Source organism: Duganella rhizosphaerae (genome assembly GCF_040364205.1).
GTDB classification, from domain to species: domain Bacteria; phylum Pseudomonadota; class Gammaproteobacteria; order Burkholderiales; family Burkholderiaceae_D; genus Rugamonas; species Rugamonas rhizosphaerae.
In genome coordinates, this window is sequence record NZ_BPWK01000001.1 from 569,531 (window position 1) to 625,713 (window position 56,183).

Sequence of the window (56,183 nt, forward strand, 5' to 3'; positions counted from 1 at the left end):
GTGGTCAACGACACGCTGGGCCACACCTGCGGCGACCTGCTGCTGCAGCTGGTGGCGCGGCGCCTGCTCGCGACCCTGCGCGCGCGGGACGTGGTCTGCCGCATCGGCGGCGACGAATTCGTGGTGATCGTCGAGGCGGAAGACGCGGCGCGCGTGACGGCCGGCGTGGCCGACAAGATCCTGGGCGCGCTGGCGACGCCGTTCGCGATCGAAGGCCAGCAGCTGTACGTCAGCGCCAGCATCGGCGTGGCCACCTATCCGGCGCACGGCGACAACGCCGAGTCGCTGATGCGCGGCGCCGACATGGCGATGTATCACGCCAAGAACCTGGGCAAGAACACCAGCCAGGTGTTCCACCAGGAGATGACGCTGCGCGCGCACAAGCGCCTGACGATGGAGGCCAGGCTGCGGCGCGCGCTGGACAACGACGAATTGATGCTGCACTACCAGCCGCAGATCGACACGCGCAGCGGCCGCATGATCGGCTTCGAAGTGCTGGCGCGCTGGACCTGTCCGGAGCTGGGGCCGGTCAGCCCGGCCGAATTCATTCCGGTGGCCGAGGACAGCGGCGTGATCGTGCCGCTGGGACGCTGGGTGTTGCAGACCGCCTGCCGCCAGGCCGCGCAGTGGCAGCGCGAGGGACTGCTGGAGGGCATCGCCCATATGGCGGTCAACCTGTCGGCGCACCAGACCCGCGACAAGGACCTGATGGACGAGATCGAAGCGTTGCTGGCCGAGACCGGGCTGCCGGCGCACCTGCTGGAGCTGGAGCTGACGGAAAGCGCGATGATGGAAAACGTCGAGGCCAACCTGGCGCTGATGCAGCGCATCCAGGCCGCCGGCATCCACCTGTCGATCGACGATTTCGGCACCGGCTATTCGTCGATGGCTTACCTGAAGCGCTTCCCGATCGACCAGCTCAAGATCGACCGCAGCTTCGTCAGCGACGTGCCGGGCGACGGCGCGGCGATCGCGATCGCCATCATCGCGCTGGCGCACAGCCTGGGCCTGTCGGTGGTGGCGGAGGGGGTGGAGAACGCCCAGCAGGTCGAGTTCCTGCGCCAGGCCAACTGCGACGTCATGCAGGGCTATTATTTTTCGCGGCCGGTGCCGGCGTCCGAGCTGGAGCAGATGCTGCGGCGGGCCCGGTCGGCGGAAGCGGTGCAATAAGCCTCACTCCTTGCGGATGTGCTCGGCCAGGAAGTCGATCAGCAGCCGTATGTTGGGCAGCAGGCCGCGGCGCGACGGAAACACCGCGTGGATGATGCCGCCCTTGGGCGCCCAGCCCGGCAGCACGTCGCGTAGCAGGCCTTGCCTGAGGTCGGCCTCGACCACCATCTCGGGCAGTTGCACGATGCCGGTGCCGTGCAGCGCCGCTTGCCGCAAGGCCGTCATGTCGTCGGTGACGTAGCGCGGGCGATGCCCGACCTGCGCTTGCGCGCCGCCCGGGCCGAGCAACTGCCACGCGTGTTCGCGCACCGGTCCCCAGTCCAGGCTGGGCAGGCCGGCCAGCGCTGCCGGATCGGCCGGCCGCGCGTGGGCCGCCAGCAGGCCGGGGCTGGCGACCAGGCGCTGCGGGCTGCCCGACAGCACGCGCATGGCCAGGTCGACGTTGTCCAGCGGCGGAAAGCGCACCCGCAAGGCCAGGTCCAGTCCTTCGCCCAGCACGTCGACGCGGCGGTTGGTGGCGTCCAAATGAACCTGCACCTTGGGATACTCGGCCATGAAGCGCGCCACCAGGTCGCCGATGCGGTAGTCGAGCAGGGCGGTGGGGCAGCTCATGCGGATCACGCCCTGCGGTTCGGCGTGGACCCGCTGCATGACTTCGCGCGCCGCCTCGGCCTCCACCAGCACGCCCTGGCAGCGTTGGTAAAACTCCTGGCCCATGGCGGTGACCGAGAAGTGGCGCGTGGTGCGCTGCAGCAGGCGGACGTTGTGGGCCGCCTCCAGCGCCGCGATGCGGCGGCTGAGCTTGGACTTCGGCATGTTCAGCGCGCGGCCGGCCTGGGTGAATCCTCCGTGCTCGACCACCTTCACGAAGTAAAACATGTCGTTCAAATCCATCATCATTCCAAATTAAGAACACTGATGGCATTTTATGCCACTTTTTTATTTATTGTTGCGGAACTATCATGCGCCTTCTTAACTTTTAGATACCAAGGAGTCCACATGACCAGCGAAACCATCCGCGATCCAGCCGGCGACCATCTGCTGACGCCACAGAACAGCGCCTTTGTCGTCATCGACTACCAGCCGGTGCAGGTGAACTCGATCGCCTCGATGGACCGTCAGCTGCTGATCAACAACATCGTCGGCGCCGCCAAGGCCGCCGTCGCCTACGGCTTGCCGATCATCCATTCGACCGTCAACGTCCAGACCGGCCTGAACAAACCGCCGATCCCGCAGCTGCGCAAGGTGCTGGGCGGCTATCCGACCATCGACCGCACCACCATCAATTCGTGGGAAGACGTCGAGTTCCGCCAGGCGGTGGCGGCCACCGGCCGCAAGAAGCTGATCATGACCGCGCTGTGGACCGAAGCCTGCCTGACCTTCCCGGCGCTCGACGCGCTCAAGGCCGGCTACGAGGTGTACGTGGTGGCCGACGCCGTCGGCGGCACCTCGCTGGCCGCGCACGAGATGGCCTTGCGCCGCATCGAGCAGGCCGGCGGCAAGCTGATCAGCACGGTGCAGCTGTTCTGCGAACTGCAGCGCGACTGGAACCGCAGCGACACCGTGCCGGCCTTCATCGACCTGTTCGTCTCCACCGGCGGCACCGCCGGCATCCAGTTCTCCTACGACCGCGCGGAGTAACTGCGGCGGTTGCCTGGCCACCGTACGCAAGCGTACAGAAGTCCGGCGCCACCCGGCGCATGATGCTCCCACTTACTCAAAGGAGAGCGTCATGCCTGACGACCGTATGCAAACCCAGCGCGTGCTGGTGGTGGATGACAATCACGCCGCCGCCGGCACCGTCGCCGCCCTGTTGGAAGCCTGCGGTTATTCCACCGCCATCGCCTACGGTACCGAGGACGCGCTGAAGCTGGCGGACCAGTTCAGGCCGGATGTGATCTTCCTCGATATCGACATGCCCAATGTGGACCGCTTGCGCACCGCCGCCGCCCTGCGCGGCCAGCAGACGGGCGAGTGCGCGCGCATCTTCTCGGTCGGCTTCAACGCCCACCTGGCCAAGCCGGCGTCGTTCGAAGCGTTGCTGAGCATCATGTCGTAACCCCGCCAATTTCGGCCTATCCGGAAATCATCGGCGCCATCGTCGACGCGGCGAAATAACGCAGGGTCAATAGTGCGCGCTGTGCATGATTTGCTTCTGTTAAGATAAACCCATGCAAATCGATCCACGGCCACACTCTGCAACGGACCAGTCGATGCCAGCGATGGTCGAGGGGCGGCAGCGCGTCAACGGCGACGCCGTCGATCCGCAAACCTTCTTCGACCATTGCCCGTATTTTGTCTTTACCGTGGGGATGGACGGCCGGGTGCTGGCGTTGAACCTGTATTGCCGCCAGCAGCTGGGCACGTACAAGCTGGGCGAGCCGGTGGCGCGCCTGTACACCGACTGGGCGGCGCTGGTGTTGCAGGATGCGGCGCTGGCCGCCGCGCAGGAGAACGGCTACTGGCACGGCGAACTGGAGCTGCTGGGCGTCGACGGCAGCTTCCATCCGGTGACCCAGTCGATCGAGTTGCAGCCTGCAACCGAGCACCGGCCGGCGCGCTTCCTGTGCATGGCATACGAGCTCAGCGAGTACGACGTCTACGAATCGCTGCTGCGCTTCAAGCGGCTGTTCGAGCAGCATCCGCAGCCGATGTGGATCTACGACCTGCAAACCTTGCGCTTCCTGATGGTCAATGCCGCCGCCGTGGCGCATTACGGCTACCCGGAAGCGCAGTTCCTGCAGATGACGATCAAGGACATCCGCCCGTCCGACCAGGTCGCCGCGCTGGAACGCAACCTGGCCAGCGCGCCGGCCAAGGGCGCCGAGCTGGCCGGCGACTGGACCCACGTCAAGGCCGACGGCGGCCGCATCCAGGTGCAGATCTCCTCCCATTCGCTGGTGATCGCCGGCCGCCAGGCGCGCTTCGTGGTGGCGCACGACGTGACCGAGCAGTTGCGCATGGAGGCCGAGCTGTACGCCTCGCGCGAGCTCAAGCAGCTGGTCATCGACCACATCCCCCACCAGATCTTCTGGAAGGACCTGGACGGCACATACTGCGGCTGCAACACCGTGTTCGCCGCCGCCGCCGGGCTGAAGGTGGTGGAGGAGGTGGTCGGCAAGACCGACGACGACTTCCCCTGGCGCCACAACGCCGAGACCATCCGCGCCGACGACCGCGTGATCGTCGCCACCGGCCGGGCCCGCTTCAACGACGAAGACCAGCTGATGCGCGAGGACGGCCGCCTGCACTGGTACCTGATCAACAAGCTGCCGTTCCACGACCAGCGCGGCAACATCATCGGCGTGCTGGGCACGATCGAGGACATCACCGACCGCAAGCAGGCGGAGCAGACCTTGCAGCTGCGCGGGCGCGCGCTCGAGGCCAGCGACAACGCGGTGGTGATCACCGCCCACGGCCCCGGCGGCGACCTGGTCGACTACATCAACCCGGCCTTCACGCGGCTGTTCGGCTATGCCGAGGCGGAGGCGGCGGGACGCCGGCTGGACCTGCTGCTGGAGCAGGAAAACGCCGACGGCGACGTGTTGCGCGAGGCCCTGAGCGGCGTGCATGAGCTGACCATGATGCTGCGCATCGTCCACCGCGACGGCCACCTGCTGTGGGTGCGGCTGCACGTGGCGCCGGTGCCGGCGCCGGCCGGTCCGCCCAGCCACCACGTGTGCGTGTTGACCGACATGACGGAGTCGATCAACTACCAGAACCAGCTCGAGCACCAGGCCAACCACGATCCGCTGACCGGCTTGCCGAACCGGGCGCTGTTCGGCGACCGCATGGCGCAGGCCATCAGCTACGCGGAACGCTACGGCCATCATCTGTGGGTGGTGTTCATCGACCTGGACAACTTCAAGCTGGTCAACGACAGCCTGGGCCACCAGGCCGGCGACGAGCTGCTGTGCACGGTCGGCGTGCGCCTGCGCGCCTGCGTGGCCGACAGCGACACCGTGGCGCGGCTGGGCGGCGACGAATTCCTGCTGCTGCTGTCGGACTCGCCGGAATCGCCGGCCTCGGCCGTGTTGCAGCGGGTGCAGGAAAGCGTGGCCGCGCCGATCGCCATCGCCGACCAGGCGCTGACCGTCACCTGCAGCATCGGCGTCAGCGTCTACCCGCTCGACGGCGGCGAGCCGCAGCAGCTGCTCAAGCACGCCGACATCGCCATGTACCGCGCCAAGGAGGGCGGGCGCAACCAGCTGCAGTTCTACGAGGCGGCCATGCACAGCCGCATCACCGAGCGCGCCATGATCGAGGCCGAGCTGCGCCACGCGCTGGCGCGTGACGAGCTCAGCCTGCACTACCAGCCCAAGCTCGACCTGCGCAGCGGCGCCGTGGTCGGCATGGAGGCGCTGCTGCGCTGGCGCCATCCGACCATGGGCATGGTGTCGCCGGCGCGCTTCATCGGCGTGGCCGAGGAGACCGGCCTGATCGTGGCGATCGGGCGCTGGGTGATGCGCACCGCCTGCTTCCAGAACAAGCAGTGGCAGCAGGCCGGCCTGACGCCGCAGCGGGTGGCGGTCAATGTGTCGGCGCGCCAGTTCCGCGACCCCGGGCTGAGCCGGGAAGTGCAGGCGGCCCTGTCCGACAGCGGGCTCGACGCGCACTACCTGGAGCTGGAGCTGACCGAGAGCCTGGTGATGCACAACGTCGACGGCGCGGTGGCGGTGGTGCGCGGCCTCAAGCAGATGGGCATCGCGCTGTCGATCGACGATTTCGGCACCGGCTACTCCAGCCTGGCCTACCTGAAGCTGTTCCCGGTCGACTACCTGAAGATCGACCAGTCCTTCGTGCGCGAGATGCTGGCCGAACCCAAGGTGGCCGCCATCGTGCGCTCGGTGATCGCGCTGGGCCAGAGCCTGGGCTTCAAGGTCATCGCCGAGGGCGTGGAGACCGAAGCCCAGCTGGCCTATCTGCGGCGCCACCAGTGCGACGAGATGCAGGGCTATCTGTTCAGCAAGCCGGTGCCGGCGCCGGAGTTCGGCGAGCTGCTGCGCGCCGAGCGCATGCTGGCCCTGCCGGCCGAGGAAACGCCGGGCGAACAGCAGACCCTGTTGTTGCTGGACGACGAGTCCAGCATCCTTTCCGCGCTGACGCGCCTGCTGCGTCCGGACGGCTACCGCGTCCTGCGCGCCAACACCGCCGAGGAGGCGTTCGATCTGCTGGCCAGCCACCAGGTGCAGGTGGTGATCAGCGACCAGCGCATGCCGGGCATGAACGGCACCGAGTTCCTCAGCCGCGTGAAGGACATGTATCCCGAGACGATACGCATCATCCTGTCGGGCTACACCGAGCTGGAGGCCGTGCTGAACGCCATCAACCGCGGCGAGATCTACCGCTTCTACACCAAGCCCTGGGACGACCTGACGCTGCGCGAAAATATCCGCGACGCTTTCCGCTACCAGAAGATGATGTTCGGCCGGCCGCCGCCGGCGCGCGGGGTGAGCGATGGATAGAATTGGTGAGATTTCCGCCTGGTAAAGTAGGCATAATTGCTAAAGCCAACATTGGTATCAGGAGGCGACATGTCCGAGTTTGTCCCGCGTTCACGCATCATGGTCGTGGACGATCAGGCTGCCCATCTGAAGGCGCTGTGCGACATCCTGGGGCAACACGAGTTCGACGCGGTCGGCTTTCCCACCGGTGAACTGGCGCTGGCCCATCTGCGCGACAACCACTTCGACCTGCTGCTGACCGACATGATCATGCCCGGCATGAACGGGTTGGTCCTGATCGAGGCGGCGCGCGCGCTGGACTCCACCATCGCCTGCATCATCATGACCGGCGAGGGCACGGTCGATACCGCCGTCAAGGCGATGAAGATCGGCGCCTTCGACTACATCATCAAACCGTTCAAGGCCGCGACCCTGCTGCCAGTGCTGGCGCGCGCGCTCGATTCGCGCCAGCTGCGCACGCAGAACCTCAAGCTGGAGGCGGCCCTGCGCGACCGTATCGACGAGCTGGGCCGCGTGAACCTGTTCCTGGAGACGGCGCGCAAGGAAGCCGAGCGCACCGACCGCGAAAAGTCGGCCTTCCTGTCGAACATGAGCCACGAGCTGCGCACGCCGCTCAACAGCATCCTCGGCTTCGCGCAGATCCTGGCCAGCGACAAATTCCCCAAGGCCGAAGGCGAGCGCCAGCGTTTCTGCCAGAACATCGTCTCCTCCGGCCGGCACCTGCTGCTGCTGGTGAACGAGATGCTGGACCTGTCCAAGATCGAGGCCGGCAAGGTGTCGCTGATGATCGGGGCGGTGCTGCTGGACGAGGTGCTGCGCGAGGTGCAGGCGATCGTCGCGCCGCTGGCCGAGAAGCGCCTGATCGCGCTGATGATGCCGGCCGACTGCAAGCTCGAGCTGTGCGTCGACCGCATGCGGCTCAAGCAGATCCTGGTGAACCTGCTGTCGAACGCGATCAAGTACAACCATGTGCACGGCAGCGTCACGGTCAGCTGCAGCGTCACGCGCGGCGGCCAGGGCTGCATCGCCGTCAGCGACAGCGGCATCGGCCTCAGTCCCGAGCAGATGGAGGCGATCTTCCTGCCGTTCGGCCGCGCCGGCCGCGACGAGAGCGGCGAGGAGGGCACGGGCCTGGGACTGACCATCACCAAGCGCCTGGTCGAAGCGATGCGCGGCAGCATCAGCGTGGAAAGCAAGCCCGGCGAGGGCAGCACCTTCCGCATCGAGTTGCCGCTGCAAAGCGGCGTGGCCGTCATGCCGGGCGCGCGCGTCCCCACCCAGCACGCCAGCTGACACAGCAGTCCATGCCTGGAGCCCGTATGAAGCGTTTTCCCCTCGCAGCCCTGGTGCTGGCCGCCGTGCTGGTGCTGATGGCCGGCATCGGCATGTGGCGGGTGCTGCGGCCGGCCGCCGATCCGCTGCCGGCGCCGACCGCGCTGGTGATCGCCACCAACACCGACTATGTGGGGGCCTGCCCGGTGATGGCGGCCCAGGCCCAGGGCTATTTCGCCGGCCGGCAACTGGCGGTCACGCTGCAGCCCTACACCAACGGCCGCCAGGCGCTGGAGGCGGTGACCTCGAACAAGGCCGACATGGCGACCGTGGCCGACATTCCGATCATGTTCTTCGCGATGGACGCCACGCCGATCCAGGTGATCAGCACCATCTTCCGCACCGGCCGCGACCACGGCCTGGTGGCGCGGCGCGACCGCGGCATCGCCCGACCGGCCGACCTCAAGGGCAAGCGCATCGGCGTGACGCTGGGCACCTCCGGCCACTTCACGCTGGAGGTGTTCCTCAATCGCCAGCGGCTCGACACCCACGACGTGACGCTGGTGAACTACCCGCCCGACGGCCTGCAGCAGGCCATCACCGACGGCAAGGTGGACGCCGTCAGCGGCTGGGATCCCTTCCTGGGCGTGGCCGAGGAAAGCCTGGGCGCCAACGCCATCCGCTTCACCGGGGCCGACGTCTACGAGAGCATCTACAACATGGTGGCGCTGGCGCGCACCATCCGGCACAACCCGCAGACCGTGGTGCGGCTGTTGCAGGCGCTGGAGCAGGGCGAGCGCTTTTGCCGCGAACATCCGGCCGCCGGCGTGGCCTTCTTCCCCAAGCTCTCGGCCAGCGGCGCCAGCGCCATGCTGGCCGCGTGGCCGTCCCACCATTTCGGCCTGGAGCTCGACCAGAGCCTGCTGCTGGTGCTGGAGGACCAGTCGCGCTGGGCCATCAAGGGCGGGCTGACGGCCGCGCGCGAGGTGCCCAACTTCCTCGACTACATCTACCTCGACGGGCTCAAGGCCGTCAGCCCGACCGAAGTGACGATCATCTACTAGGGGCCACCGCGTGAAAATCTCCACCCGCCTCAAGCTGGCGCAAATCATCTGCATCGTCCTGCTGGCGATCATGGCGCTGGTGTTCGCCCGCACCACGCAGCAGATGCGGCACGAGATCGCCAAGGCGGAAATCACCGGCGACGTGCTGCGCGGCGCCGCCGCGCTGCGCTACCTGTCGCTGGAATACGTGCAGCACCACCAGAGCCGCACCAAGGCGCAGTGGCTGCAACGGCACCAGTCGCTGCAGACGATGATCGCCGACGACGGCAGCTTCGACGACGAGGACGAGCGGGTGCTGCTGCGCGACGTGCGCGAACGCCAGCAGTCGCTGCGGGGCCTGTTCAACGAGTTGCAGGGGCTGCAGGCGGAGTTCGCCCGCACGCCGGAGCGGCGTGCCATCCTGCTGGAGCTGGAGGCCAGGTTGTCGGGCCTGATGATGAACCGGGCGCAGGCGATGATGTCCGATGCCGAGGACCTGGCCCGCATCAGCCGCGGCAAGATGTTGTCGGCCCAGTCCGACCTGGTGACGGTCGGCGCGGTGCTGGGCGCGCTGGTGCTGCTGGTGGTGATCGGCGCCATGGGCCTGACCATCCGCAGCGTCAGCAAGCCGCTGGCGCGCCTGCACCAGGCCACCAAGGTGATCGGCACCGGCCGCCTGGACGTGGTGCTGGACGCGCGCGCCGACGACGAGATCGGCAACCTGGCCAGGTCCTTCGACGGCATGGTGGAGCGGCTGCGCCAGACCACCGTCTCGCGCGACGAGCTGATCCACGCCAACGTGGCGCTGCAAACCGAGGTGGCGGAGCGGCAGGCGGCCGAGCGCAAGGTGGTGGCCCAGCTGGCGCGCATGAGCCTGCTGCACCAGATCACCCGCTCGATCGGCGAGCGGCAGGACTTGCCCAGCATTTTCCAGGTGGTGGTGCGCTGCCTGGAAGACCAGCTGCCGATCGATTTCGGCGCCATCTGCCTGTACCGGGGCGACGAGCTGGTGGTCAGCTGCGTCGGCATGCAGAGCTACCAGCTGTCCGAGGCGATGGCGATGGGCGAGGCGGCCCGCATCGAGATCGACGAGAACGGCCTGTCGCGCTGCGTGCGCGGCCAGCTGGTGTACGAGCCCGACATCCGCGCCGTCGATTTTCCCTTCCCCAGGCGGCTGGCCAAGGTGGGCATGAGTTCGCTGGTGCTGGCGCCCTTGCTGGCCGAGAGCACCGTGTTCGGCGTGCTGATCGTGGCGCGCGCCGAGGTCAACGCCTTTTCCAGCACCGACTGCGAATTCCTGCGCCAGCTCAGCGAGCACGTGGCGCTGGCCGCCAACCAGGCCCGCTTGTACGGCGCGCTGCAACAGGCTTACGACGACCTGCACCAGAGCCAGGTGCAGGTCACCAAGCAGGAGCGCCTGCGCGCGCTGGGGCAAATGGCCAGCGGCATCGCGCACGACATCAACAACGCCATCTCGCCGATCGGCCTGTACGCCGAGTCGCTGCTGGAGACCGAGCGCGGCCTGAGCGAGAACGGCCGCGCCTGCCTGCAGGTGATCGAGCGCGCCATCGACGACGTCGCCTCGACGGTGGCGCGCATGCGCGAGTTCTACCGCCAGCGCGAACCGCAGCTGACCCACAGCACCGTCGACGTCAACCTGATGATGCAGCACGTGGTCGACCTGACCCGCGCGCGCTGGTCGGACATGCCGCAGCAGCGCGGCATCGTGATCGAGATGCGCCAGGAGCTGGGCGTGGAGTTGCCGGCCATCCTCGGCGTCGAGGGCGAGATCCGCGAAGCCTTGACCAACCTGATCTTCAACGCCGTCGACGCCATGCCGGACGGCGGCGCGGTGACGCTGCGCACCCGCCATGTCGAGCGGCTGGACGACGGCTCCGGCCCGTACGTGCTGGTGGAGGTGGCCGACAACGGCACCGGCATGGACGAGGCGACGCAGCGGCGCTGCCTGGAACCGTTCTTCACCACCAAGGGCGAGCGCGGCACCGGCCTCGGCCTGGCCACCGTGTACGGCATGATCGAGCGCCACTCGGCCAGCATCGCCATCGAGTCCAGGCTGAACCACGGCACCGCGGTCCGGATGTATTTCCCGGTGGCGCCGTCGTCGGCCGCCGGTTCCGCGCCGCCGCAAGCGCAGGGCCCGGGGCCGGGCCTGCGCATCCTGATCGTCGACGACGACCCCACCGTGCTGGCGTCGCTGGAGAATATCCTGAGCCTGGACGGCCACCACGTCACCAAGGCCGACGGCGGCCAGGCCGGCATCGACCTGTTCTGCGAGGCCGAGCGGGCGGGCAACGCTTATGCGGTGGTGATCACCGACCTCGGCATGCCGTATGTCGACGGCCGCAAGGTGGCCGAGACGGTCAAGCGGGTGGCCCCGGCCACGCCGGTGGTGCTGCTGACCGGCTGGGGCCAGCGCCTGATCCCGGACAGCGGCGAGGCGCCGGTCAATGTCGACCAGGTGCTGAGTAAGCCGCCCAAGATGCGCGAGCTGCGGCTGGCGCTGGCCAAGTGCGCCGAGCAGCTGGCCGCCCAGGCTTGATCGGCTTGAGGTACCGGTCGTTCCCGCGCAGGCGGGAACCCATCCGCCGCATGGATTCCCGCCTGCGCGGGAATGACGAGTAGGCGGCTATTCGCGCTCGCCTTAATCGGCCGGCGCGAACGCGGCCGGGTCCAGCTGTTCGAGCGTGACGAGCTGGCCGCTGCCGGGCAGCGACGGCTGGCCCAGCAGGCGCGCGCGCAGCCGTTCCAGGTAGTCGGCGCGGCTGCGGCGCAGCGCGTAGTCGCGGAAGTTGCTGCGCTCCAGGTCGCACCAGGCCAGCTCGCGGCCCACCTTGGAGCTGCGCTGGGCCTGTTCGAGCAGCGCCGGCTGCAGCGGCGCGTCGCCGGCGGCCAGGCGGGTGTAGCCGTAGCGGTCCATGTAGTCGCCGGTCAGCGTTTCGATGACGTTGATCTCGTCCAGCGTCAGCTGCTGCTTGAACTTGTCGATGTTGGCGGCGATCGGCGGGTAGCAGTTGGACGACCACAGCGCCGACATCTGCGACAGCTGGCGCGCCTCGCGCGAGGCGGCGCCGTCCAGCATCTGCGGCAGGAAGGCGATGCCCAGGAAGCTGCACACGGTCTCCAGCGTGGCCTGCTGCTGCGACAGGAAGTCTTCGTAGCGTATCGTCAGCACGCGCTCGGGCCATTGCTGCATCACGCGGTCGGCGGCCTGGTGCGCGGCCAGCCAGGTCTGGGCGTTGAGGCGGGTGTCGAAATCGTGGATGATGGCGCGGTTCATCGACGCCACCTGGGCGCGCGGATCGCGCGCCACGTTCACGAACAGCATGTCGGGATACAGCGTCATCAGCTCCTGCGCGTAGTGCACGCTGTCCAGCGACTTGTCCATCACCACCTGCGCGCCTTGCTGCTCGGCCGAGCGCAGCAGCAGCTCCCACACCACCCGGTGCACGCTGCGCGGCTGGCCGCGCAGCGTTTCGAAGATCTCCACCGGATCGAACACCACCTCCGGCCACTTGACCATGCTCACCGCCTGCAGGCCCACCACGTCGACCACCAGGTTGAAGTAGGCGCGGTCGTCGCGCAGGTCGCCGTACAGCGGCAGCAGCGGCGCCAGGTCGACGATGTGCAGCGGGTAGGGCGAATAGAACTGCGGCGACATATTCAGCCGCAGCCGCAGCGCGTGGCTGCCGCAGCGGCGCAGCGGTATCATCATCACGGGACGCGGACGCTGGACGCCGCTGTTGCTGGACATATCGTTCATGCTGGTTTTTCCTCGGTAATCAGGCCGGCGAGGCCGGCGGGCGGTGCGGTGTAATAGCGGCGGAAGCTGTCCATGAAGCGGTCCAGCTCCGCCGCCGGCAGGCGGTTGATGCCGGCGGCGGCCTTGCGGCCGCCGCCGGTGTCGAATTGTTGGCAAAAGCCGTTGGCGCTGTGCGTCAGCGGTGCGCCGGAACGCACGCTGACCAGGTAGGAACCGTCGTCGCGTTCGTTGAGCACGGCGAACGAGGCGCCGTGGTGCTGGGCCGCCAGCCGGTTGGCCAGCACGCCGCTGACGCGCCGCGCCCAAGCGCTGGCGGGCAGGATGTAGACCGCGCCGGCGCCCAGTTCGGCGTGCGGCCGCAGGCCTTGCAGGCGCGCGCAGTCGTCGCGGTAGCCGGCGCACAGGGCGCGGTAGATCTCGCTGCCGGCGATGAAGTCGAACGGGTGCTCGTGGCCGGCCAGCGCGCGGTACAGCGCGGCCGGGGCGATGTGCAGGTCCTGCTCGCATTCGCCGTAGGCGTTGTAGTTGAACACCTGGCCCAGCTGCGCCAGCGCCTCGACGGCGTCACCGTCCAGGCCGCTGCGGCGGGCCAGCCGGCAGGCCGCCTCGGCCAGGTTGTCGCCGAAGGCCGCCGCCACCGCCCACGGCCGGTGGCGGCCTTGCAGGTGGCGGTCCACCAGGATGCTGGTGCAGACGTCGGGCGCGCCGTCGCAGTGCAGGCGCAGGCGGGGATGGGCGAAGGCGCAGTCGGCCGAGTGGTGGTCGAAATAGTCGACCTCGGCGCCGCCGTCGAGCAGGCGGTGCAGCGCCGCGCTGTTGCTGTCGAGCGCGATGTCGAGCACCAGCACCTGGCCGCGGCAGCCGTCCGGCACGCGCCGCAGCAGGTCGATCTCGCGCTTGACGCCGGTGACCAGCTCGGCCCGCAGCGGCGTGTGCAGGCGCATCTGGTGCAGCGCGAAGATGCCGTCGGCGTCGCCGTTGAAGACATCGTAGTGGTGGGCGGCGTCCATGGGCGTCAGATGAAGCGGCGCGACAGCTGTTGATACAGCCGTTCGCAGCAGGCGTCCAGCGGCAGCGCGCCGGTGTCCAGCTTGAGCGCCGGGGCCAGCGGTTCCTCGTACGGCGCCGAGACGCCGGTGAACTGCGGTATCAGCCCGGCCCGGGCTTTCTGGTACAGACCCTTGGGGTCGCGCGCCTCGCACACGGCGACCGAGGTGCAGACATGGGTTTCGAGGAAGTTGTTGGCGCCGATGATCTGGCGCGCCATCTCGCGGTCCTGGCGCAGCGGCGAGATGAAGGCGCAGATCACGAACAGGCCGGCGTCGTTCATGATCCGCGCCACTTCGGCGCTGCGGCGGATGTTTTCCTGGCGGTCGGCGGGCGAGAAGCCGAGGTCGCGGTTCAGGTGGTGGCGCAGGTTGTCGCCGTCCAGCACGTAGGCCATGTGGCCGGCGCCGACCAGCCGGCCTTCCAGCGCGGACGCCAGGGTCGACTTGCCTGCGCCGCTGAGGCCGGTCAGCCAGATGGTGGCCGCCCGTTGCCCGGCCTGGCGGCTGCGCACTTCGGCGCTGACCTGGCTGCCGTGCCAGAATATATTGGGCGCGCCCTGCATGCCCGCGTCTTCGATTTTGTCCAGCTTGCCCATCACGCTTCCTCCAGATCAGAACTGTTCCCATTCCTGCGTATCGACCTTGGCCGCGCCGCGCGCGCGGACCGCCGTGGTCAGGGCGGGGGCGCGCGGCGACTTGGCCGGCACCGCCACCGCCACCCGCTGCAGCGCCGGCCGTACCGCGCCCGCCTTGGCCTCGGTGCGGAACACGCTGACCAGGTCGTTCAAGCTGTTGACCTGGTCCTGCATGGCGTGCGCGGCGGCGGCGGCTTCCTCCACCAGCGCGGCGTTTTGCTGGGTCACGTCGTCCATCTGCGTGACCGCCGTGTTGATCTGCTCGATGCCCGACGATTGCTCCTGGCTGGCCAGCATGATCTCGGACATGATGTCGGTCACCCGCTTGACGCTCGACACCACGTCGTGCATGGTCGATCCGGCCTGTTCGACCAGGCGGTTGCCGGCCTGGACCTTGTCGACCGAATCGCCGATCAAGTCCTTGATTTCCTTGGCCGCCGCGGCCGAACGCTGGGCCAGGTTGCGCACCTCGGTGGCGACCACCGCGAAACCGCGCCCCTGTTCGCCGGCGCGCGCCGCTTCCACGGCGGCGTTCAACGCCAGGATGTTGGTCTGGAAGGCGATGCCGTCGATGACGGCGATGATGTCGACGATCTTGCGCGCCGAGACATCGATGGCGGCCATGGTGTCGACCACCTGCGCCACCACCGCGCCGCCCTTGGCGGCGACGTCGGAGGCCGATTCGGCCAGGCCGTTGGCCTGGCGCGCGTGGTCGGTGTTCTGGCGCACGGTGCTGGTGAGCTCCTCCATCGAGGAGGCGGTCTCCTCCAGCGTGCTGGCCTGCTGTTCGGTGCGCGAGGACAGGTCGAGGTTGCCGGAGGCGATCTGGCCGGCGGCGGCGGCGATGGTCTCGGTGCTGGCGTGCACCTGGTTGACGATGCGGGCCAGGCTGTCGCGCATGGAGCGCATCGCGAACAGCAGGCTGTGCTGGTCGTTCGCCTTGGGATCGATGCGCACCGTCAGGTTGCCGGCGGCGATCTGGCCGGCGATCTCGGCCGCTTCGCCCGGCTCGCAGCCCAGCTCGCGGGTGACGCCGCGGGTGATCAGCCAGGCCGCCGCCACGCTGGTCAGCAGGGCCAGCGAGCCGATGATCAGCATCACCGTGCGGGCCTGGGCATAGGCCACTTCGGCCGCATCGGACGCTTCGATGTTTTGTTTTTCCTCGAGCGCGATCAGCTTGCGCAGCAATTCCCACCAGCGCTTCTGCACCGGCCGGAACTCGTAGCGCAGCAGTTTATAGGCGTCGTCCTGTTTTTGTTCCAGCGCCAGCGAGGCGGCGCGCTGGATGAACGGTACTGCCTGCTCGGCCTGCTTGCGGATTTGGTCCAGCAACTCTTTTTCCTCGGGCGAGGTGCCGGCCAGCGTCGCGAACATTTGCCCCAGCTTGTCCTGGGCGGCGGCATATTTCTTCTGCTGTTCGTCGATGCGGTTGACCTCGATCTGGATTTCCTTGTCTTCCTTCAGCAGGATCAGGTTGCGCGTGGCCAGCGCGCGCTCTGTAACTGTCAGGTCCATTACCTGGGCCAGTTTGGTCTCGACGTTGTTGACCTTGGTGATTTCGTCCAGTCGTCCCTGGATCTGCCGCATGCTGGTCAGGGCCAGTCCGATGATTACCAACAGAAACACCGCACCCAGGCCAAAACCCAGTCCGAGCCGGTTTGCCACAGTCCAATTCTGAAATTTCATATTGCCTCCTTAAGGCCTTATTTGCATTCCAAATATCCAAATGAGAATTTGGCAGAACGTTGGCACGATCTTAGAGGTCTGATGAGGCTAGCAAACTCTCACATAATCACTTTCAACATTAGTGCAACAGTGAAATATGCATTGATGGCAATAACGGAAACTTTTGGTTGCAGAGGTAAGAGTGGCAACCAAAGTAGGGATTAATATTTTTGCAAAAATCAATGCATAAAGATACTTTAATGATATTATTTGCTCATCGATAATTATTTTATTATTAATTTCTATCAATTCAATCGTCTACGGGATAATTATGTTAAAGAAACTTATTGTCAGCAGCGTTCTCGCGGTGTGCTGTTCATTCTCCCAGGCTGCCGATGTGCCGAGCGCATGGGCCATCACTTGGACCGGCTTTCAAGCCTACGGCGAATACCGCCCTGACATTGAAATCACCGGTACGTTTTCAGGCGTTGACGCGAACCATAACGGCGTCATCGAGCGCTCCGAACTGACCACATTCAAAATCCTCCCGTTCCACGGATACAACGAGAATTTTCTCGCTTGCCCTGCTGGGACCTTCCCCGTTGTGACCTGCAAGGTTGATTCGTTTTCCTATGTGATTGGCGGGCAATTGCAGTTTATTGCGAGCCATACAGAATTCTTTGACTACCCCAGCCGTCCATACAGCAACATATATGCTTTTGACTCCGGCCAAGGCGCAGTTTTTTCCACCAATGAATGGAGGCCTAACGACAACTATCGCTTCGATATCACCCCGCAGACAGTGATGACGGTGGTGCCGACGGTGTTGACGGTGCCGGTGCCTGAACCTGAAGGCTATGCCATGCTTGGCGCAGGCTTGCTGTTGCTGGCTGGACTCCACTCCCGCAGGAAAAAGCAATAAGCCGCCAGGCAATGGCGCGTCCGCCGGCCGACTACAGGCGGCCGGACAGTAAAGAAAGGCAGCCTCGATGGCTGCCTTTTTGTATTTATTCCCGGGAAAAAACCTTCTACGCAGAATCCGCCTCTGGGCATCGGCCGCCAACAGGGCTAAAATGCAGGTTGGGGCCGTTGCCAGATTACGACACACCATCTTGCAATCTGGAACGGAGGAATTCAATCGGCGGGTATCGCCCGCATGACATGGAATGAACATGGCAACACAGAAAACTAAAATCATCTACACGCTGACCGATGAAGCGCCTATGCTGGCGACCTATTCGCTGCTGCCTATTATCAAGAAGTTCGCTGCATCGGCTGGCGTGGACGTGACCTCCAGCGATATTTCGGTGGCGGCACGGGTGCTGGCCGAATTCCCCGAATTCCTGAGCGACGAGCAGAAGGTCCCGAACACCCTGGCCGAACTGGGCGCACTGACCCAACTGGCCGACACCAACATCATCAAGCTGCCGAACATCAGCGCCTCGGTCGGCCAGCTGACCACCTGCATCCGCGAGCTGCAAGCGCGCGGCTACAAGCTGCCGGACTATCCGGAAGACGCCAAGACCGACGCCGACAAGGCCTTGAAGGCCCGCTACGGCAAGTGCATCGGCAGCTCGGTCAACCCGGTGCTGCGCGAAGGTAACTCCGACCGCCGCGCGCCGAAGGCCGTCAAAGAGTTCGCCCGCAAGCACCCGCATTCGATGGGCGAGTGGAGCCAGGCGTCGCGCACCCACGTTTCGCATATGCACCACGGCGACTTCTACCATGGCGAAAAATCGCTGACGCTGGGCCAGGCCCGTGATGTCAAGATGGAACTGATCACCGCGTCCGGCAAGACCATCGTGCTGAAGCCGAAGGTCTCGCTGCAGGCCGGCGAAATCATCGACAGCATGTTCATGAGCAAAAAGGCATTGCTGGAGTTCTACGAGAAGGAAATCGACGACGCCTTCAAGACCGGCGTGATGTTCTCGCTGCACGTCAAGGCCACCATGATGAAGGTGTCGCACCCGATCGTGTTCGGCCACTGCGTACGCATCTTCTACAAGGATGCGTTCGCCAAGCACGCGGCGCTGTTCGATGAACTGGGCGTCAACGTCAACAACGGCATGGCCAACCTGTACGAGAAGATCGAAAAGCTGCCGACCTCGCAGAAGGAAGAGATTCTGAAGGACCTGCACGCCTGCCACGCCAACCGTCCGGAACTGGCGATGGTCGACTCGGCCAAGGGCATCACCAACTTCCACTCGCCGAACGACATCATCGTCGACGCCTCGATGCCGGCCATGATACGCATCGGCGGCAAGATGTGGGGCGCCGACGGCCGTCCGAAGGACGTCAAGGCCGTGATGCCGGAATCGACCTTCGCCCGCATCTACCAGGAAATGATCGGCTTCTGCAAATGGCATGGCAACTTCGATCCGAAGACCATGGGCACCGTGCCTAACGTCGGCCTGATGGCCCAGCAGGCCGAGGAATACGGTTCGCACGACAAGACCTTCGAAGTGTCGGAAGCCGGCGTCGCCAACATCACCGACCTGGCCACCGGCGAAGTGCTGCTGACCCAGAACGTCGAAGAAGGCGATATCTGGCGCATGTGCCAGGTCAAGGACGCGCCGATCCGCGACTGGGTCAAGCTGGCCGTGACCCGCGCCCGCAATTCCGGCATGCCTGCCGTGTTCTGGCTGGACAGCTATCGTCCGCACGAGAACGAAGTGATCAAGAAGGTGCAGACCTACCTGAAGGACCACGACACCAAGGGTCTGGAAATCCAGATCATGTCGCAGACCCGCGCCATGCGCTACACGCTGGAACGCGCCTTCCGCGGCCTGGACACCATCTCGGTGACCGGCAACATCCTGCGCGACTACCTGACCGACCTGTTCCCGATCCTGGAACTGGGCACCAGCGCCAAGATGCTGTCCATCGTTCCGCTGATGGCCGGCGGCGGCATGTACGAAACCGGCGCCGGCGGTTCGGCGCCCAAGCACGTCAAGCAGCTGGTGGAAGAAAACCACCTGCGCTGGGATTCGCTGGGCGAGTTCCTGGCGCTGGCGGTGTCGCTGGAAGACCTGGGCATCAAGACCGGTAACGCCAAGGCCAAGCTGTTGGCCAAGACGCTGGATGAAGCCACCGGCAAGCTGCTGGACAACAACAAGTCGCCATCGACCCGCACCGGCGAGCTGGACAACCGTGGCAGCCACTTCTACCTGTCGCTGTACTGGTCGCAGGCACTGGCGGCCCAGACCGAGGACGCCGAACTGCAAGCCTACTTCGCGCCACTGGCGAAGTCGCTGGCGGCCAACGAAGCCAAGATCGTCGAAGAGCTGAACTCGGTGCAGGGCAAGGCGATGGATATCGGTGGCTACTACTACCCGGATCCGGCCAAGACCGAAGCGGTCATGCGTCCGAGCGCCACCTTCAACGCGGCGATTGCAGCGATCTGAAGCTAGCGTAACGCCGTAAAGCAGCAGGGCAGCCGATAAAAAGGCTGCCCTTTTTTATGTCGGCGTATCCCTTGCATTCAAAGCGTTGCCTTGCGGGTGGCCCATACAATCGGCAGGCCGAACAAAAACATATGGGAAGCCAGGTCCAGCACCGTCGACAGCGGCTGGAACGTGACAGGGCGGGGGAAGGCCGACAACGGCAACACCACCAGCCGCATCGCCAGGAACACCAGGATGCCGAACAGGATGGCGGACAGCAACGGCTTGGCCAGCAGGGCAGGCGCCTGCCGTGCCGCCGCCAGGAACAGCGCCATCCAGACCAAGCTGAGGGCGAAGTGACTCAGCAATCCAACCGCCGCCGTCAGTGCGCCGCCGTTGAAGGCCGCGCTGCCCAGCAGGCCGCTGGCGACGATTTGCAGCAGGCGCTCCGGCGTCAGGCCGTTGTAGACGGCAAAGGAAATCGCGAACGTGATGTCGAGCGCGCCGGCAACGGCGCCACCGACCAGCACGGCGTATGGAATTGACCAGCGTTTCATGCGTCAGCCTCCTGTAGTTTGTTTTATATTATATTAAAAGCAAAACGTCAGGAGGCTGAGTTGCTTAAATCGACCGGCCGTCGTAGTGATTGACGGGGATGGCGTCCAGGTCTATCCCTTCGATGCAGCGCAGGTTGATCGCCGCCACCGGGTCGCCGTTGGGCGCTGTGCCTTCGCTGTAGGGCGAGATGCCGCAAACCGGGCAGAAGCGGTGCTTGATCACGTGCTTGTTGAACAGATAGGTGCTGGCGTTGTCGTCCGGCGTCAGCAAATGCATGTCCGGGCGCGGCACGAACCACATCAACGTTCCCTTGCGCTGGCACATCGAGCAGTTGCAGGACAGCGCCGACGCGATCTCGCCTTCGGCTTCGAATTTCACTCTGCCGCAATGGCAGCTTCCCTGGTATTTCATAGCGAACCTCCTGAAAAGTAACGATCAAGACTGCTGAAGAAAAGAGCCCAGCCCCGTTCATGATTGATGCGGGCCTGCTCGTCGAAGAAGCGGTCGTGCACGAAACACAGTTCCGTGCCTTCTGCCACTGGCGTTAAAACGATGCTGATGCGCGATTGCCGTTCCGGCGTGCTGTGCCAGGCCCAGGTAAATACCAGCCGCGTATAGGGCGCCACTTCCTGATACACGCCGGTCAATTGATTCAGGCCGCCGTCGGGTCCGGCGAAGGCGAGGTGATAGTGGCCGCCTACGCGCAGGTCGAGCTCCGCCTTGGTCAGCGAGGCCGCGCCGGGGCCGAACCACTGGCTCAGCGCTTGCGGGTCGGTCCACGCGCGCCAGACTTTGTCGGGGGCGACGGGGTAGGTGCGTCGGAGGCTGACTTGGGCTGGCTGTTCGGTGGCGGGCATGATGTGATTTCCTCTTGGTGGTAGAGATAACGTCCCAGCGAATCGAGCTGGTCGGTCCAGAAGTGCTGGTAGTGGGCGATCCACTGGGCGGCGTCCTGCATCGGGGCGGCTTCGAGCGCGCAGCGCACCACCCGGCCTTCCTTCGAGCGGGCGATCAGGCCGGCCGTCTCCAGCACCGCCAGGTGTTTCATGAAGCCGGGCAGGGACATCTCATACTGCTGCGCCAGTTCGGTGACGGTGCGGCTGCCGTCGCCCAACTGCGCCAGCACGCCGCGCCGCGTGGCGTCGGACAGCGCGGCGAAGATCAGGTCCAGCTGGGCGTCTTTATAGTTAACCATAAGGTATAGTATTGGCGAAGTTGGGGGCCTTGTCAAGTCGGCTGCATGAGGGGCCGACGATGTCGGAAAGATTGACACTCGCGCCCGCTTGCCGGCATGGTCGCGGACTTAAGCGTATGACGATAAAGGCCTTTTCCCGCTCTGGAATATAACTTGCTGATGTTCTTGCGACGCGATCGAATAAACAAGCAACCGGAGGATGGACATGAAGATGAACCAAGTCAGAGTGGGCCTGATCGGCGCCGGGCGCATCGCCCGCGAACATCTCGAGGCCCTGCAGGCGATGCCCGGAATCGCCGTCTCTTGCGTCGTCGATTCGAACCGCCTTGCCGCGGCGGCGCTGGCCGACCGGATCGGCGCCGGGGTTCAGGTCTACACCCGGACGGAGGAGGCGCTGGCCGCCAAGGCGTTCGAGCGGGCGCATGTGTTGGTGCCGCCCCATCTGCACGCCGCGATCGGCGAGTCGGTGCTGCGGGCCGGTGTTCACTGCCTGATGGAAAAGCCGATGTGCGTGGCGTCGGCAGAGGGCCGGCGCATGCTCGCTGCCGCCGAGTCCGGCAACGCCGTGCTGGGGGTGAACCAGAACTTCATCTTTCATCCGGCCCTGCTCAAATTCCGGGACATGCTGGACGCGGGACACTTCGGCCGTGTGCGCTTCGTCTCCCTGGTGGTCGCCGTGCCCTTGGCCCAGCTGAAGTCCAGGCAGTTCGGCCATTGGATGTTCGAGCGGCCGTCGAACATCATTCTCGAACAAATGGTGCATCCGCTTAGCCAGCTGATCCACTTTATCGGGCCCGCGCACGTGTCGGCGTCCACGGCCGCGCCGTCCAGGGAAATCGCGCCCGGGGTCAATTTCCACAAGAGCTTTGACGTCACGCTCAAGGGGGCGTTGGGCGACGGCCAGTTGCACATGGCATTCGGGGCCAGCTTCCCCGTTTGGCAACTGACCGCCGTGTGCGACGACGGCGTGGTGGCGGTCGATTGCATACGCAACAGCATATCGAACTGCAAGCGCACGCGCTTTCTGGAGGCCGCCGACATCGCGCTCAGCCTCGCCGCGCAGGGCGCGGCGTCGTTGCGGCAGTCGATCGGCGGCGTCAGCCGATATTTGGGCGCGCAACTGAAGCTGCGTCCACGGACGGACGCCTTCCATTGCAGCATCCGCGGCTCGGTCCAGGACTTCCACCGCGCCATCGACGAGGGCAGGGCGCCGCTGTCCAGCGGCCAGTTCGGCGCCAACCTGGTGGACTTGTGCGAGCAGGTGGCCCGCCTGGCGAACGTGTCGAACGAGCCGGCCGCCAGTCCCCGCACGCTGCTGAAGGCGGACCTGCCGACGCCCCATTTCGATGTCGCGGTGCTCGGCGGCACGGGTTTCATCGGCCGTCATGTCGTGCGCCAGCTTCTCGACGCCGGCTACAGCGTCGGCGTGATGGGGCGCAACGTGCGCGGCGCGCCGGACTTCTTCAGCGAGTCGAACGTCACCCTGGTCGGCGGCGACGTCGGCAACCGCAACGATATCGCGCGCGGCATCGGCAGTGCGAAGTACGTCGTCAACCTGGTCCACGGCGGTACCGGCGCAACGCGCCAGCAGACCGTCGACCTGGTCGCCGGCGCGGCCAGGGCGGTGGGCGAGGTATGCCTGGAGAAGCAGGTGGAACGGCTGGTGTTTGTGAGTTCGATCGCCGCCGTCTACCTCGGCAAGCGTTCGGAAACCATCCTGCCGTCCACCCCCTGCGACCAGCGCGGCGGCCTGCGTTCCGACTACAGCCTCGCCAAGGCCGCGGCGGAGCGGGTGCTGCTCGACATGCACCGGGACCAGGGCCTGCCGGTGACCATCCAGCGGCCGGGCATCGTGGTGGGCGAGGGCGCCTCGCCCTTCCACTCGGGCCTGGGGCTATTCAACAACGACGAGCATTGCCTGGGGTGGAACGGCGGACGCAACCCGCTGCCGTTCGTGCTGGTGGAGGATGTCGCGTCGGCCATCGTTTCCGCGCTCAAGGCCGATGCAGGCGTGCTCGGCCGCACCGACAACATCGTCGGCGGGGTCAGGTTGTCGGCGCGCGAGTACTTCGACGAGCTCAAGCCCATCGTCGGCCGTCCGCTCACCTTCCATCCCCAGTCCCTGGCATTCCAATTGCTCATCGAATGGGGGAAATGGCTGATCAAGACGGCCGGCGGCAACAAGGTACGCCCGCCCAACTCGCGCGATTTCCTGTCGCGCGGCATGCCCTCCCGTTTCGACACGACCGAGACAGAGGCGGTGCTGAACTGGGCGCCGGTGTGCGATCGCCGCGCGTTCATCGACAAGGCCCTGGTCGTGCCGGTGCGCGCCTTGCTCGATTGATCGGCGATGCGTCGTCCGCGCCTGTTGCACGTCTTTTCCACCTTCGACGTCGGCGGTCCCCAGGTGCGCGTCACACGCATGATCGAGCACTGGGGGGCGGGTGTCGAACACTGGATTTGCGCGCACGACGGCCGCTATGGCGCGCAGGCGCTGCTGGCGGCCGCTTCGACGGCGAGCCTGGTGCGCGACGTACCGCTCAAGCAGCGCGGCATGTGGCAGCGCCTGCGCCGGTTGGGCGCCTATCTGCGTGCCGCACCGGTGGACCTGGTCTGTACCTACAACTGGGGGGCGATGGATGTGCTGTTGGCGAACCGGCTGTTCGGGCGGCGTTCGCTGGTGCATCATGAAGAGGGCTTCGAAGTGGCCGAGGCGGCACGGCAGAACCGGTTGCGCAGCGCTTATCGGCGTCTGACTTATCCGGGGGCCAGCAAGATAGTCACGGTGTCGCGCAATCTCGAAGCCATCGCGCGCGACGTCTGGCGCCAACCCGGCGGGCGCATGGTGTATGTGCCGAACGGCGTGGATGTCGCCGGCTTTTCGACGCCGCCGCGCGCCGACGCGATTCCCGGCTTTGCGCGCCGCCCCGGCGAAATCGTGATCGGCTGCGTGGCGCGACTGAACGCGGTCAAGAATCTCACGCTGCTGGTGCGCGCGGTTGCCCGCCTCGCCGGCCAGTTCGATGTGCGGCTGGTCATCGTCGGCGAGGGGCCGCAGGCCGGGGCCATATTGGACGCCGCCGGCGAATGCGGACTGGGGGACCGGCTGGTGCTGCCCGGTTTCGTGCCGCATCCGCAGAACTATGTCGGCCTGTTCGACATCTTCGCCATGTCCTCGTTCAGCGAGCAATTCCCGCTGTCGCTGGTCGAAGCGATGGCGGCGGCGCTGCCTTGCGCCTGCACCGACGTCGGCGATTGCATGGACATCATGCCAGACGTCTCCAGGCGATTCGTGTCGCGCTCCGGCGACGAGGACGGCTTGGTCCTGTCCCTGGGGCAGCTGGCGGCGAGCGCCGCGTTGCGCTGCGCCCTGGGACAGGCCAACCGCGCCGAAATCGCCGCCCGCTTTTCGATGGCGGACATGATGCGGCGTTATTCCGACGTTTACCGCAGCGTCGCCGACGGCAGCATGCCGGCCTCCTGACCTGCCCATCCTCAGTCCGGGCGCCGCTGGCGAGGTCTAAGCATGTTGGCGACGATTTGTAATATCGTTTGCCTCGGCAGCATGCGGGGCAGCCAGCCCAGCATGCGATTGGCTCCGCCGGGAACGACATGGCTCCTGCCGCGATCCAGTGCCCGCAGGCTGAGGTTGACGACAGTCTCGGCCGCCATGCGTGTGCCGACCCCAGCCTCTTCGGCGCCGACCACGTCAAAGAAAGCGGTATCGGTGGCGCCCGGGCACACCGCTAGCACGCGCACGCCGCGCGCGCGATATTCTTGCCACAGCGCTTCCGAAAAAGACAGCACGAAAGCCTTGGTGGCGCCGTAGATGGCCATGTAGGGCAGGGGTTGCAGCGCGGCGGTCGACGCCACATTGATAATGGCACCCTCGGCCTGTTCCAGCATGGCCGGCAGGAAGGCATGACTGAGCTCGACCACGGCTCTGCAATTGAGCGATATCTCGTCGAGCTGCCGGTCCAGCGGCAGGGCTTCAAAATGACCGTGCGTCGCAAAGCCGGCATTGTTGATGAGGATGTTAGGCGTCAGGCCTAGCGCGCTGGCCCTCGCATGGACCTCGCCGGCGGCGCCGGCTTCGGTCAGGTCAGCCGCCAGAGCGTGCGCCCGGATGCCGTGGCGATGCTCCAGCTCCCGCGCCAGGCTGGTGAGCTTGTCCGCTGACCGCGCGACGAGAAGCAAGTTCGCCCCGCGCGCGGCCAGCGCATGGGAAAATGCCAGGCCTATTCCGGATGAGGCGCCTGTTACCATGATGGTGGTGTTGCGATAGTTGAGTGGTCGCATGGTGAAATGATTGGTTGAGAGAGTGCTGAATGTAAAGCGTGGACCATGGTCCACGGTCAATCATTCTCTTCAACAGTCTGCGTCTCGATGGGAAGGAAACTGGTAATGCGCATTGGTGAAATTGCATCGCGGGCCGGCGTATCGCGCGATACGGTCCGATTTTATGAACGTATGGGCTTGCTCAACGAGGCAGCCCAGCCGCATTTGAGCAACAACTACAAGGAGTATTCGGCGCTGGCCTTGCGCCGCATCGAACTCATTACCCACGCCAAGGCGCTGGGCTTCACGCTAAAAGAGATCGCGGGTGTGATCGCCGCGTGGGAGCAGGAGGCGCTGGCGCCGAGCAAAAAACGGCTGCTGCTTCATGAGAAAATTCGTGAAGTGGAGAAGAAAGCGCACTCGCTGTCGGTACTTCGCGTTGCATTGTCGGAAGCCTTGGACAAGGTGGAGAGCGGCTGCAGCGATGAACAGCCGGCGCGACACACAGCAATGATGGGACAACAACTCGAAGGGTAGAAATGACGCATATTGTTACGTTCAATAAATTCCACGCAAGTCTGTGCCTGGCGGCGGCCCTGCTGGGCGCCTGCATCAGCGGCCCGGTGCCCGCCGCGCCGGCCGCCTCGGCCGCCGCGCCGCTGGTGATCGGCGAGAGCTTCAACATCGAATCGAAAGTGCTGGCCGAAACGCGCCACATCAATGTCTACATGTCGCGCGGCTACGCCTTGCCGGCTGACGCGCCGCTGCCTGTGCTCTACATGCCGGACGGCGGCCAGCGCGAAGACTTCCTGCACATCGCCGGCCTGCTGCAGGTGTCGGTCGACAACGGCACCATGCGGCCGTTCATGCTGGTCGGCATAGAAAACACCCAGCGCCGCCGCGACATGACCGGCCCCACCGACAACGCCGAAGACAAGAAGATCGCCCCGGTGGTCGGCGGTTCGGCGCAGTTCCGCCGCTTCATCAGGGAGGAGCTGATGCCGGAGGTGAAGCAGCGCTACCGCACCACCGGCGAAACGGCCGTGATCGGCGAATCGCTGGCCGGCCTGTTCGTGGTCGAAACCTTCCTGCGCGAACCACAGCTGTTCGATCACTACGTGGCGGCCGATCCCAGCCTGTGGTGGAACGACAGCAAGCTGCTGGCCGAAGCACCGGCCCTGCTGGCCCAGCGCGCGGCAAGGCCGCAAACCTTGTATATCGCCAGCAGCTCCAACGCCGGCATCGTCCAGGGCGCCGGGCAATTGTCGGCGCTGCTGACGGCCCGCGCTCCGGACGGCCTGCGCTGGCATTACCAAAGCATGCCGGCCGAAACCCATGCGACGATCTACCAGCCGGCCGCGCTGCAAGCATTTCGTATGATGTTCAAGCCCAAGCCGGCGGTCAACTGAGCTTGCCTAGTCAAGCGCATTTTTGCCCTCGCATGCACGGCGGCTGAAAATGAGATATGATGAGCATCATGAATTCGAAATCCACCAAACGCGCTGCCGTCAGCCGCAAGGAAGCCACCCACGAACGTATCGTGGAAGTGGCGGCGCGCGCGATTCGCCGCAGCGGTTATGGCGGCACCGGCGTCGCCGATATCATGAAGGAAGCGGGCCTGACGCACGGCGGCTTCTACGCGCATTTCGAATCCCGCGATGCGTTGCTGGCCGAGGCCGGCGACCGCGCGGGCGCGGAATCGGTCGCCCTGGCGGCGCGGGTGGCGGCTGCCGCGTCGCCGGGGCAGGCTTTGCAAGCCATGATGCAGGCCTACCTGTCGCAAGAGCATATTGACGCCATTGAGACCGGCTGCCCGGTGTCCGCACTGGGCTCGGAAATGCCGCGCCAGGCGCCGGAGGTGCGGCGCGCCGCGACCATCCACATCAAGGAAATGATCGATCTGTTCGCCCGCCAGATGCCCGACTGGGGCCAGCCGCAGGCGCACGAGCAGGCGATGGCGCTGGTCTGCGCGCTGATCGGCACAACCATGGTCGCACGGGCGGTGGACGATCCCAAGTTGTCGGCGGCATTGCGCGCGGCGACGTTGAAACAACTGGCTCCGCCGGCCGGGTAAGGTGCGTCATCGGCGTGTTTTTTTTTGCATTAAAATATGATGATCATCATATTCAATCGATACCTTTGAAAGGAAATGCCATGAACAACAAGATTGCCTTGGTCACCGGCGCCTCGTCCGGCATCGGCGCCGCCACGGCCCTGCGGCTGGTCCAGGCGGGCTTCAAGGTGTACGGCACCAGCCGCCGCGGCGCCGGGGCCGGACCGGGCGGGTTCGAAATGCTGGCGTTGGACGTGACCAGCGACGCCTCGGTGCAGGCGGCCGTGGATGAATTGATGCGGCGGGAAGGGCGCATCGACCTGCTGGTCAATAACGCCGGGGTGGGCGTGGCGCCGGCGGGGGCCGAGGAAAGCTCGATCACGCAGGCCCAGTCCATTTTCGACACCAACTTCTTTGGCCTGGTGCGCATGACGCGCGCCGTGCTGCCGCATATGCGCGCCAGGGGCGAGGGCCGCATCGTCAATATCGGCTCGGTGCTGGGTTTCCTGCCCATGCCGTATGGCGCGCTATACGCCGCCACCAAGCACGCCGTCGAAGGCTATACCGAATCGCTGGACCACGAGGTCCGCAACTGGGGCATACGCGCAACCGTCATCGAGCCGGCCTACACCAACACACCGTTCGACGCCAATATGCTGGCGGCGGACGCGCCGATCGAGGCCTACCGCGAGGTGCGTACCGCCGTGCTCCGCCGCGTGCAGGAAGTGATGGCCGGCGCGGAGGGGCCGGAGGTGGTGGCCGAGACGGTGCTCAAGGCGGCGCTGGCCCGCAAACCCAAACTGCGCTATGTTTCCGGCGGCCTGGCCGCGCGCCTGCGCCTGCTGCGCACCTTTGCGCCGGCCGGCGTGATGGACGCCGGCATGCGCAAGGATCTGCGGCTTGCATGACATCATGAAAGCACTTATCTTCAAACAGTACGGCAAGCCCGGCCAGACCAGCTTTGCCGACGTGCCGCGGCCGACGATCCGGCCGGACGAGATACTGGTGCGGGTACATGCCGCCGGCCTCAATCCTGTCGATAACGCGATATTGACTGGCGCGTTCAAACCCATCCTCAAGTTTCGGCTGCCCGCCACCGTCGGCAGCGATCTGGCTGGCGTGGTGGTGGAAACCGGCAGCCGCGTGACGCGCTTCAAAGTGGGCGACGCGGTGTTCGCCAGCGTGTTCGACCTGGGCGTCGGCTCATTGGCCGAGTTTGCCGCCGTGCCGGAGCATGCGGCGGCGCTGAAACCGGTCAACCTGGATTTCGTGCAGGCGGCGTCGATCCCGATGGTGGGGCTGACGTCATGGCAGGCGCTCGTTGAGCGCATGCGCTTGCAGCCGGAGCAGAAGGTGTTCATTCCCGGGGGCTCCGGCGGCATAGGGACGTTCGCGATTCAATTGGCCAAACACCTGGGTGCCAAAGTCGGGACCACCACCAGCAGCGGCAACGCCGGTTTGGTGCGCAGCCTCGGCGCCGATGAAGTGATCGATTATAAGACGCAGGACTTCGCCCAGATCTTGCAGGGCTATGATGCGGTGCTGGCCACGACCAGGGACGATACGCTGCAAAAGTCGATTGGGATCGTCAAGCCCGCCAGCCGCCTGGTCTCGCTGGTCGGCCCGCCGGACGCCGCCTTCGCGCGCGGGCGCGGCATGAATTTTTTCATGGCTTTTGTGTTCGGCCTGTTGAGCCGCAAAATCATCCGTCTGGCAAAGCGGAAGGAGGCCAGCTACTCCTTCCTGTTCGTGCGCCCGGATGGCGCACAGCTCGTCAAGTTGGCCGCGCTGGTCGAGGCTGCGCACATCCGTCCCGTGGTCGATAGGGTGTTTCCGTTCACCCAGGCCAAGGAAGGGCTGGCGTATCTGGAAAATGGCCGCGCCAAGGGCAAGGTGGTGGTGCAGATAGTCGAGTGATCAATCAGGGCTGGCGCCGACCGCGAGTTGCAACTGCACCGTGGCCGTCGCCAGGTCCGCCGACGCCTGCAACCAGGCCAGGTAGGCCTCGTCCGCCGAGCGCTGCGCCGACAGCAGTTCCAGCAACGACGCCGCGCCTTTTTTATACGACAGGCGCATGCCTTCCACCACCTTGTCCGACTGCACCAGCACCGATTCACGGTAACGCTGTTCGTTGAGCTGCGCCGCGCGGAACTGCGCATGCACGCGCCGCACGTCGGTCTGCGCCTTGAGCTCGGCCGAGCGCAGCGCCAGCATCGCCTGCGTGACCGCCGATTGCGCCTGCAACACTTCGCCGCGCTGCGTGCGCGACAGCGGAATCGGCACCGAGACCGTCAGGCCCAGGCTCAGCGAGCGCTGCGTCGGCGAGTTGGTGACGTTGCCGCCCGCGTCCGTCAGCGCGTGCACCGACGGCGTGTTCTTCAGGCCGACGTTCACCACTGGATCGACCCAGCGGTTGGCCTGCGCCAGATCGGCCGAAGCGTGCGCCGCGTCCAGCGCCGCGCGGGCGATGCGGATGTCGTCGCGCGCGTCCTCGGCTTGCCGCACCAGCTGGTCCACATCATCGAGTCCGTTGGCGGCCGGCGCATCGCAAGCCAGTTCCGCATTGCCGAACACTTCGCCGTAGCGCCGACCCAGCGGGATCGACAGCGACTCGGCCGCCGTCTGCACCTGCGCGCGCGCCGTCACCACGTCCGCCTCGTAGCGGTCGCGCTCGACCTGCGACTGCGACAGTTCCAGCCCACCGATATCGCCGACTTTGCGCCGCACGACGTTGGCGTTGACGATATCGCTTAATGAACGCAGCGTCGCTTCCTGCCGCACCAGCGCATTGCGGGCGCGGCAGGTTTCGGCGTAGGCCGCCGCCGCGTCGGCGTACAGCTGGCGGCGGCCGCCTTCCAGCGTCGCCTCACCGAGCTTGACACCAGCCTGCGCGGCGCGGATGCGCTGGCCGCGCTTGCCGGCCGTCTCGATGGTCAGCGCCACGCTCATGGTGGTGGCGGTGGAAGCGTTCGGCTTGTTGGCTTTGGACAGCTCCCTGGAATCGATGCCCGCCGTCAGCACCGGATCGGGCCGCACGCCGGCGATCGATACGCCGGCCTCGGCGCTGCTGACGTTCTCGCGCTGCATCTGCAAGTCCAGGCTGTATTTGGCCACAGCGGCGGCATAGTCGCGGAACGTGACCTGGCCGTAGGCGGGCAGGGCAACGCACAAGGCCAGCAGCGCGCACACGGGGTTGAGTTTAAATGTCATGGGCATGCTCCGCTTGCGCCGGACCGTCGTCGGCCGGCTTGGGTTTGTTCTCGATATAGCGTTCGACCAGGTAGTACAGCGCCGGCAGCCACACCAGCGTCAGGCCAGTGGCCGTAATCAGGCCGCCGACTACCACGGTCGCCAGCGGACGCTGCACATCGCTGCCCAAGCCATGCGCCAGCGCCGCCGGCAGCAGGCCCAGCGCGGCGACGCTGGCCGTCATCAGCACCGGACGGAAGCGGCTGTACGCGCCCTTGAGCACGGCGTCCTTCAGCGACAGGCCGCCTTCGGCGCGCAGCTGGTTCAGGTTGGACACCATCAAAATCCCGTCCATCACCGCCACGCCGAACAGCGCGATGAAGCCGACCGCGCTCGATACATTGAGCGTCATGCCGCGCAGGTGCAGGGCGACCAGGCCGCCGAGCGCGCCCAGCGGCACCGCCGCCAGGATCATGGCCGGCTGGCGCAGGTTCTTGAACTGCGCGAACAGCAGCACGAACATCAACGCCACCACCATCGGCATGATCAGCGCCAGGCGCGCCTGGGCCCGCTGCTGGTTCTCGAACTGGCCGCCCCAGGCCAGCTGGATGCGGCTGTGGTCGTACTGCACCCTGGTCTCGATCTGCGCCTTGGCGTCGTCCAGGAAGGAGGCCAGGTCGCGGCCGCGCAGGTCCAGCCGTACGGTCAGGTGGCGCTTGCCCATTTCGCGGGTGATGGTGCTCTCGCCATCGTCCAGCCGTATGGTCGCCACCTGGGCCAGCGGAATGCGCGCCCCCGTGGCCGAGGTCAGCAGCAGGTCGCCGATGGTGTCGGGATTGCTGCGCGAGGCGTCGGTGAAGCGCACGCCGATGTCGTACTGGCGGTCGTCGATGAACACTTGCGACACCGGCTTGCCGCCGATGCCGGTGCCGATCAGGTCGGCGACGTCGGCGGCGTTGATGCCGTAGCGCGCGGCGGCGGCCCGGTCCACTTCGATGCGCACCTGCGGCAGCGGCGGCTCCTGGTCGATGATCACGCTTTCCGCGCCGGGCACGGCCGTCAGCGTGCGTTCGACGTCGGCGGCGATGCGGCGCGTCTCCTTGAAGTCGTTGCCGTAGATTTTCACCACCAGGTCGCTGTGGGCGCCGGCCAGCTTGTCGAGCACGCCGTCGATCATCGGCTGGGTGAAGCCGACCCGCGTGCCGGGCAGCTTGGCGAAGCGCTGGCCCATCTTCTCGATCAGCTCCTGCTTGCTCAGGCCGGACTTCCAGCTGTCGTAAGGATGCAGGGTCACGCTGACCTCGATGTGCGACGGCGTCCACGGATCGGTGCCTTCATCGTTGCGGCCCAGTTGGGTGACGATGGTGGCCACTTCCGGGAACTCCAGCGCCGCGCTGCGCAGGCTGTCGGACATCTCGGCCGCCTTGTCGAGCGAGATGCCAGGCGGAAGCGTCACCTGCAGCCAGATCGATCCTTCGTCCAGATAGGGCAGGAAGTCGCGGCCGATGGTGCCGCCCAGCACGCAAACGGCGGCGAAGGCCAGCGCGAACGCGGCGATGGTCAGGCGCGACTTGCCCACGATCCTGGCCAACAGTGGCTCGTACAGCTGCCTGGCCTTGACCAGCACCGGATTGTTGAACACCTTGCGCGGCTTGCGGTAAGCCTGGTAGGCCAGCCCCGGTATCAAGGTCAGCGACACCACCAGCGCGCCCAGCAGCGCGAAGCCGATCGCGAACGCCATCGGCGAGAACAGCTTGTACTCGATGCGCTGGAAGGTGAACAGCGGCAGGTAGGCGGTGATGATGACGATCATGCCGAAGAAGATGGGCTTGGTCACTTGCAGCGTGGCCTTCATCACGTCCTTGCCGCGCAGCGCGGCGCCGTGGTTTTCCTCGTACTTGCGCAGGATGTTTTCCATCACCACGATGGCGCCGTCGACCACGATGCCGAAGTCGATCGCCCCCAGCGACAGCAGGTTGGCCGGAATGTGGAAGTGGTGCATGAAGATGAAGGCCGTCAGCAGCGCCATCGGGATCGTCACGGCGACGATGGCGGCCGCGCGCGGGCTGCCCAGGAACAGCAGCAACACCAGCGTCACCAGCAACATGCCTTCGACCAGCGTCTTGCCGATGGTGTGCAGGGTGGCGTCGACCAGGCCGGTGCGGTCCAGATACGGGACGATCTTGACGTCCTTCGGCAGCACGTGCTCGTTCAGCTCCTGCACCGCCTCGTGCACGCCCTTCAGCACCTGCGACGGGTTCTCGCCCTTGAGCAGCAGCACGATGCCTTCGATGGTGTCCGGGTTGCGGTCCTTGCCGAGGATGCCGTGGCGCTCCTTGCTGCCCAGGCGTACTTCGCCCAGGTCCTTGACCAGCACCGGCACGCCGTTCTTTTGCGCGACCACGACGTCGCCCAGGTCGTCCAGGTTGCGTATCAGGCCGACACCGCGCACCACGAAGCCCTGCTGGCCGCGCGTGAGGATGCTGCCGCCGGCGCTGGCGTTGTTGGCGTTGATGGCGTCGGTGATCTGCTTGAGCGACAGGTTGTACTTGCTCAGCTTGGCCGGATCGAATTCCAGCAGGAACTGCGTGGTCAGGCCGCCGAAATTGCCGACGTCGGCGATGCCGGCCACCTGCTTGAGGCGAGGGATCACTTTCCAGAATTGCAGCTCGGACAGTTCGCGCAGCGAACGGGTCTTCGATTCCAGCGTGTAGCGGTAGATCTCGCCGATCGGCGAGGTCAGCGCGTCGAGCCCCGGCTGGGCGCCGTAGGGCAGGGCCACGCCGGCGATGCGCTCCTGCAGGCGCTGGCGTGACCAGTAGTCTTCCACGCCGTCGCGGAACACCACCGTGATCAGCGACAGGCCGAAGGTGCTCTTCGAGCGCATCACATGCATGCCGGGCGTGCCCATGATCTCGCGTTCGAGCGGGATGGTGATCTGCGATTCGACTTCCTCGGCGGCCAGGCCGGGCACTTGCGTGACCACCTGCGAGCTGGTGTCGGCGATATCGGGATAGGCTTCCAGCGGCAGCTGGTTCCAGCAGAACACGCCGTATAGCGCGACCAGCAGGAACACCAGCCACGCGATGCCGCGCCGCTGGAAGCAAATGGCAACCAGTCGATCAATCATTGAGCAGCACCCCTTCCTTGACGACGATGCGCATGCCGGCTTTGAGGCCGGAGACGATTTCCACCTGGTCGCCGCTGTGGACGCCGGTGGCGACGCTGCGCGCCTCGAAGGTCCAGGCGGCGGTTTCCACGTAGACCTGGGTCTGGGCGCCGCTCTGCACCAGCGCCGAGGCCGGCACGACCACGCCCTGGTGCGGCGTGCCGCTGAATGTCACCTGTGCGAACATGCCCGGCTTCAGGCGGCCGCTCTTGTTGTCGACGGCCACGCGGACCTTGACGGTGCGGGTGTCCGGGTCCAGCACCTCGCCCACGTAGCCGACCTTGCCGGCGATGTGCTCGCCGGGGTAGGCGTTCAGCGCGATGTCGGCGGTCTGGCCGGCGAACACGGCGGCCAGGTCTTTTTCCTGCACGCTGGCGGTCAGCCACACGGTCGACAGGTCGGCCACCACCATCACCGGAGCGTTGGTGTCGTTCCAGAAGCCGCCCTGGCCGCCGTTCAGCTCGATCACGTGGCCAGACAGCGGCGCACGCAGCGTGTACAGGCGGCCGTTGCCTCCCGCGCCGGCCAGGCTGCCGCCCAGCTGGGCCAGGCGCGACTTGCTGCGCTGGCTTTCGCTGAGGGCCTGTGCGTAATCGCTCTCGGCCTGTTCCAGGTCCTTGTGCGCCGAAATGTCGGCTGCGCGCAGTTCCTTCTGGCGCTCCAGGTTGCGGCGCGCCAGTGTCAGGCCGGCCTGGGCTTTGCCGGCGTCGCTGTAGGCCAGCGCGACATCGGCCGAATCCATGGTGAACAGGGCGTCGCCGGCCTTGACCGTGTCGCCCAGGTGCTTGAGCAGACGGTCGATGCGGCCGGCCACCGGCGGCACCACGCGCACCAGGCGGGCCGCATCGGCCTCTACCACGGCCGGCACCGGAATGCTGCGCGCCACGCTGCGTTCTTCAACAGCGGCCACTTGCAATGACTTGCGCAGCGGCGAGGCGGCCGGCACGGCGATGGATGCACCCTTGCGCACCACGGCGGTGGGCGGGGCGGCGTCGGTCTCGGGAGTATGGCCGCAGCCGCTGAGGGCGGCGCAGAGCAAGGGGAATAGCAGCAACGAGGTTGGCAACATCGTGCGCTGCAAACGTGAGTCGATTTTCGTCATGACGTTTCCTGAAGGCGAAAGGAATCCATGGCGCCAGAGTGCACCGGTGTAGTCCATGGTTGAGAGGAATGGCCGCAGTGTAGCGAGAAGCGGACTGGACGATCCTGAATCTTCCTTCAGGAAACAACTTTTGCCCGGGAGACGGCAGTAAAATGCAGCCATGAACAAGATATTGCTGATCGAGGACGACCAAAAGGCGGCCCGCCTGCTCAAGCGCGGCTTGCAGGAGGAAGACTACGCCGTCGACGCCGTGCACAGCGCGGAAGAGGGCGAACCGGCCGCGCTGGCCGGCGATTACGACCTGATCGTGCTGGACTGGATGCTGCCGGCCAAGGACGGCATCACGCTGTGCGCCGACCTGCGCGCGCGCGGCCTGCTGACGCCGATCCTGATGCTGACCGCGCGCGACGGCCTGGGCGACCGCGTCGCCGGCCTCAACATCGGCGCCGACGACTACCTGACCAAGCCCTTCGCCTTCGACGAGCTGCTGGCCCGCATCCGCGCGCTGCTGCGCCGCTCGACGCTGGTGCGGCCGGCGCTGCTGACGGTGGCCGACCTGGTGCTGGACCCGCAAAGCCACGCCGTCAAGCGGGCAGGGCAGGCGTTGGACCTGACGCCCAAGGAATACGCGATCGTGGAACTGCTGATGCGCCAGGCCGGGCACGTGGTCAGCCGGCAGCAGCTGGCCGAGCGCATCTGGACCGCCGACCTGATCGCACTCGACAACCTGATGGACTCGCACATGCGCAACCTGCGCCGCAAGGTCGATCCGGAAGGCATGCCGCGGCTGATCCACACGGTGCGCGGCCAGGGCTTCCGGCTGGCGGAGGCGGGCGGCGATGGCGTTTAATTCCCGGCTTAATTTCCGCCGCCGGCTGGCGCTGGTGCAGACCGCCGTCATCGTCTCGGTGCTGTCGGTGGCGGCCATCGCCGGCTACCTGAGCCTGTCGGACGCGGTCAACGAACAGCTGGACGGCGCCTTGCTGGCGCTGGCCGAAACCGAGTCGGCGATGCTGCGCGCCGCGCCGGACCAGCAGCCCAAGGTGCACGACGCCGAACAGGGCGCCACGCCGCCGTCGCTGGCGCGGCTCGACCGCTGGGTGCAGATCGTCGACGCCCAGGGCCGGGTGCTGGCGCGCAGCAGCAACCTGGGCGCGGCCAGCCTGCCGGCGCCGCCCGCGCTGATGGCGCGCATGGCCGCCGGCGACACCATGTTCCAGACGCTGGACCATTTTGCCGAGGAGCCGGTGCGCATCGTCTCGCTGCCGGTGCAGGGCAAGCCGTTTCGCTACACGGTGCAGGTGGCCGGCTCGCTGGACGACGTGCGCCATGTGGTGGCGTCGGCCAGCCGCATGTTCCTCGGCATGGCGCTGGTGCTGCTGGTGGCGCTGACCGTGGCCAGCGCCTCGATCACGCGCTGGGTGTTCCGCTCCATCGACGACATCGTGCGCCAGGCGCAGCGCATCGGCGACGCCAACCTGGACCAGCGCTTGCCCCATCCCGGCACCCGCGACGAGATCGGCCGTCTGGTCGACACGCTCAACGACATGCTGGACCGCATCGATCAAAGCTTCCAGATCCAGCGCCGCTTCACCTCGGACGCATCGCACGAGCTGCGCTCGCCGCTGTCGCGGCTGCGGGCCGAGATCGAGATCACCTTGCGCCGGCCGCGCGACACCGTCGAATATGTTGACACGCTGCGCTCCTGCATGGAGGAGGTGGAGCGCCTGACCCTGCTGGTGGAGGAACTGCTGGCGTTGGCCCGCTACGACGCCGGCCAGGACCGCGACGCTTCGGCCGCTACCGCGCTGGACGAGATTGCCGCCGGTGCAATCGAGCGCGCACGGGCGATGGCGCAGCAGCGCGGCGTCAGCCTGTCGCTGCAGGCCGGGGCGGCGCCGGTGCGTGCCGCCATCGGCGAGGGCGCGGCCACGCTGATCATCGTCAACCTGCTGGAAAACGCCGTCAAGTTCACGCCGTCCGGCGGCACGGTCAGCGTCAGCATCACCCAGGACGGCGACTGCGCCTGCCTGCGCATCGCCGACAGCGGGCCCGGCATCAGCGTCGACGACCTGCCGCATCTGTTCGACCGTTTCTACCGTGGCGCCTCGGCGCGGTCGGGCGATGTGGCCGGGGTCGGCCTCGGGCTGGCGCTGACGCAAACCATCGTCCACGGCCACGGCGGCCGCATCGAGGCCGCCAACCTGCCAGCCGGCGGCGCCGCCTTCACCGTCCATCTGCCGCGCGCCGCGCCACCCTGATCCTCGCGCACAAGATGATGGTGTTCGCTGCACTAAATCGCTGGTTGATCCTCAAATGCAAGCTAATGTCACACGCCGGTAATTTCTAACTGGCAAGATCGCTTCCTGAAGTCACTGATGTGGTCTACCCTTACTGCCTCTGATCGGAGGCAGTCTTTTTTTGGAAGGAAGTTTTATGCAGACCGCAGAAGTCGTGTTTTCGCGGCGGCAGGGCGTGTTGAGCATGGCCTTGAGCGTCGGCGGCAGCGTCATCGCCGAAAGCGCCAGCCAGGAAACCATCGCGCGCGAGCTTCAGATCCGGTCGGTGCGCTTCCTGACGATAGACGGCGTGTTCACGACGGAATTGCCGACCACCGAAAAGACGCTGACGCAGGCGTCGGCCGTGGCGTTCGCCGAGCAGATGGCGGCGCTCAAGCTGATCGCCGCCTGTTCGGCGGTGGGCGAAACGGTGGGCTTTCTTTTTCCGGAACGCCGGCGCCGTCCGCGTGAACCGCTGGCCGACCTCGGACCGGATACGCCGGCCGCGCCACAACGGGATTGACGCCGCCCGCGCGCTCCGCGCATCATGGACGCTGGCGCCATGACGAGGGAGCGAGCACCATGAATGAAACCGGCCAGTTGCACGGCAGTTGCCTGTGCGGCGGCGTGGCCTACCGGGCGGAGAAGCCGGTCAGCCACGCCAGCCATTGTTATTGCACCATGTGCCAAAAGCAGCACGGCGCGGCCGCCGGGTCGTATGCGAATGTGTCCGCTGCAGGCTATGTCGTCGAACGCGGCGCCGACCTGATTACCGAATACGCCTCGTCCGACCACGGCCGGCGCGGCTTTTGCCGGGTCTGCGGCTCGACGCTGTTCTGGCGCAGCACCGAGGCCCCGGACCGCATCGCCGTCACGCTGGGTACGCTGGAGCCGGAGTACGACGGCCCGGTGCGGCGCGAACTGCACACCGACACCAAACCCGCCTGGCTGCCGCTGCGATGACGGCCTAGTTGTAGACGCCGCAGCCGATCACCAGGTCGCCGACCTTTTCAACGAAGGTGGACTTGGGCTCGATCGCCTTGCTGCTTGGATTGGGCCATTTGTAGTGGACCCAGCCGCTGCCGGCGCCGTTGGCGACCGCCAGCATGTCCTTGAACAGGTATTTGTCATCCGGGTCCTTCATCTCCAGCACCTGTTTGTTGATGATCTTGGGCAGGGCTCCGTGCGCCACCATCTTGCCTTGCAGGTCGATCACGAAGATATACAAGTCGCGGTCGATGAAGCTGCCTTTCGGATTGCTGAACTCGGCCAAAGCGGCGTCGCGGTCATGGCTCTTCATGTAGGTGACCGCCTTCTTGACCATGGCTTGGGCCTGTTCCGGCGTACTCTTGTCCGGCGCTGCACTCGCTCCCATGGAAATGATGGCCGCAAGGAAGAAAGTGGCGATGCGCTTGGCAAAATGGATCATGTTGGTCTCCTGGTTATGGGCATGGCGCGGGCGGCCAGGGCGGCTCCATGCATGAGGTCGATTTAGCCCTGGGGCCTACCTTAGCATTGTGGCCGACGCACCGCAATGGATTGGTGCCGGACGCGTGTGGCATACTTGGCCGCTATGATGCCCGATGCTCTCCGCCGCCTCCTGTCCGCGCTTGCCATGCTGTGCCTGCACGGGACGGTGTCCGCAGCGCCTTGCGTGGAGCCGCCTGCCGATCCCCTGAACACCTACGACGCGCCGCACACCTACGCCAAGCTGGTGCGCGACTATCCCGCCATCCGCATCGCCAGCGCGGCGTTGCCGGTGGACGTGGACCGCATTGCCGACCTGACCTACGCGCAATATGGCGAGCGCTGCCTCAAGCTCGACCTGTATCTGCCGCTGGCCGCGCGCGCCGACGGCGGCATGCCGGTGGTGGTGCTGGTGCACGGCGGCGGCTGGCGTGCCGGCTTCCGCGCCGAGTTCGCGCCGATGGCGGTGCGGCTGGCGCAGCATGGCTATGCGGCGGTGGCGATCAGCTATCGACTGTCGGGCGAGGCGGCTTATCCGGCGGCGATCGACGACACGCAGGCCGCCGTGCGCTGGGTGCGCGACCATGCCGGCCTGTATCACCTGAATCCGCAACGCATCGCGCTGGCGGGCGGCTCGGCAGGCGGCCAGATCGCCAGCCTGGCCGGCGTCACCGGCCATCCCGAGAGCGCGGTGCAGGCCATCGTCAACATCGACGGCCTGTCGGACTTTACCGCCGAGGCGGCGCTGAAGTACGAGGACGACCCGGCCAAGCAGCCGTCGGCGGCCGGCGCCTGGTTCGGCGGGCGCTATGCGGAGAAGAGCGCGCTGTGGGCCGAGGCGTCGCCGATCCGGTACGTGCGGGCGGGCATGCCGCCCATGCTGTTCATCGCCAGCGCCCAGCCGCGTTTTTCCGTCGGCCACGAAGAGATGGCGGCGCGCATGGCGCAGGCCGGCGTGGCCAGCCAGACCGTTGTCTTGCCGAACACGCCGCATTCGTTCTGGCTGTTCGACCCGTGGCTGCAGCCCACCGTCGACGCCATCGTTGCTTTCCTGAACGACAAAATGCCGCAACGCTAGCGCCGGTTTTCCTTACACCGCAGGTGGCGGTCGACGGCTTGCGCCCAGCAAATCAAGACCTTAGGATCGTGGTCTGAAATTTGCGACAGCTCCCTCACGCTGTACCCGATTAATCGCGAGGAGCCCGCCATGTCGACCAAACTAGCTGCCGTTCTGCTGTTCCTTCCCATCGTTTTTGCCCTGCCAGGCCCGAGCGCGCGCGCGCACGAGAATGCTTTTGTTGTCAATGGCGTGCCGGTCCCCAAAGGCTCTATCGTCGATATCCCTGTGATCGGTACCTGGCGGATCGAGAAGCATGCAACCAAGGACCTGTACCTCCATTTCTTCGTCTCGCCACCGGTGCCGCCGGCACCGCCGAAGGGTTTCCGCGTGCAGGATGCCACCAAGCGCATCATCAGCATCGGCGGCAACCTGGACGGCCCGCCCGTCCAGAAAGGCAAGGAGGTGCTGATCAAATACAAAGGCGGTGAAACGGCGACCATCATCGGCACGCTGCTGCTGCCGGGCCAGCCCAATCCCCCCGACCCGGGACCGATGAAAGGTGTCGTCACCGGTCCGGCCGATGAACTGGCCCCGGACGAGGCCCGCGTCGCGATCCTGGAACTGCTGGCGCAGCCCGACATGAGCGAGCTGTTTCCCGTGCCGATAGACCTGTCGTACTTTCACTTCGATTTCTTCGGCACCACACCGTTCCCGGTCTTTGCGGGGGAAGTGACGTTCACCACCGACACTGGCCTCAGCAGCACGTTCTTCGTGATACCGGAGCCCGGCACGCTGGCGCTGGGCGCCGCCGCTACGCTAGCCTGGCTGGCGCAGCGCCGGCGTCGGCGCTGATCGCGCGGCCCGGAAAAGGGTAGTCCGACCTCTCCATTTAGCCAGTGGCGCCGCCACGGCGCCCGGCCTAAGATGATCGCAGCCGCGCTGAACGCAGCGGGCGCCGTATCCACCTCATCAAAATGGAAGCCACCATGACCAATCCCAAACTTGAAGTATTGACGCCGACCAACTGCCAGCTGATCTTCATCGACCAGCAGCCGCAAATGGCCTTCGGCGTGCAATCGATGGACCGCCAGGCGCTGAAGAACAACACCGTGGCGCTGGCCAAGGCCGCCAAGGTGTTCAATATCCCGACCACCATCACCACCGTCGAAACCGAGGCGTTCTCCGGCCACACCTATCCCGAGCTGCTGGACGTGTTCCCCGGCAAGCCGATCCTGGAGCGCTCGTCGATGAATTCCTGGGACGACCAGAAAGTGCGCGACGCCCTCAAGGCCAACGGCAAGAAGAAGGTGATCGTCTCGGGCCTGTGGACCGAGGTGTGCAACAACAGCTTCGCGCTGTGCGCGATGGCCGAGGGCGACTACGAAATCTACATGGTGGCCGACGCCTCCGGCGGCACCTCGAAGGAAGCCCACGATTACGCGATGCAGCGCATGATCCAGGCCGGCGTGGTGCCGGTGACCTGGCAGCAAGTGCTGCTGGAATGGCAGCGCGACTGGGCCCGCCGCGAAACCTATGACGCCGTGATGGCCATCGTGCGCGAACACTCGGGCGCCTACGGCATGGGCGTCGACTACGCCTACACCATGGTGCACAAGGCGCCGCAGCGCACCACCACCAGCCACGAGACGCTGGCGGCCGTGCCAGTGCCGGCGAAGTAAGCGGCAGGCCGCGCGCGGCGACATGCAGGAAGTGGCGCGGCCCTAGCCGGTCGCCAAACGCTTCCTGACTTCGGCGACATTGCGGCCCACTTCGCGCACCACGTCGATCAGCGTGGACGGCGGCACGTCGAATTGCTCGGCCCAGTACTGGACTTCCCGGCTATGCTGCGGGTTGATGGTGCGGTGTTGGCGGTAGTCCGCCGCCATGGTTTTATGTTCGACTTGCATGATGGTCTACAGAAAGTGCTGGAATAGCGCCATCGTCGCCGCTGCCGCCACAGCGCACTGTGCTCCAGCGTACGCTGGGCAGCCATATTCCGCGTTGCGCGGCGGCACGCGGCCCGGGGTGCTATACAATCGGTGCATGGTGTCCATCAACCATTTACCGCCCTGGAGGCTGCTATGTCGACCACCCATACTTTTCGTCCCGACTACGTCGGCGCCGAAGTCGTCGAAGCCGGCATTGAAGTTGCCGACCGTAAAGGTCCGGACAGCGCGGCCGCCTATCTCAGCCAGCGCGGCGTGGCCGCAACGGTGATCCAGCGCGTGGTTGCCGAGCCGGAACATCGGCGCAATCCCGGCCGTTTGCGCAGCCGCGACGAGCGCCTGGTGGAAGAGGCGTCGCGCTTCAAATTCAAGGTCTGACGGGGGAGAGCGGGCATAGGTGGATTCGCACCACCGTAGGACAGGGACCACATAGCCCTATGTTCCCAGCCTACATATGGCCCGTACGCGCTCCTATAATCGATCGTACATGGCGCAGATATAGTGTTGTTCATCAGGTCGCAATGATCAACAACTCACAAGAGGCTCGCCATGTACCATGCTACCCATCCTTCCGTATCGCATCATGCAGTGCGCAGCACTCAGGCAGAAGCATCCGCACCGGTCGTCAGCCTGACCGGCGCCCAGCAGAACGACTTGCTGCGCGCACTGTCCCGCGAAGAACTGATCAGTTTGTTTGAACACCTGGAACTGGTGCCGCTGGACGCAGGCAAACACCTGTTCGACTTCGGCGACAAGATGGAATACGCCTACTTCCCCACCAACGCCATCGTCTCGCTGCAATTTGTCACCGAAGACGGCGGCGCCTCCGAGATCGGCGTGGTCGGCCGCGACGGTGTGGTCGGCGTGTCGATGTATGAAAGCGAACGCGCCAACTGCTCGGCCGTGGTGCAGAGCGCCGGCTACGGCTACCGCATCCGCGCCTCGGTGCTGCGCGCGGCCTTCTTCGACGGCGGCGCACTGGCCCAGCAACTGATGCGCCACACCAGCGCCTTGTTTGCCCAGCTGGCGCAGACGGTGGCCGGCGCGCGCCACGGCAGCATCGAGCAGCGCCTGTGCCGTTGGCTGCTGGAACGGCTGGACCGCTCGCTGTCGAACGAATTGAAAGTCACCCAGGAAACGATCGCCAACCTGCTGGGCGTGCGGCGCGAAAGCATCACCTGCTGCGCCGGCAAACTGCAAGAAAAAGGCATGATCGAATGCCGCCGCGGCACCGTCGTCGTACTTGACCGCAGCGCCATGGAACGCCATGCCGGCGGCTGCTACGTCCCCGTCTAATGCCTGTACCTGGGCGCATGCTGGAGCTGGTCCAGCTTGCGTTGCACCAGCCGGTACCAGGCGCTCGCCCATCTGGTCGCCCTGACCGATTCCTCCACCGTTGCCGCCGACATGCAGCGCTGCACCGCTCTCATCTGGCGATGCAGGGCATAGGCGGCTGGCGGCGGCTTGGGGTGTGCGGGCGAGATATCCATGCCTGCATTCTGGCGCCGTCGCCATGCCGCCGCTGTGCGTTGGCACACGCAGTAGCCACCTCGGCCAACGGCCGCCACATAAACTAGTGCGATTATCTTCGTGTTCAAAGCGCTTGCCGCTCGCTATACTTCGCCCCTGAGAGACATGACTTAAGGGAACAGATGGATAAGCAAGTGAAAGCGTCCTGCGCGTTGGCGCTGTGGTCGGTTGGCGCGCTGGCCGCCGCGCAGGCGGCCGAGACGGAAGTGGGCACGGGAAAAATCGAGCGCGTCGAGGTCACCGCCACGCGCTCGGCCGGCGCGGTCGATGTGCAGCAGGTGCCGGCGGCGATCACGGTGCTGAAGCCGGACAGCCTGACGCGCTACGGCCAGGGCAACCTCAACGATATCGCCAGCCTGGTGCCGGCCATGTCGGTGCAGCAGCAGGCGCCGGGCGTCAACAACATCACCATGCGCGGGCTGGTGGTGCGCGGCATCGTGCCGTCCGAGGTGCAGGATTCGTCGCTGGTGGCGGTGTATATCGACGACATGCCGGTGACGCTGAAATCGTCCAATCCCGACCTGAAGGTGCTGGACCTGGAGCGCATCGAAGTGCTGCAAGGGCCGCAGGGCACGCTGTTCGGCGCCGGCGCGATGGCGGGCGCGGTGCGCCAGATCACGCAAAAACCGGAGCTGGGCGAGCTGTTCGGCACGGCGGAGGCGGTGGGCTCGAACACCTCCGGCTTCGGCGGCGCCAACCGCAACCTGCGCGGCATGGTCAATCTGCCGCTGAAGGCCGATGTGCTGGGCCTGCGCCTGACCGGCTACACCGGCACAGATTCCGGCTATATCCGCAATCAACTTATTGGCAGCAGTACCTTCGGCAACACCACCAACGACGTCTCCACCAACCAGGGCCGCGCCGCCCTGCGCCTGCGCGCCTCGCCGGACCTGCTGATCGACGCCAGCGCCACCGCCTCCAACATCAAGGGCGGCGTCAACGACGCCTATGCGGGACTGGCGCCGTTCACCACCATCGCCTTGCTGCCGCAGACCAGCAACGACAAGCTGCAACTGTATAACCTGGGCGTCAGCTATGACCTGGGCGGCGCCCAGCTGGTGTCGTCGACCTCCTACCTGCACCGCGACACCCTGTACGTGACCTCGGCCCAGTATCCGGCCACCGCCTTCATCTTCGGCGGGAAAAATCCGCTGATGCAGGCCGCCTACACGATCGGCAACGCGGTCAAGGATTTCGCGCAGGAGTTCCGCCTCAACTCCAAGGGCTCCGGCCCGCTGAAGTGGACCGCCGGCGCCTTCTTCGAAACCGGCAAGCGCAATACGCGCCAGGACGAGCCGACCACCGGCTTCGACGAACGCTTCGCCGCCACCCACAACTTCCCCGGCTATAACTCGCAGGCCAACGACCTGGCCTTCAATCCGAACGATTTCTTCTCCGGCACGCAGAACACCAAATCGCGCCAGCTGGCCTTGTTCGCCGAAGGCACGTACACGGTATGGGACAAGCTGGACCTGACGGCCGGCCTGCGCCTGTTCAAGGGCACGCAGGACTTCGACCTGCGCTTCACCGGCCTGTTCGGCAACCTGGTCGGCGCGACGCCGTCGGCGCCGGTCGGCCAGCCGGAGCTGAGCGACAGCAGCGCCACCTCGCGGGGCGCCAACCCGCGCTTCGCCGCCGCCTACCATGTCGATGCGGACCATACGCTGTATGCCTCGGTGGGCAAGGGCTTCCGCTACGGCGGCAACAACCAGCCGGTGCCTTTCAACTTCTGCGGCGTGAACGCGCCGGCCACCTTCGCGCCGGACAGCCTGTGGAATTACGAAGTCGGCTCGAAGAATACGCTGCTGGAGCAGCGCATGACTTTCAATGCCAGCGCTTATGTGATCGAGTGGAAGGACGTGCAGGTGTTTAACAAGCTGCCGTGCACCTACTACTTCACGCAGAACGCCGGCAAGATCCGCAGCGAAGGCCTGGAGCTGGAAACCGCCTTCAAGCTGACGCGCCGCGCGTCGCTGGGACTGAGCGCCGCCTACAATCACGCCTACGCCACCCGCACCGTGGTGACCGGCATCGCCGCGCAGAACATCCCGGAAGGCAGCCGCGCGCCGTATGCGCCGCGCCTGTCCGCCACGGCGACGGCCAGCTATTCCGTCCCCGTGCGCGGCAACGACGAAGTGGGCATCGCCGCCAGCTATGCCTACCATAGCGACGCCTACACCAACTTCGCGGCGGCGCAGGGCAGCTATGCGCAGATACCGTCGTCGAACACGGTCAACGCCACCGTCACCTACAAGACGGGCGCCTACGAGTTCGGCCTGTTCGGCACCAACCTGACCAACGGCGCCAAGATCAGCGACGTCACGCCGAACACCATCGCCATCCAGCCGGGGGATACCTTGTTCATGGTGCGTCCGCGCACGCTGGGCTTGCGCGTCAAGGCGCGCTTCTGATCGCCCGCGATGGATTCCCCCAGCCTGAAACAGCAGCGCTCCGAGTACGTGGACGCGTTTCAGCGCGCCGAAGTGGCGGCCGAGCGCGGGCGCCTGCTGTGGCGGGGGGAGTGGCCCACCTGGCTGCTGATCGCCGTGATCTACGGCGGCTGGCTGCTGACGCTGACGTACTGGCGCCGGATCGGCGACGTGCCGGCCACCTTGCTGATGATCTGGTGGTGCGCCTGGTATATGTCGCTCCAGCATGAGCTGATCCACGGCCATCCGACGCCGTGGGCCTGGGTCAACCGCCTGTTCGGCTATGCGCCGCTGGCGATCTGGTATCCGTACCGGCTCTACCGCGACAGCCATCTGCGCCACCACATCGACTTTCACCTGACGATGCCGGCGCTCGACACCGAGAGCTACTACGTGTCGCCCGCCGTGTGGGCTGGCCTGGGCAAGCCGGTGCGGCTGCTGTACTGGTTCAACAAGACCTTCTGGGGACGGCTGCTGGTCGGCCCGGCGATCGCCGTCGCCGCCGCGTGGAGCGAGGCGCTGCGCCAGCCCCTGCGCGGCGAGTGGCGCAACGTGCCGATGTGGCTGATCCACTTCGCCATGCTGGGGGGGCTGCTGTGGTGGGTGCATGCGGCGTTCGGCATGTCGCCGCTGTACTACGTGCTGGCGATCTCGTATCCGGCGCAGTCGCTGACGATGATACGGTCCTACTACGAACATCGCCCGGCGGCGGAGCACAAGCAGCGCATCGTGCTCAATGAGGCGGGCTTCGTGTTCCGGGTGCTATTCCTGAACAATAACCTGCACCTGGTGCACCATGACCTGCCGTCCTTGCCGTGGTATCTGCTGCCGCGCGTGTACCACGCGCGGCGGGCGGCATACAATACGCGCAGCGGCGGCTTCCATCTGCACGGCTATGGAGAGCTGATGCGCCGCTTCGGCTTCACCCCGGTCGACGCGCCGGTCCACCCGAACATGCCCGACACATGAACTGGAAATTCGCCCTGCCGATGTACAACGTCTCGCCGCGCCTCCAGCACGGATACGAGGCGCTGCTGCTGGCGCTGGCCGACGCAACGGGCGTGCGGGCCGAATTGGCGCGGCCGGCAGACCTGCCGGCGTTCTGGCGGCAACCGGACGTGCTGCTGAGCCAGACCTGTGGATATCCCTACTTGACACAGTTGCGCGACCATGTGACCCTGCTGGCCACCCCGTGCTTCGACTTTCCCGGCTGCGAGGGCAGCGACTATTCCAGCTTCATCGTCGCGCGCGAGGGCGGCGGCATCCGCAGCCTGGCCGATGCGCGCGGGCGCGTCGCGGCGGTCAACGATCCGCAATCGAACAGCGGCATGAACGTGCTGCGGCACGCCGTGGCGCGCTGGTCGCTGGATGGGCGCTACTTCGAAGCGGTGAAGTGGTCCGGCAGCCACGCGGCCAGCCTGCGCATGGTGCGCGAAGGCGCGGCCGCGATTGCGTCCATCGATTGCGTGACCTTCGGCTATCTGATGCAGGAAGACCCCGCGAGCCTGCAGGGTTTAACCATTTTGCAGCATTCGGCGCCATCTCCGGGATTGCCCTGGGTTGCAAACAGCAAGGCGCCGCCGGAGTTGACGGCGCGCTTGCGTGCCGCCTTGCTGAGCCCCACGCCGGCGCTGCGCGCGCTATGCGACAGCCTGCGTATCCGGGGCTTCGAGCAGCGCAGCGACGCCGATTACGGCCGCATCCTGCAGATCGAGGCCGAGGCGCAAGCGGCCGGGTATCCAGCCCTGGCTTGACGGGGTTGCGAATTGCATGCGTTGCGTTTTAGTAGCAATGCGGCGGAAATTGTCGCTTAGTTATTTTGCGGTAATACCGTTCCGCTATACTGGCCCATGGCCGCACAGACGGCTGGCTCTTTCCTCACTCCTCCACACTATGGACAGTCACCATGACTATTACAAAGCGCTTGATCTTGACTCTGTCATTGGCGTTGCTCGCGCTGATTTTCGTCGGTATTACCGGCCTTACCCAACTGTCCCGGGCGCAGCAGCGCCTCGACATGGTGCAAACCCGTTTGATCCCCAGCATCGCCGGCTTGAACATGGCCAAAGGCTACCTTGCTGATAGCCGCCTGGCCGGCTACCGCCTGTCGGTGTTCTCCAACCTGGCCGACAAGACTGCCCTGGACAAGGCCTACAACGAGGCCCACGCCAAATTTGACGAAGTCATCGCGACCTATGAAAAGGAACGCATCTTCGACGACACCGACCGCAAGATGCTGGAAGCGGACAAGGCCAACATGGCGGCCTACCGCCAGGCGCTGATTCCGTTCCTGGCCGGCGCCCACGCCGGCGACATGGACGCGGTGCGCGCCACGCTGCTGGCCGGCACGCCGCTGGCGCTGTCCGCCGGCGCCGTCAAGAAAGGCTTCGACGACCATATCGCCTACAACAATAAGCTGATCAGCGACGTGCGCGAGGAGAGCGACGCCGCCTACAAATTCGCCTTCCGCCTGATGGTGAGCGCGGTGGTGCTTGGCCTGCTGGTGACCGGCGCGCTGGCGTGGCAGCTGTACGTCATCATCAAGGGCAGCCTGGCGTCGATCCGCGATACGCTGGAAGACGTGAGCCAGTCGCTGGACCTGACGCACCAGATCAAGGTCGAGCGCATGGATGAAATCGGCCACACCGCCGTGGCGTTCAACAAGCTGCTGGAGCAGATCGCCGGCGTGATCGACGCCGTGCGCGCGTCGACCATCGCCGTCGGCACGGCCTCGCAGGATATCGCCAGCGGCACCGGCGACCTGTCGCAGCGCACCTCGTCGCAGGCGGCGGCGCTGGAGCAGACCGCGGCCAGCATGGAGCAGCTGACCTCCACCGTCGGCCAGAACGCCGACAACGCCCGCCAGGCCAACCAGCTGGCGCGCTCGGCGTCGGACGTGGCGGCGCAGGGCGGCACGGTGGTGGAGCAGGTGGTGGTGACGATGGGATCGATCAACGAATCGTCGCGCAAGATCGTCGACATTATTTCGGTCATCGACGGCATCGCCTTCCAGACCAACATCCTGGCGCTGAACGCTGCGGTGGAAGCGGCGCGCGCCGGTGAACAGGGCCGCGGCTTCGCGGTGGTGGCCACCGAGGTGCGCAACCTGGCGCAGCGCTCGGCCGCAGCGGCCAAGGAGATCAAGGCGCTGATCGACGATTCGGTGGAGAAGGTCGGTTCCGGCACCAAGCTGGTGGAGCAGGCCGGTACGACGATGCAGGAAGTCGTCGCCAGCATCAAGCAGGTGACCGACATCGTCGGCGAGATCAGCGCGGCCACGCAGGAGCAGAACGACGGCATCGCGCAAGTCCACCAGGCGGTGACGCAGATGGATCAGACCACGCAGCAGAATTCGGCGCTGGTGGAAGAAACCGCCGCCGCCGCGCAGACCCTGCGCGACCAGGCCGACAAGCTGGAACAAGTGGTCAGCGCGTTCAAGATCAACGCCTCGGCTGCGGCGTATGCGCCGCCGAAGCGCCCGGTGCGCGCCGCCGCGCCGGTGGTCGCGACGCTGCCCAAGGCCCCGCGTCCCAAGCCCGCCGCCCAGCCGGCAGCCGCGCCGAAGAAGCTGAAGGTCAGCGCGGCCGCCAGCAAGGACGAGTGGGAAGAGTTCTGATTAAGACGCGCCCCCCGAGCCAAGGCGGGGTCTGACCCCTCGGGGGCAGACCCCTGGCTGGCGGTGCGGGGTTGCTTTTTAAGCTAGAATCCATATTCATATTATGGAGGGTAGCGATGGAGCATAACCGTCTCGGAAAATCCGGCTTGCGCGTGCCGGAACTCAGTTTTGGCACCGGCACTTTTGGCGGCGGCAACGACTTCTTCAAGGCCTGGGGCAGCACGGATGCCGGCGGCGCCGCCCGCCTGATCGATGTCTGCCTCGAACACGGCGTATCGATGTTCGATTCCGCCGATGTTTATTCGGACGGACTGGCCGAGCAGATCCTCGGCCAGGCCATCAAGGGCAAGCGCAACCGCCTGCTGATCTCCACCAAAGTCACTTTCCCGTCCGGCCCCGGCGCCAACGACTTCGGTTCGTCGCGCCAGCATCTGATCGCCGCGGTCGACCAGTGCCTGCAACGGCTGCAAGTCGAGCATATCGACCTGCTGCAATTGCACGGCCAGGACAACAATACCCCGGTCGAGGAAACGCTGTCCACGCTGGACCAGTTGGTCCGCTCGGGCAAGGTGCGCTATATCGGCGGCTCCAACTTCTCCGGCTGGCACATGATGAAATCGCTGGCGGTGTCGGACCGCTACGGCTATCCGCGTCACGTCGCGCACCAGGTCTACTACTCGCTGCTGAACCGCGACTACGAATGGGAGCTGATGCCGCTGGCCGAAGACCAGGGCGTCGGTGCGATGGTCTGGAGCCCGCTGGGCTGGGGCAAACTGACCGGAAAAATCCGCCGTGGCCAGCCGGCCAAGCCGGGCACGCGCGCGCACGATATCGCCGGCACCGGCCCTGGCTTCGAGGAAGAGCGCCTGTTCCGCATTGTCGATGCACTCGATGTCGTGGCCGAACAGACCGGCAAGACCATCCCGCAGGTGGCGCTGAACTGGCTGCTGGGGAAGAAAACCATCTCCAGCGTGATCATCGGCGCGCGCGATGAGCAGCAGCTGATCGACAACATCGGCGCCACCGGCTGGCGCCTGAGCGCCGAGCAGAACGCGCTGCTGGAGCAGGCCAGCGATGTGTCGCCGGCCTATCCGGTGTGGCACCAGCGCGGCTTCCCGATGCTGAACGAGCGTGGCTAGAAGTTCTTAACCAGCGTCGCCCGCAGCGAGCGCGATTCGATCGGGTGGAAGTGGATGTCGCTGACCGGCGCCGCTTCGCCCTTCAGCTGCGACGGGTAGTAGTAGTCGATGGCGGAGTCGCGGCGCTTGGTCAGGTTGAAGGCTTCCAGCTCCAGCGTCAGGCCCTTGCGGATCTTCCATCCGAAACGGGCGTTCAACGTCAGGCTGGACTTGGAGCGCACGCTGTTGTCCTCGATCAGAGGACGCGGTCCGAAATAGCGCAGCTTCAGCGAGCCCGAATAAGGACCGCCATCGTCCACGGTCAGCGCCAGCTGGCCCGTGCCTTCGATGGCGCCGGGGATATGGTCGCCCTCCGGCGCGCCTTCCAGCTTTTCATCGCGCGAACGGGCGCGCGCGTAGGCCAGGTCCAGGTCGACCGACAGCCATTGCAGCGGCTTGTAGTAGTTCGACAGTTCCACGCCGTAGCGGCGGCTCGGCCGCCCCGCCTCGGTGGTGCCGGCGTCGCCGACAAAGCTCAACTCCGAATCGAAATCCAGCCGGTACACCGACAGCGACGATTGCAGGCCGGGCAGCCAGCTGCTGCGCGCGCCCAGCTCCATGCCGCGCGAACGCACCAGCGGCGACACCTTGTCGACCGCCGCGCCGGTCTTCGGATCGATGCGGATGGTGGCGCCGCGCGCGTCGTTGCTGTGGAAGCCGTTGCCGATGTTGGCGTACAGTTCCACCGTCTGCCACGGCCCGTAGATCAGGCTCAGGCTCGGACTCACCAGATGGTCGCCGGCCTTGCCGGAGTTAGCCGCCAGACCGCTGCGGACGTCGAAGCGGTAGCTGTCGAAGCGCGCGCCCGCCACGGTGCGGAAGGCGCTGTTCCAGCGCATGCTGTTCTCGACGTACATCCCGGCGCTGGATTCGACGATGTGATCCCGCCGCACCACAGCCAGCGGCTGGCGCGCCTGCGTAGTCAGCAGGCCGTTGAAGATATTATCGTTTTGCAGCTGGATGCCGATGGTGGTGGCGCTGTCGCCGCCGGCCATGTGCTGGTGCCAGCTGTGGCTCGCGTTGACGCCGCTGGTGACGCGCCTGTCCGGCTGCGCGAACTGGTCGCCATGCACCGGGTCGTCCATGAAGTAGGTGAAGTTGGAATACAGGTCCAGCTGGTTGGCGATGACGTAGGCGTTGACGCGGGAGGCGCTGTCCTCGCTGGTGCGGCGCCAGCCGCCGGAGAGACTGTAGCGGTGCGACTTGCCGCCGTCGGTCGGATCGATGGCGTCGCTGCGGCCGATCCGGCCGTCCTGCACCGCGCGCAGCGGGATCTGGTCGGTCGAGTTCCAGTCGGCGCGGTAGGCCATCAGGCTGACGTTGAAACCGTTGTTGGCATAGCCCTCGCTGTAGCGCAGCACCGCGTTCAGTTTCTGGTAGTCGTCCGGGTGCGTGTAGGGGCCGTCGTTGTGCAGCACCTCGATCGCATACAGCAGGCTGCCTTCGCCGGCCTCCAGCGAGTCGGCCAGCAGCGCGCGGCCGTAGCCGTTCTGGCCGGCCGACACGCTGGCCACGCCTTGCAGCAGGCGGTTGGCATACACCACCGACGCCGTGCCGGCCGAAGCGAAATCACCGTCGCCGGCGGAGTAGGGCCCTTTCTTGTAATCGAGCCGCACCGCCAGTTCCGGGATCAGGAAATTCAAATCGGTCCAGCCCTGGCCGTGGGCGTGGCTGCGCTGGTTGACGGGCATGTCGTCGACGCTGGTGCGCAGGTCGGTGCCGTGATCGAGGTTGAAGCCGCGCAGGTAGAACTGGTTGGCCTTGCCCTCGCCGCTATGCTGGCTGACGATCAGGCCGGGCGCCGCTTCGAGGATTTCGCCGGGGCGGTAGACGGTGCGCGCGGCCAGCTCCTGCTGCGAGATGCTGCCGGCGCTGGCGGCATCGGCCACGCCCAGCTGGCTGCCGCGCGAGCCTTCGATCAGCACCCGTTGCAGGATCTGGTCGTCGGCCTGCGCCGAGCTCAATGCCAGCAACAGCAGATATTTAACGGGTGGTTTGATCGGCGCTGCCTTGATCGAAGATGAGAGTCTGGACGGGGCCATCGGCTTGCAGGTTGACGGTGTTCTTTTGCGATGGCAGGAAGTCTATCAGCAAGGCGTTGTGGATGCGCGTGGCGCGCGCCAGCTTCCTGCCTTCGATCTCCTGGAAGATGACGACGCTGTCGGCGTCCGCCTTCACGCCGACCCAGTGCAGCGGCAGGCGCTGGCGGTCCGGGCCCTCCAGGTAGAACTGCCGTTCGACGTAGCGGCGCAGCGGCGCCTCGCTGTCCGCCTGGCCGAGGTCGAAACTGCGGCCGTAGAGATTCGTCAGCAGCAGCGCCACATCGTGCGCCGTGTAGGTGTGGACGATCTCGGTGTTGCCGGTGCGGTCGTTGTAGCTGATGTCGGCTATGCCCATGTGAAAATTATGGGCGTTCGCCGCCGCGCCGGCCAACGCCAGCACGGCAGCTGCGATCAGGCGTGAACCCAGGCCTAGGGCGCGCGGCATCATTCGGCCGACGAGTCCTTGGACGACTTGTCGCCCTTGCCCTTGAGCGGCGTATTGAAGTCGCGCATCAGGTTGTTGCGGTCACGCTCGGTCTTGAACAGCTCCATGCGCGACTGCGTGACCTTGCGCGGCCAGCTGTTGTTGCTGGTGTCGATGTCGGCGGTTTCCCAGAACGGATCCTGGGTCAGGCCCACCATCGGCTCGTCGGTGACGATCAACTTGGTGATCTTCTTCGGCGAGTAGCGCCATACCTCGGCCGGGATGCGCTCGATGTACTTCTTGCCGCTCTTGAGTTCAATCTCCAGGATCAACGGCATCACCAGGCCGCCGACGTTGGAGAAGTCCACCAGGTACAGGTGCTTGCCCTGGTCCAGCAGCTTCTTCTCCCACGGCTCCAGCTTCTCGATCGCTTCGGCGTAGCTGTTGCGGTCCTTGTTGGTGACGGTGAACTCGTCATGTTCGTTGTAGAAGTCCTTCAGCTCCGGATGGGCGTCCAGGCGCTTGGGCAGCGACTTGTTGAGCTGCTCGGAAATCGACACCGGCTGCGCTTCCTTCTGCGCCTTCTTCCATGCCTTTTCCTTTTCCGGGTCCTTGGTGCTCACGCCGTATTCGCTGATGCCGTCGATGCTGATGTCCACCGCGTCGGTGGTGTAGAACCAGCCGCGCCAGAACCAGTCAAGGTCGGTGCCGGAGGCGTCTTCCATGGTGCGGAAGAAGTCGGCCGGGGTGGGGCGCTTGAACTTCCAGCGGCGCGCGTATTCCTTGAAGGCGTAGTCGAACAGGTCGCGGCCCAAAATGGTCTCGCGCAGGATGTTCAAGCCGGTGGCCGGCTTGGCGTAGGCGTTGTTCCCGAACTGGAGCAGCGACTCCGAGTTGGTCATGATCGGCACCTGGTTCTGGCTGCGCATGTAGTCGACGATGTTGCGCGGCTCGCCGCGGCGCGACGGGTAGTTGTCTTCCCACGCCTGTTCTGCCAGGTACTGCACGAAGGTGTTCAGGCCTTCATCCATCCAGGTCCACTGGCGCTCGTCCGAGTTGATGATCATCGGGTAGTAGTTGTGGCCCACCTCGTGGATGATCACGCCGATCAGGCCATACTTGGTCTGCTGCGACCAGGTGAGGGCGCCGGTCTTCTTGTCCTTGGCCGGGCGCGGGCCGTTGAAGGAGATCATCGGATACTCCATGCCGCCGACCGGCCCGTTGACCGAGATCGCGGTCGGGTAGGGGTAGTCGAAGCTGTACTTGTTGTACTGGTCGATGGTGTGGATGATGGCCTGGGTGCTGTACTTGCCCCACAGCGGATTGCCTTCCTTCGGATAGTAGGACATCGCCATCACGTTGGTGGCATCCTTCTTGAAGCCCTGCGCATCCCAGATGAACTTGCGGCTGGAGGCCCAGGCGAAGTCGCGCACGTTGGCGGCCTTGAAGTGCCAGGTCTTGGAGGCCTTGCTGACGGATTTCTCGGCCTTCTCGGCTTCCTCCTGCGTGACGATGACGACCGGCGCGGTCGCGGTTTTCGCCCTGGCCAGGCGGTCGCGCTGCGCCGCGCTCAGCACGTCGTCCGGGTTTTGCAGTTCGCCGGTGGAGGCCACCACGTGGTCGGCCGGCACGGTCAGCTGCACGTCGTAGTCGCCGAATTCCAGCGTGAATTCGCCCGAGCCCAGGAACTGCTTGTGCTGCCAGCCCATCACGTCGTAGTAGGCCGCCATGCGCGGATACCATTGGGCGATTTCGAACAGGTCGTTCTTGTCATCGTCGAAGTGCTCGTAGCCGGAGCGGCCGCCCAGCACCTGCTGCTCGTTGATGTTGTAGGACCAGTCGATATTGAAGGCGAAGCTCTGGCCCGGCTTCAGCGGCGCCGGCAGGTCGATGCGCATCATGGTGCGGTTGATGGTGTACTTCAGCGGCTGGCCGCCGGCGGCCACCGACTTGATGTTGTAGCCGCCGTCGAATTCGCGGCCGGCCAGGATGCCGCGCATGCCTTCGAACTTGTAGCCCTCTTCCGGCGTGTGCGCCTTGGCCCATGCTTCGCGCGAAGGCTGCGTCAGCATCATGCGGGCGTCGGAATCTTTTTTGTAGATGTTCTGGTCGAGCTGCACCCACAGGTAGCTCAGCGTATCGGGCGAGTTGTTGTGGTAGTTGATTTGCTCGCTGCCGGTGATGGCGCGTTTGGCTTCATCGAGCGTGGCGCGGATCGTGTAGTCCGCGCGCTGCTGCCAGTAGGCGGCGCCGGGTGCGCCGGAGGCGGTGCGGTAGGAGTTGGCGGTGGGGAGAACTTCGTCCAGCTGGCGGAACTTGTCGTCGAACGGCTCCGCCGCAAATGCGGACGCCGTCAAGCAAAGGGCGATGAAGCCGATACTCTTGCGCATAGTTTGTATTCCTGATGATTTCCCGAACAAAGGAAGCTAGTGTATAGCAACTTTTCAAAGAATTACCATGCGATACAATAAAATACAAACTAAGTGGCAGTTTTCATTTTTGCTTATTTGCTGACCCGCTGCTGGTCCTGGAAAGCGTGGTGGGCGTCGTCGGTGGCGCTCATCGCGGCCGACGGCAGGTCCAGCCGCATCAGGCGGGAGCCCTTGCCGCTGCTGGCGCGCGGCCATTCCGGCAGGCCTGCGCCGTTGGGGTTTCCGGTCTTGATGAAGTTGGCGAAGTAGGCCTGCATCTGCGCCGACAGCGCGTGGTCGCCGGCGCTCCATGCATACACTTTATTTGTCTGCAGGTTACCCAGCGCGTATTCGATTTCGACCGAATGGCCGGCGCCCGTCTGGCCCGGACGCGGGTGCGAATAGTAGTAGCGATAGACCGGCTGGCCGCTGGTGCGCGCGTGGGTATCGATCCACTTCCAGGTGCCGTGGGCGATGAACAGGTCGCCGGCGAGATCGGTGGCGGCCTGCATCACGTCGCCGCTGTAGGCTTGCTGCGCGGCCGGGGCGCGGTCTCGGTACATCGTTTGCAGCATCTTGTGGAAGTTCTCCGGCGTCGGCTCGGCTTCGCCCAGCACCTGCTTGTAGTAGCCCTCCTGCGAGTTCCATCCGGCCAGCAGCGGCACCTTGGCCTGCTGGCCCGCGGCGTAGATGTCGACCGGGCTGCGGGGCAGCACATAGCCGTCCTGGATGGCGGCGAGCCATGGCGCGTCCGGCCGCTTCAGGGTGTCCAGCAGCTGTTGGGCGGGCATGGC

Annotated in this window: 49 protein-coding genes (2 of these 49 running past the window's edge); 30 read left to right on the plus strand and 19 right to left on the minus strand. The window is 65.7% G+C overall.

The window, feature by feature from the left end:
- Positions 1-1,170: the 3' portion of a putative bifunctional diguanylate cyclase/phosphodiesterase gene (locus RUGAMON1_RS02550; protein ID WP_445229008.1), read on the plus strand. 738 nt of this gene lie to the left of the window's left edge; only the last 1,170 of its 1,908 coding nucleotides appear in the window; its start codon lies beyond the left edge, outside the window; it ends in the stop codon at positions 1,168-1,170.
- A 3-nt stretch (positions 1,171-1,173) separates the two neighbouring features.
- Here the strand turns inward: RUGAMON1_RS02550 and RUGAMON1_RS02555 are convergent, their stop codons facing one another.
- A complete protein-coding gene (locus RUGAMON1_RS02555) occupies positions 1,174-2,067 on the minus strand; it encodes a LysR substrate-binding domain-containing protein (protein WP_445229245.1) in 894 nt (297 codons plus the stop codon).
- Positions 2,068-2,169: 102 nt separating this feature from the next.
- Between RUGAMON1_RS02555 and RUGAMON1_RS02560 the strand changes: the two genes are divergently transcribed.
- From RUGAMON1_RS02560 to RUGAMON1_RS02585, 6 genes are all read left to right on the plus strand, one after another.
- Entirely contained in the window at positions 2,170-2,811 is a 642-nt protein-coding gene (locus tag RUGAMON1_RS02560; protein WP_445229009.1) for a hydrolase, read from the plus strand.
- Between the two features lie 91 nt (positions 2,812-2,902).
- Positions 2,903-3,229, plus strand: coding sequence for a response regulator (locus RUGAMON1_RS02565; protein ID WP_445229010.1), 327 nt, complete (start codon positions 2,903-2,905; stop codon positions 3,227-3,229).
- A 112-nt stretch (positions 3,230-3,341) separates the two neighbouring features.
- Positions 3,342-6,635, plus strand: a complete 3,294-nt coding sequence (locus RUGAMON1_RS02570; RefSeq protein ID WP_445229011.1) for an EAL domain-containing protein — start codon at positions 3,342-3,344, stop codon at positions 6,633-6,635.
- A gap of 69 nt (positions 6,636-6,704) precedes the next feature.
- Complete coding sequence (locus RUGAMON1_RS02575; RefSeq protein WP_445229012.1) at positions 6,705-7,928, plus strand: hybrid sensor histidine kinase/response regulator; 1,224 nt, start codon at positions 6,705-6,707, stop codon at positions 7,926-7,928.
- Between the two features lie 26 nt (positions 7,929-7,954).
- The gene (locus tag RUGAMON1_RS02580) at positions 7,955-8,971 is read left to right on the plus strand and encodes an ABC transporter substrate-binding protein (protein ID WP_445229013.1); all 1,017 of its coding nucleotides are present in this window, start codon (positions 7,955-7,957) and stop codon (positions 8,969-8,971) included.
- 10 nt (positions 8,972-8,981) lie between these two features.
- Positions 8,982-11,510 carry an ATP-binding protein gene (locus RUGAMON1_RS02585; RefSeq protein WP_445229014.1) on the plus strand — a complete coding sequence of 843 codons (2,529 nt, stop codon included), beginning with the start codon at positions 8,982-8,984 and terminating at the stop codon, positions 11,508-11,510.
- A gap of 102 nt (positions 11,511-11,612) precedes the next feature.
- Here the strand turns inward: RUGAMON1_RS02585 and RUGAMON1_RS02590 are convergent, their stop codons facing one another.
- From RUGAMON1_RS02590 to RUGAMON1_RS02605, 4 genes are read right to left on the minus strand one after another with little or no spacing between them, the layout of a single operon-like run.
- The gene (locus RUGAMON1_RS02590; protein ID WP_445229015.1) at positions 11,613-12,731 is read right to left on the minus strand and encodes a sulfotransferase family protein; all 1,119 of its coding nucleotides are present in this window, start codon (positions 12,729-12,731) and stop codon (positions 11,613-11,615) included.
- Positions 12,728-13,741 carry a DHH family phosphoesterase gene (locus tag RUGAMON1_RS02595; RefSeq protein ID WP_445229016.1) on the minus strand — a complete coding sequence of 338 codons (1,014 nt, stop codon included), beginning with the start codon at positions 13,739-13,741 and terminating at the stop codon, positions 12,728-12,730. The genes RUGAMON1_RS02590 and RUGAMON1_RS02595 overlap by 4 nt, the downstream gene beginning before the upstream one ends.
- Positions 13,742-13,746: 5 nt before the next feature.
- The gene (cysC, locus tag RUGAMON1_RS02600) at positions 13,747-14,376 is read right to left on the minus strand and encodes an adenylyl-sulfate kinase (protein WP_445229017.1); all 630 of its coding nucleotides are present in this window, start codon (positions 14,374-14,376) and stop codon (positions 13,747-13,749) included.
- 15 nt (positions 14,377-14,391) lie between these two features.
- On the minus strand, positions 14,392-16,101 hold the full coding sequence (locus tag RUGAMON1_RS02605; RefSeq protein WP_445229018.1) for a methyl-accepting chemotaxis protein: 1,710 nt from the start codon (positions 16,099-16,101) through the stop codon (positions 14,392-14,394).
- Between the two features lie 310 nt (positions 16,102-16,411).
- Between RUGAMON1_RS02605 and RUGAMON1_RS02610 the strand changes: the two genes are divergently transcribed.
- Positions 16,412-17,002 (plus strand): PEP-CTERM sorting domain-containing protein, encoded by a 591-nt coding sequence (locus RUGAMON1_RS02610; RefSeq protein ID WP_445229019.1) that lies wholly within the window; start codon positions 16,412-16,414, stop codon positions 17,000-17,002.
- A gap of 250 nt (positions 17,003-17,252) precedes the next feature.
- Positions 17,253-19,484: an NADP-dependent isocitrate dehydrogenase gene (locus RUGAMON1_RS02615; protein WP_445229020.1), complete on the plus strand. Its 2,232-nt coding sequence runs from the start codon at positions 17,253-17,255 to the stop codon at positions 19,482-19,484.
- A 77-nt stretch (positions 19,485-19,561) separates the two neighbouring features.
- Here RUGAMON1_RS02615 and RUGAMON1_RS02620 read toward each other — a convergent pair whose 3' ends face one another.
- The 4 genes from RUGAMON1_RS02620 to RUGAMON1_RS02635 form a co-directional block, all read right to left on the minus strand.
- Positions 19,562-20,020: a hypothetical protein gene (locus RUGAMON1_RS02620; protein ID WP_445229021.1), complete on the minus strand. Its 459-nt coding sequence runs from the start codon at positions 20,018-20,020 to the stop codon at positions 19,562-19,564.
- Between the two features lie 64 nt (positions 20,021-20,084).
- Positions 20,085-20,432, minus strand: coding sequence for a GFA family protein (locus tag RUGAMON1_RS02625; RefSeq protein ID WP_445229022.1), 348 nt, complete (start codon positions 20,430-20,432; stop codon positions 20,085-20,087).
- The gene (locus RUGAMON1_RS02630; protein WP_445229023.1) at positions 20,429-20,878 is read right to left on the minus strand and encodes an SRPBCC family protein; all 450 of its coding nucleotides are present in this window, start codon (positions 20,876-20,878) and stop codon (positions 20,429-20,431) included. The genes RUGAMON1_RS02625 and RUGAMON1_RS02630 overlap by 4 nt, the downstream gene beginning before the upstream one ends.
- Positions 20,779-21,216: an ArsR/SmtB family transcription factor gene (locus RUGAMON1_RS02635; RefSeq protein WP_445229024.1), complete on the minus strand. Its 438-nt coding sequence runs from the start codon at positions 21,214-21,216 to the stop codon at positions 20,779-20,781. The genes RUGAMON1_RS02630 and RUGAMON1_RS02635 overlap by 100 nt, the downstream gene beginning before the upstream one ends.
- Positions 21,217-21,427: 211 nt before the next feature.
- On the opposite strand from RUGAMON1_RS02635, the gene RUGAMON1_RS02640 reads away from it, so the two are divergent.
- Both RUGAMON1_RS02640 and RUGAMON1_RS02645 read left to right on the plus strand, forming a co-directional pair.
- Positions 21,428-23,560: an NAD-dependent epimerase/dehydratase family protein gene (locus RUGAMON1_RS02640; protein ID WP_445229246.1), complete on the plus strand. Its 2,133-nt coding sequence runs from the start codon at positions 21,428-21,430 to the stop codon at positions 23,558-23,560.
- Between the two features lie 6 nt (positions 23,561-23,566).
- Entirely contained in the window at positions 23,567-24,700 is a 1,134-nt protein-coding gene (locus tag RUGAMON1_RS02645; protein WP_445229025.1) for a glycosyltransferase family 4 protein, read from the plus strand.
- A gap of 11 nt (positions 24,701-24,711) precedes the next feature.
- Here RUGAMON1_RS02645 and RUGAMON1_RS02650 read toward each other — a convergent pair whose 3' ends face one another.
- Positions 24,712-25,515, minus strand: a complete 804-nt coding sequence (locus RUGAMON1_RS02650; protein ID WP_445229026.1) for an SDR family NAD(P)-dependent oxidoreductase — start codon at positions 25,513-25,515, stop codon at positions 24,712-24,714.
- 105 nt (positions 25,516-25,620) lie between these two features.
- Between RUGAMON1_RS02650 and RUGAMON1_RS02655 the strand changes: the two genes are divergently transcribed.
- The 5 genes from RUGAMON1_RS02655 (at position 25,621) to RUGAMON1_RS02675 (ending at position 29,464) form a co-directional block, all read left to right on the plus strand.
- Positions 25,621-26,031 (plus strand): MerR family transcriptional regulator, encoded by a 411-nt coding sequence (locus RUGAMON1_RS02655; RefSeq protein ID WP_445229027.1) that lies wholly within the window; start codon positions 25,621-25,623, stop codon positions 26,029-26,031.
- A 2-nt stretch (positions 26,032-26,033) separates the two neighbouring features.
- The gene (locus RUGAMON1_RS02660) at positions 26,034-26,903 is read left to right on the plus strand and encodes an alpha/beta hydrolase (protein WP_445229028.1); all 870 of its coding nucleotides are present in this window, start codon (positions 26,034-26,036) and stop codon (positions 26,901-26,903) included.
- Between the two features lie 56 nt (positions 26,904-26,959).
- Positions 26,960-27,568, plus strand: a complete 609-nt coding sequence (locus RUGAMON1_RS02665; RefSeq protein ID WP_445229029.1) for a TetR/AcrR family transcriptional regulator — start codon at positions 26,960-26,962, stop codon at positions 27,566-27,568.
- Between the two features lie 80 nt (positions 27,569-27,648).
- On the plus strand, positions 27,649-28,455 hold the full coding sequence (locus tag RUGAMON1_RS02670; protein WP_445229030.1) for an oxidoreductase: 807 nt from the start codon (positions 27,649-27,651) through the stop codon (positions 28,453-28,455).
- A gap of 4 nt (positions 28,456-28,459) precedes the next feature.
- A complete protein-coding gene (locus tag RUGAMON1_RS02675) occupies positions 28,460-29,464 on the plus strand; it encodes an NADP-dependent oxidoreductase (protein ID WP_445229247.1) in 1,005 nt (334 codons plus the stop codon).
- Here the strand turns inward: RUGAMON1_RS02675 and RUGAMON1_RS02680 are convergent, their stop codons facing one another.
- The 3 genes from RUGAMON1_RS02680 to RUGAMON1_RS02690 are packed head-to-tail and all read right to left on the minus strand — an operon-like array spanning position 29,465 to position 35,007.
- Positions 29,465-30,757: a TolC family protein gene (locus RUGAMON1_RS02680; protein ID WP_445229031.1), complete on the minus strand. Its 1,293-nt coding sequence runs from the start codon at positions 30,755-30,757 to the stop codon at positions 29,465-29,467.
- Positions 30,747-33,866, minus strand: a complete 3,120-nt coding sequence (locus RUGAMON1_RS02685; protein ID WP_445229032.1) for an efflux RND transporter permease subunit — start codon at positions 33,864-33,866, stop codon at positions 30,747-30,749. Before RUGAMON1_RS02685 ends, RUGAMON1_RS02680 begins: the two co-directional genes overlap by 11 nt.
- Positions 33,859-35,007: an efflux RND transporter periplasmic adaptor subunit gene (locus RUGAMON1_RS02690; RefSeq protein ID WP_445229033.1), complete on the minus strand. Its 1,149-nt coding sequence runs from the start codon at positions 35,005-35,007 to the stop codon at positions 33,859-33,861. Before RUGAMON1_RS02690 ends, RUGAMON1_RS02685 begins: the two co-directional genes overlap by 8 nt.
- A gap of 160 nt (positions 35,008-35,167) precedes the next feature.
- Between RUGAMON1_RS02690 and RUGAMON1_RS02695 the strand changes: the two genes are divergently transcribed.
- The 4 genes from RUGAMON1_RS02695 to RUGAMON1_RS02710 all read left to right on the plus strand — a co-directional run bounded on the left by RUGAMON1_RS02695 (position 35,168) and on the right by RUGAMON1_RS02710 (position 38,249).
- Positions 35,168-35,857, plus strand: coding sequence for a response regulator transcription factor (locus RUGAMON1_RS02695; protein WP_445229034.1), 690 nt, complete (start codon positions 35,168-35,170; stop codon positions 35,855-35,857).
- Positions 35,847-37,268, plus strand: a complete 1,422-nt coding sequence (locus RUGAMON1_RS02700; protein WP_445229035.1) for an ATP-binding protein — start codon at positions 35,847-35,849, stop codon at positions 37,266-37,268. The genes RUGAMON1_RS02695 and RUGAMON1_RS02700 overlap by 11 nt, the downstream gene beginning before the upstream one ends.
- A 175-nt stretch (positions 37,269-37,443) precedes the next feature.
- On the plus strand, positions 37,444-37,809 hold the full coding sequence (locus RUGAMON1_RS02705) for a hypothetical protein (RefSeq protein WP_445229036.1): 366 nt from the start codon (positions 37,444-37,446) through the stop codon (positions 37,807-37,809).
- A gap of 59 nt (positions 37,810-37,868) precedes the next feature.
- Complete coding sequence (locus tag RUGAMON1_RS02710) at positions 37,869-38,249, plus strand: GFA family protein (RefSeq protein WP_445229037.1); 381 nt, start codon at positions 37,869-37,871, stop codon at positions 38,247-38,249.
- 4 nt (positions 38,250-38,253) lie between these two features.
- Here RUGAMON1_RS02710 and RUGAMON1_RS02715 read toward each other — a convergent pair whose 3' ends face one another.
- A complete protein-coding gene (locus RUGAMON1_RS02715; protein WP_445229038.1) occupies positions 38,254-38,715 on the minus strand; it encodes a cache domain-containing protein in 462 nt (153 codons plus the stop codon).
- 186 nt (positions 38,716-38,901) lie between these two features.
- On the opposite strand from RUGAMON1_RS02715, the gene RUGAMON1_RS02720 reads away from it, so the two are divergent.
- The 3 genes from RUGAMON1_RS02720 (at position 38,902) to RUGAMON1_RS02730 (ending at position 41,492) form a co-directional block, all read left to right on the plus strand.
- Positions 38,902-39,831, plus strand: a complete 930-nt coding sequence (locus tag RUGAMON1_RS02720) for an alpha/beta hydrolase fold domain-containing protein (RefSeq protein ID WP_445229039.1) — start codon at positions 38,902-38,904, stop codon at positions 39,829-39,831.
- Positions 39,832-39,960: 129 nt separating this feature from the next.
- Positions 39,961-40,665: a PEP-CTERM sorting domain-containing protein gene (locus tag RUGAMON1_RS02725; RefSeq protein ID WP_445229040.1), complete on the plus strand. Its 705-nt coding sequence runs from the start codon at positions 39,961-39,963 to the stop codon at positions 40,663-40,665.
- A gap of 134 nt (positions 40,666-40,799) precedes the next feature.
- On the plus strand, positions 40,800-41,492 hold the full coding sequence (locus RUGAMON1_RS02730; protein ID WP_445229041.1) for a hydrolase: 693 nt from the start codon (positions 40,800-40,802) through the stop codon (positions 41,490-41,492).
- 42 nt (positions 41,493-41,534) lie between these two features.
- Here the strand turns inward: RUGAMON1_RS02730 and RUGAMON1_RS02735 are convergent, their stop codons facing one another.
- Positions 41,535-41,720: a DUF3606 domain-containing protein gene (locus RUGAMON1_RS02735; RefSeq protein ID WP_445229042.1), complete on the minus strand. Its 186-nt coding sequence runs from the start codon at positions 41,718-41,720 to the stop codon at positions 41,535-41,537.
- A gap of 174 nt (positions 41,721-41,894) precedes the next feature.
- On the opposite strand from RUGAMON1_RS02735, the gene RUGAMON1_RS02740 reads away from it, so the two are divergent.
- The 7 genes from RUGAMON1_RS02740 to RUGAMON1_RS02770 all read left to right on the plus strand — a co-directional run bounded on the left by RUGAMON1_RS02740 (position 41,895) and on the right by RUGAMON1_RS02770 (position 50,473).
- Positions 41,895-42,137: a hypothetical protein gene (locus RUGAMON1_RS02740; RefSeq protein ID WP_445229043.1), complete on the plus strand. Its 243-nt coding sequence runs from the start codon at positions 41,895-41,897 to the stop codon at positions 42,135-42,137.
- 171 nt (positions 42,138-42,308) lie between these two features.
- The gene (locus RUGAMON1_RS02745; RefSeq protein ID WP_445229044.1) at positions 42,309-43,055 is read left to right on the plus strand and encodes a Crp/Fnr family transcriptional regulator; all 747 of its coding nucleotides are present in this window, start codon (positions 42,309-42,311) and stop codon (positions 43,053-43,055) included.
- 368 nt (positions 43,056-43,423) lie between these two features.
- On the plus strand, positions 43,424-45,700 hold the full coding sequence (locus RUGAMON1_RS02750; RefSeq protein ID WP_445229045.1) for a TonB-dependent receptor: 2,277 nt from the start codon (positions 43,424-43,426) through the stop codon (positions 45,698-45,700).
- Positions 45,701-45,709: 9 nt separating this feature from the next.
- On the plus strand, positions 45,710-46,687 hold the full coding sequence (locus RUGAMON1_RS02755) for a fatty acid desaturase (protein WP_445229046.1): 978 nt from the start codon (positions 45,710-45,712) through the stop codon (positions 46,685-46,687).
- The gene (locus tag RUGAMON1_RS02760; RefSeq protein WP_445229047.1) at positions 46,684-47,472 is read left to right on the plus strand and encodes a phosphate/phosphite/phosphonate ABC transporter substrate-binding protein; all 789 of its coding nucleotides are present in this window, start codon (positions 46,684-46,686) and stop codon (positions 47,470-47,472) included. The genes RUGAMON1_RS02755 and RUGAMON1_RS02760 overlap by 4 nt, the downstream gene beginning before the upstream one ends.
- A 152-nt stretch (positions 47,473-47,624) precedes the next feature.
- Positions 47,625-49,334 carry a methyl-accepting chemotaxis protein gene (locus RUGAMON1_RS02765; protein ID WP_445229048.1) on the plus strand — a complete coding sequence of 570 codons (1,710 nt, stop codon included), beginning with the start codon at positions 47,625-47,627 and terminating at the stop codon, positions 49,332-49,334.
- Between the two features lie 116 nt (positions 49,335-49,450).
- On the plus strand, positions 49,451-50,473 hold the full coding sequence (locus tag RUGAMON1_RS02770; RefSeq protein ID WP_445229049.1) for an aldo/keto reductase: 1,023 nt from the start codon (positions 49,451-49,453) through the stop codon (positions 50,471-50,473).
- Here RUGAMON1_RS02770 and RUGAMON1_RS02775 read toward each other — a convergent pair.
- From RUGAMON1_RS02775 to RUGAMON1_RS02790, 4 genes are all read right to left on the minus strand, one after another.
- Entirely contained in the window at positions 50,470-52,554 is a 2,085-nt protein-coding gene (locus RUGAMON1_RS02775) for a TonB-dependent receptor (protein WP_445229050.1), read from the minus strand. The genes RUGAMON1_RS02770 and RUGAMON1_RS02775 overlap by 4 nt on opposite strands.
- On the minus strand, positions 52,496-53,002 hold the full coding sequence (locus RUGAMON1_RS02780; RefSeq protein ID WP_445229051.1) for a DUF6702 family protein: 507 nt from the start codon (positions 53,000-53,002) through the stop codon (positions 52,496-52,498). Before RUGAMON1_RS02780 ends, RUGAMON1_RS02775 begins: the two co-directional genes overlap by 59 nt.
- On the minus strand, positions 52,999-55,368 hold the full coding sequence (locus tag RUGAMON1_RS02785; protein WP_445229052.1) for a M1 family metallopeptidase: 2,370 nt from the start codon (positions 55,366-55,368) through the stop codon (positions 52,999-53,001). The genes RUGAMON1_RS02780 and RUGAMON1_RS02785 overlap by 4 nt, the downstream gene beginning before the upstream one ends.
- 113 nt (positions 55,369-55,481) lie before the next feature.
- A protein-coding gene (locus RUGAMON1_RS02790; protein ID WP_445229053.1) for a carboxylesterase/lipase family protein crosses the window boundary here: on the minus strand, positions 55,482-56,183 show its 3' portion. Its footprint extends 819 nt past the window's final position; 702 of the gene's 1,521 nt are visible here — the last part of the coding sequence; its start codon lies beyond the right edge, outside the window — the gene reads right to left on this strand; it ends in the stop codon at positions 55,482-55,484.

What these genes read in the sequence shown, in the direction of transcription:
- RUGAMON1_RS02780 (WP_445229051.1), bottom strand. Translation starts at nt 53,002, where the DNA reads ATGATGCCGCGCGCCCTAGGCCTGGGTTCACGCCTGATCGCAGCTGCC.
- RUGAMON1_RS02685 (WP_445229032.1), bottom strand. Translation starts at nt 33,866, where the DNA reads ATGATTGATCGACTGGTTGCCATTTGCTTCCAGCGGCGCGGCATCGCG.
- RUGAMON1_RS02775 (WP_445229050.1), bottom strand. Translation starts at nt 52,554, where the DNA reads ATGGCCCCGTCCAGACTCTCATCTTCGATCAAGGCAGCGCCGATCAAA.
- RUGAMON1_RS02785 (WP_445229052.1), bottom strand. Translation starts at nt 55,368, where the DNA reads ATGCGCAAGAGTATCGGCTTCATCGCCCTTTGCTTGACGGCGTCCGCA.
- RUGAMON1_RS02615 (WP_445229020.1), top strand. Translation starts at nt 17,253, where the DNA reads ATGGCAACACAGAAAACTAAAATCATCTACACGCTGACCGATGAAGCG.
- RUGAMON1_RS02670 (WP_445229030.1), top strand. Translation starts at nt 27,649, where the DNA reads ATGAACAACAAGATTGCCTTGGTCACCGGCGCCTCGTCCGGCATCGGC.
- RUGAMON1_RS02570 (WP_445229011.1), top strand. Translation starts at nt 3,342, where the DNA reads ATGCAAATCGATCCACGGCCACACTCTGCAACGGACCAGTCGATGCCA.
- RUGAMON1_RS02735 (WP_445229042.1), bottom strand. Translation starts at nt 41,720, where the DNA reads ATGCAAGTCGAACATAAAACCATGGCGGCGGACTACCGCCAACACCGC.
- RUGAMON1_RS02720 (WP_445229039.1), top strand. Translation starts at nt 38,902, where the DNA reads ATGCTGTGCCTGCACGGGACGGTGTCCGCAGCGCCTTGCGTGGAGCCG.
- RUGAMON1_RS02715 (WP_445229038.1), bottom strand. Translation starts at nt 38,715, where the DNA reads ATGATCCATTTTGCCAAGCGCATCGCCACTTTCTTCCTTGCGGCCATC.
- RUGAMON1_RS02630 (WP_445229023.1), bottom strand. Translation starts at nt 20,878, where the DNA reads ATGCCCGCCACCGAACAGCCAGCCCAAGTCAGCCTCCGACGCACCTAC.
- RUGAMON1_RS02680 (WP_445229031.1), bottom strand. Translation starts at nt 30,757, where the DNA reads ATGACATTTAAACTCAACCCCGTGTGCGCGCTGCTGGCCTTGTGCGTT.
- RUGAMON1_RS02740 (WP_445229043.1), top strand. Translation starts at nt 41,895, where the DNA reads ATGTCGACCACCCATACTTTTCGTCCCGACTACGTCGGCGCCGAAGTC.
- RUGAMON1_RS02690 (WP_445229033.1), bottom strand. Translation starts at nt 35,007, where the DNA reads ATGACGAAAATCGACTCACGTTTGCAGCGCACGATGTTGCCAACCTCG.
- RUGAMON1_RS02590 (WP_445229015.1), bottom strand. Translation starts at nt 12,731, where the DNA reads ATGAACGATATGTCCAGCAACAGCGGCGTCCAGCGTCCGCGTCCCGTG.
- RUGAMON1_RS02755 (WP_445229046.1), top strand. Translation starts at nt 45,710, where the DNA reads ATGGATTCCCCCAGCCTGAAACAGCAGCGCTCCGAGTACGTGGACGCG.
- RUGAMON1_RS02665 (WP_445229029.1), top strand. Translation starts at nt 26,960, where the DNA reads ATGATGAGCATCATGAATTCGAAATCCACCAAACGCGCTGCCGTCAGC.
- RUGAMON1_RS02610 (WP_445229019.1), top strand. Translation starts at nt 16,412, where the DNA reads ATGTTAAAGAAACTTATTGTCAGCAGCGTTCTCGCGGTGTGCTGTTCA.
- RUGAMON1_RS02705 (WP_445229036.1), top strand. Translation starts at nt 37,444, where the DNA reads ATGCAGACCGCAGAAGTCGTGTTTTCGCGGCGGCAGGGCGTGTTGAGC.
- RUGAMON1_RS02710 (WP_445229037.1), top strand. Translation starts at nt 37,869, where the DNA reads ATGAATGAAACCGGCCAGTTGCACGGCAGTTGCCTGTGCGGCGGCGTG.
- RUGAMON1_RS02595 (WP_445229016.1), bottom strand. Translation starts at nt 13,741, where the DNA reads ATGGACGCCGCCCACCACTACGATGTCTTCAACGGCGACGCCGACGGC.
- RUGAMON1_RS02695 (WP_445229034.1), top strand. Translation starts at nt 35,168, where the DNA reads ATGAACAAGATATTGCTGATCGAGGACGACCAAAAGGCGGCCCGCCTG.
- RUGAMON1_RS02660 (WP_445229028.1), top strand. Translation starts at nt 26,034, where the DNA reads ATGACGCATATTGTTACGTTCAATAAATTCCACGCAAGTCTGTGCCTG.
- RUGAMON1_RS02580 (WP_445229013.1), top strand. Translation starts at nt 7,955, where the DNA reads ATGAAGCGTTTTCCCCTCGCAGCCCTGGTGCTGGCCGCCGTGCTGGTG.
- RUGAMON1_RS02640 (WP_445229246.1), top strand. Translation starts at nt 21,428, where the DNA reads ATGAACCAAGTCAGAGTGGGCCTGATCGGCGCCGGGCGCATCGCCCGC.
- RUGAMON1_RS02730 (WP_445229041.1), top strand. Translation starts at nt 40,800, where the DNA reads ATGACCAATCCCAAACTTGAAGTATTGACGCCGACCAACTGCCAGCTG.
- RUGAMON1_RS02655 (WP_445229027.1), top strand. Translation starts at nt 25,621, where the DNA reads ATGCGCATTGGTGAAATTGCATCGCGGGCCGGCGTATCGCGCGATACG.
- RUGAMON1_RS02575 (WP_445229012.1), top strand. Translation starts at nt 6,705, where the DNA reads ATGTCCGAGTTTGTCCCGCGTTCACGCATCATGGTCGTGGACGATCAG.
- RUGAMON1_RS02620 (WP_445229021.1), bottom strand. Translation starts at nt 20,020, where the DNA reads ATGAAACGCTGGTCAATTCCATACGCCGTGCTGGTCGGTGGCGCCGTT.
- RUGAMON1_RS02765 (WP_445229048.1), top strand. Translation starts at nt 47,625, where the DNA reads ATGACTATTACAAAGCGCTTGATCTTGACTCTGTCATTGGCGTTGCTC.
- RUGAMON1_RS02605 (WP_445229018.1), bottom strand. Translation starts at nt 16,101, where the DNA reads ATGAAATTTCAGAATTGGACTGTGGCAAACCGGCTCGGACTGGGTTTT.
- RUGAMON1_RS02645 (WP_445229025.1), top strand. Translation starts at nt 23,567, where the DNA reads ATGCGTCGTCCGCGCCTGTTGCACGTCTTTTCCACCTTCGACGTCGGC.
- RUGAMON1_RS02555 (WP_445229245.1), bottom strand. Translation starts at nt 2,067, where the DNA reads ATGATGGATTTGAACGACATGTTTTACTTCGTGAAGGTGGTCGAGCAC.
- RUGAMON1_RS02770 (WP_445229049.1), top strand. Translation starts at nt 49,451, where the DNA reads ATGGAGCATAACCGTCTCGGAAAATCCGGCTTGCGCGTGCCGGAACTC.
- RUGAMON1_RS02625 (WP_445229022.1), bottom strand. Translation starts at nt 20,432, where the DNA reads ATGAAATACCAGGGAAGCTGCCATTGCGGCAGAGTGAAATTCGAAGCC.
- cysC (WP_445229017.1), bottom strand. Translation starts at nt 14,376, where the DNA reads ATGGGCAAGCTGGACAAAATCGAAGACGCGGGCATGCAGGGCGCGCCC.
- RUGAMON1_RS02760 (WP_445229047.1), top strand. Translation starts at nt 46,684, where the DNA reads ATGAACTGGAAATTCGCCCTGCCGATGTACAACGTCTCGCCGCGCCTC.
- RUGAMON1_RS02565 (WP_445229010.1), top strand. Translation starts at nt 2,903, where the DNA reads ATGCCTGACGACCGTATGCAAACCCAGCGCGTGCTGGTGGTGGATGAC.
- RUGAMON1_RS02725 (WP_445229040.1), top strand. Translation starts at nt 39,961, where the DNA reads ATGTCGACCAAACTAGCTGCCGTTCTGCTGTTCCTTCCCATCGTTTTT.
- RUGAMON1_RS02745 (WP_445229044.1), top strand. Translation starts at nt 42,309, where the DNA reads ATGTACCATGCTACCCATCCTTCCGTATCGCATCATGCAGTGCGCAGC.
- RUGAMON1_RS02560 (WP_445229009.1), top strand. Translation starts at nt 2,170, where the DNA reads ATGACCAGCGAAACCATCCGCGATCCAGCCGGCGACCATCTGCTGACG.
- RUGAMON1_RS02675 (WP_445229247.1), top strand. Translation starts at nt 28,460, where the DNA reads ATGAAAGCACTTATCTTCAAACAGTACGGCAAGCCCGGCCAGACCAGC.
- RUGAMON1_RS02635 (WP_445229024.1), bottom strand. Translation starts at nt 21,216, where the DNA reads ATGGTTAACTATAAAGACGCCCAGCTGGACCTGATCTTCGCCGCGCTG.
- RUGAMON1_RS02650 (WP_445229026.1), bottom strand. Translation starts at nt 25,515, where the DNA reads ATGCGACCACTCAACTATCGCAACACCACCATCATGGTAACAGGCGCC.
- RUGAMON1_RS02700 (WP_445229035.1), top strand. Translation starts at nt 35,847, where the DNA reads ATGGCGTTTAATTCCCGGCTTAATTTCCGCCGCCGGCTGGCGCTGGTG.